At 28.3% G+C, this 57671-nt stretch carries 54 protein-coding genes, 1 tRNA gene, 3 pseudogenes and 1 riboswitch (2 of these 59 running past the window's edge); of the genes and pseudogenes, 45 read left to right on the top strand and 13 right to left on the bottom strand.

The features are described 5' to 3' along the window. The 5 genes from clpB to GOM42_RS08245 all read left to right on the top strand — a co-directional run. Positions 1–693: the final stretch of an ATP-dependent chaperone ClpB gene (clpB, locus tag GOM42_RS08265; RefSeq protein ID WP_011010440.1), read on the top strand. 1908 nt of this gene lie to the left of the window's left edge; 693 of the gene's 2601 nt are visible here — the last part of the coding sequence; the start codon falls outside the window, past its left edge; its stop codon occupies positions 691–693. Between the two features lie 237 nt (positions 694–930). Beyond that, entirely contained in the window at positions 931–1611 is a 681-nt protein-coding gene (locus GOM42_RS08260; RefSeq protein ID WP_003454641.1) for a DUF969 domain-containing protein, read from the top strand. A 12-nt stretch (positions 1612–1623) separates the two neighbouring features. Beyond that, positions 1624–2553 carry a DUF979 domain-containing protein gene (locus GOM42_RS08255; protein WP_003454619.1) on the top strand — a complete coding sequence of 310 codons (930 nt, stop codon included), beginning with the start codon at positions 1624–1626 and terminating at the stop codon, positions 2551–2553. Between the two features lie 35 nt (positions 2554–2588). Further along, positions 2589–3230, top strand: coding sequence for a pyroglutamyl-peptidase I (pcp, locus tag GOM42_RS08250; RefSeq protein ID WP_004459427.1), 642 nt, complete (start codon positions 2589–2591; stop codon positions 3228–3230). Beyond that, complete coding sequence (locus tag GOM42_RS08245; protein ID WP_003475768.1) at positions 3230–3670, top strand: gamma-glutamylcyclotransferase family protein; 441 nt, start codon at positions 3230–3232, stop codon at positions 3668–3670. The genes pcp and GOM42_RS08245 overlap by 1 nt, the downstream gene beginning before the upstream one ends. Before the next feature lie 46 nt (positions 3671–3716). On the opposite strand, the gene GOM42_RS08240 is transcribed toward GOM42_RS08245, so the two are convergent. From GOM42_RS08240 to GOM42_RS15720, 4 genes and pseudogenes are all read right to left on the bottom strand, one after another. After that, positions 3717–3899, bottom strand: coding sequence for an alpha/beta-type small acid-soluble spore protein (locus GOM42_RS08240; protein ID WP_003454632.1), 183 nt, complete (start codon positions 3897–3899; stop codon positions 3717–3719). 240 nt (positions 3900–4139) lie between these two features. After that, the gene (locus GOM42_RS08235; protein ID WP_252597643.1) at positions 4140–5117 is read right to left on the bottom strand and encodes a P1 family peptidase; all 978 of its coding nucleotides are present in this window, start codon (positions 5115–5117) and stop codon (positions 4140–4142) included. A 204-nt stretch (positions 5118–5321) separates the two neighbouring features. Continuing rightward, positions 5322–5627 (bottom strand): annotated as a pseudogene (locus tag GOM42_RS15725) (ECF transporter S component); the annotation flags it as partial. 48 nt (positions 5628–5675) lie between these two features. Next, positions 5676–6074: pseudogene (locus GOM42_RS15720) on the bottom strand (ECF transporter S component); the annotation flags it as partial. Between the two features lie 321 nt (positions 6075–6395). Here GOM42_RS15720 and GOM42_RS08225 point away from each other — a divergent pair. Together GOM42_RS08225 and GOM42_RS08220 are read left to right on the top strand one after the other, a co-directional pair. Beyond that, positions 6396–7052: an HDIG domain-containing metalloprotein gene (locus tag GOM42_RS08225; RefSeq protein ID WP_061415700.1), complete on the top strand. Its 657-nt coding sequence runs from the start codon at positions 6396–6398 to the stop codon at positions 7050–7052. 139 nt (positions 7053–7191) lie between these two features. Continuing rightward, a riboswitch (glycine riboswitch) is annotated at positions 7192–7290 on the top strand. A 68-nt stretch (positions 7291–7358) separates the two neighbouring features. Beyond that, positions 7359–8747: a sodium:alanine symporter family protein gene (locus GOM42_RS08220; protein WP_061415698.1), complete on the top strand. Its 1389-nt coding sequence runs from the start codon at positions 7359–7361 to the stop codon at positions 8745–8747. A gap of 43 nt (positions 8748–8790) precedes the next feature. Here the strand turns inward: GOM42_RS08220 and GOM42_RS08215 are convergent, their stop codons facing one another. Next, on the bottom strand, positions 8791–9519 hold the full coding sequence (locus GOM42_RS08215; RefSeq protein ID WP_003469077.1) for a lysophospholipid acyltransferase family protein: 729 nt from the start codon (positions 9517–9519) through the stop codon (positions 8791–8793). Positions 9520–9760: 241 nt separating this feature from the next. Between GOM42_RS08215 and GOM42_RS08210 the strand changes: the two genes are divergently transcribed. The 7 genes from GOM42_RS08210 to GOM42_RS08180 all read left to right on the top strand — a co-directional run bounded on the left by GOM42_RS08210 (position 9761) and on the right by GOM42_RS08180 (position 17583). Next, positions 9761–10600, top strand: a complete 840-nt coding sequence (locus GOM42_RS08210; protein ID WP_011010437.1) for a homocysteine S-methyltransferase family protein — start codon at positions 9761–9763, stop codon at positions 10598–10600. Between the two features lie 38 nt (positions 10601–10638). Beyond that, the gene (locus GOM42_RS08205) at positions 10639–11220 is read left to right on the top strand and encodes a GNAT family N-acetyltransferase (RefSeq protein ID WP_003457276.1); all 582 of its coding nucleotides are present in this window, start codon (positions 10639–10641) and stop codon (positions 11218–11220) included. Positions 11221–11328: 108 nt separating this feature from the next. Then, positions 11329–13908: a glycoside hydrolase family 38 C-terminal domain-containing protein gene (locus GOM42_RS08200; RefSeq protein WP_025648554.1), complete on the top strand. Its 2580-nt coding sequence runs from the start codon at positions 11329–11331 to the stop codon at positions 13906–13908. A gap of 379 nt (positions 13909–14287) precedes the next feature. Next, on the top strand, positions 14288–14725 hold the full coding sequence (locus tag GOM42_RS08195) for an ACT domain-containing protein (protein WP_003454663.1): 438 nt from the start codon (positions 14288–14290) through the stop codon (positions 14723–14725). 172 nt (positions 14726–14897) lie between these two features. Continuing rightward, positions 14898–16043 carry a cysteine desulfurase family protein gene (locus tag GOM42_RS08190; RefSeq protein ID WP_110077156.1) on the top strand — a complete coding sequence of 382 codons (1146 nt, stop codon included), beginning with the start codon at positions 14898–14900 and terminating at the stop codon, positions 16041–16043. Continuing rightward, on the top strand, positions 16040–17197 hold the full coding sequence (thiI, locus tag GOM42_RS08185) for a tRNA uracil 4-sulfurtransferase ThiI (RefSeq protein WP_003457167.1): 1158 nt from the start codon (positions 16040–16042) through the stop codon (positions 17195–17197). Before GOM42_RS08190 ends, thiI begins: the two co-directional genes overlap by 4 nt. 128 nt (positions 17198–17325) lie before the next feature. Next, on the top strand, positions 17326–17583 hold the full coding sequence (locus GOM42_RS08180) for a DUF1653 domain-containing protein (protein ID WP_003457288.1): 258 nt from the start codon (positions 17326–17328) through the stop codon (positions 17581–17583). A 319-nt stretch (positions 17584–17902) separates the two neighbouring features. Here the strand turns inward: GOM42_RS08180 and GOM42_RS08175 are convergent, their stop codons facing one another. Beyond that, positions 17903–18883 (bottom strand): RnfABCDGE type electron transport complex subunit D, encoded by a 981-nt coding sequence (locus GOM42_RS08175; protein ID WP_025648555.1) that lies wholly within the window; start codon positions 18881–18883, stop codon positions 17903–17905. 13 nt (positions 18884–18896) lie between these two features. Next, the gene (gene rsxC, locus GOM42_RS08170) at positions 18897–20207 is read right to left on the bottom strand and encodes an electron transport complex subunit RsxC (RefSeq protein ID WP_096071500.1); all 1311 of its coding nucleotides are present in this window, start codon (positions 20205–20207) and stop codon (positions 18897–18899) included. A gap of 262 nt (positions 20208–20469) precedes the next feature. Between rsxC and GOM42_RS08165 the strand changes: the two genes are divergently transcribed. Further along, positions 20470–22041: a ClC family H(+)/Cl(-) exchange transporter gene (locus tag GOM42_RS08165; RefSeq protein ID WP_110077154.1), complete on the top strand. Its 1572-nt coding sequence runs from the start codon at positions 20470–20472 to the stop codon at positions 22039–22041. 126 nt (positions 22042–22167) lie between these two features. On the opposite strand, the gene GOM42_RS08160 is transcribed toward GOM42_RS08165, so the two are convergent. Then, positions 22168–22746, bottom strand: a complete 579-nt coding sequence (locus GOM42_RS08160; protein ID WP_003457263.1) for a flavin reductase family protein — start codon at positions 22744–22746, stop codon at positions 22168–22170. Between the two features lie 157 nt (positions 22747–22903). Between GOM42_RS08160 and GOM42_RS08155 the strand changes: the two genes are divergently transcribed. After that, a complete protein-coding gene (locus tag GOM42_RS08155; protein WP_003457250.1) occupies positions 22904–23629 on the top strand; it encodes an N-acetylmuramoyl-L-alanine amidase in 726 nt (241 codons plus the stop codon). 51 nt (positions 23630–23680) lie between these two features. Here GOM42_RS08155 and GOM42_RS08150 read toward each other — a convergent pair whose 3' ends face one another. Then, a complete protein-coding gene (locus tag GOM42_RS08150) occupies positions 23681–24832 on the bottom strand; it encodes an amidase domain-containing protein (protein ID WP_252597642.1) in 1152 nt (383 codons plus the stop codon). A gap of 169 nt (positions 24833–25001) precedes the next feature. On the opposite strand from GOM42_RS08150, the gene GOM42_RS08145 reads away from it, so the two are divergent. The 5 genes from GOM42_RS08145 to GOM42_RS08125 all read left to right on the top strand — a co-directional run bounded on the left by GOM42_RS08145 (position 25002) and on the right by GOM42_RS08125 (position 31535). Next, positions 25002–25271 carry a hypothetical protein gene (locus GOM42_RS08145; protein ID WP_003454555.1) on the top strand — a complete coding sequence of 90 codons (270 nt, stop codon included), beginning with the start codon at positions 25002–25004 and terminating at the stop codon, positions 25269–25271. 374 nt (positions 25272–25645) lie between these two features. Further along, on the top strand, positions 25646–28567 hold the full coding sequence (locus tag GOM42_RS08140; protein ID WP_011590829.1) for an insulinase family protein: 2922 nt from the start codon (positions 25646–25648) through the stop codon (positions 28565–28567). 246 nt (positions 28568–28813) lie between these two features. After that, positions 28814–29722 (top strand): exonuclease domain-containing protein, encoded by a 909-nt coding sequence (locus GOM42_RS08135; protein WP_003457170.1) that lies wholly within the window; start codon positions 28814–28816, stop codon positions 29720–29722. Between the two features lie 183 nt (positions 29723–29905). Further along, on the top strand, positions 29906–30250 hold the full coding sequence (locus GOM42_RS08130) for a hypothetical protein (protein ID WP_003457196.1): 345 nt from the start codon (positions 29906–29908) through the stop codon (positions 30248–30250). A gap of 10 nt (positions 30251–30260) precedes the next feature. Beyond that, on the top strand, positions 30261–31535 hold the full coding sequence (locus tag GOM42_RS08125) for a PEGA domain-containing protein (protein ID WP_003457229.1): 1275 nt from the start codon (positions 30261–30263) through the stop codon (positions 31533–31535). A 54-nt stretch (positions 31536–31589) separates the two neighbouring features. On the opposite strand, the gene deoD is transcribed toward GOM42_RS08125, so the two are convergent. Further along, positions 31590–32297, bottom strand: a complete 708-nt coding sequence (gene deoD, locus GOM42_RS08120) for a purine-nucleoside phosphorylase (RefSeq protein WP_003470332.1) — start codon at positions 32295–32297, stop codon at positions 31590–31592. A gap of 193 nt (positions 32298–32490) precedes the next feature. Here deoD and GOM42_RS08115 point away from each other — a divergent pair, with 193 nt between their 5' ends. Further along, a complete protein-coding gene (locus tag GOM42_RS08115; protein WP_003454590.1) occupies positions 32491–32754 on the top strand; it encodes a hypothetical protein in 264 nt (87 codons plus the stop codon). A 38-nt stretch (positions 32755–32792) separates the two neighbouring features. Here the strand turns inward: GOM42_RS08115 and GOM42_RS08110 are convergent, their stop codons facing one another. Next, positions 32793–34379, bottom strand: coding sequence for a DEAD/DEAH box helicase (locus GOM42_RS08110; RefSeq protein ID WP_003481525.1), 1587 nt, complete (start codon positions 34377–34379; stop codon positions 32793–32795). Positions 34380–34583: 204 nt separating this feature from the next. Here GOM42_RS08110 and GOM42_RS08105 point away from each other — a divergent pair, with 204 nt between their 5' ends. From GOM42_RS08105 to GOM42_RS08055, 11 genes are all read left to right on the top strand, one after another. Continuing rightward, positions 34584–35372: a sugar phosphate isomerase/epimerase gene (locus GOM42_RS08105; RefSeq protein ID WP_003477998.1), complete on the top strand. Its 789-nt coding sequence runs from the start codon at positions 34584–34586 to the stop codon at positions 35370–35372. A 126-nt stretch (positions 35373–35498) separates the two neighbouring features. Beyond that, entirely contained in the window at positions 35499–36785 is a 1287-nt protein-coding gene (gene tig, locus GOM42_RS08100) for a trigger factor (RefSeq protein WP_003460760.1), read from the top strand. Positions 36786–36975: 190 nt separating this feature from the next. Then, complete coding sequence (gene clpP / locus GOM42_RS08095; protein WP_003448628.1) at positions 36976–37560, top strand: ATP-dependent Clp endopeptidase proteolytic subunit ClpP; 585 nt, start codon at positions 36976–36978, stop codon at positions 37558–37560. Between the two features lie 39 nt (positions 37561–37599). Further along, on the top strand, positions 37600–38907 hold the full coding sequence (gene clpX / locus GOM42_RS08090) for an ATP-dependent Clp protease ATP-binding subunit ClpX (RefSeq protein ID WP_003448621.1): 1308 nt from the start codon (positions 37600–37602) through the stop codon (positions 38905–38907). A 110-nt stretch (positions 38908–39017) separates the two neighbouring features. Further along, the gene (gene lonB / locus GOM42_RS08085) at positions 39018–40730 is read left to right on the top strand and encodes an ATP-dependent protease LonB (RefSeq protein ID WP_003460767.1); all 1713 of its coding nucleotides are present in this window, start codon (positions 39018–39020) and stop codon (positions 40728–40730) included. Positions 40731–40851: 121 nt separating this feature from the next. Next, positions 40852–43182: an endopeptidase La gene (gene lon / locus GOM42_RS08080; RefSeq protein WP_003460768.1), complete on the top strand. Its 2331-nt coding sequence runs from the start codon at positions 40852–40854 to the stop codon at positions 43180–43182. Beyond that, complete coding sequence (gene yihA, locus GOM42_RS08075; protein ID WP_003448636.1) at positions 43182–43775, top strand: ribosome biogenesis GTP-binding protein YihA/YsxC; 594 nt, start codon at positions 43182–43184, stop codon at positions 43773–43775. Before lon ends, yihA begins: the two co-directional genes overlap by 1 nt. Positions 43776–43991: 216 nt before the next feature. Then, complete coding sequence (locus GOM42_RS08070; protein WP_011590826.1) at positions 43992–44474, top strand: hypothetical protein; 483 nt, start codon at positions 43992–43994, stop codon at positions 44472–44474. A gap of 35 nt (positions 44475–44509) precedes the next feature. Continuing rightward, complete coding sequence (locus GOM42_RS08065; protein WP_003460758.1) at positions 44510–44725, top strand: hypothetical protein; 216 nt, start codon at positions 44510–44512, stop codon at positions 44723–44725. A 21-nt stretch (positions 44726–44746) separates the two neighbouring features. Next, on the top strand, positions 44747–45004 hold the full coding sequence (locus GOM42_RS08060; RefSeq protein ID WP_003477994.1) for a hypothetical protein: 258 nt from the start codon (positions 44747–44749) through the stop codon (positions 45002–45004). Positions 45005–45089: 85 nt separating this feature from the next. Then, on the top strand, positions 45090–45659 hold the full coding sequence (locus tag GOM42_RS08055) for a hypothetical protein (RefSeq protein WP_011010422.1): 570 nt from the start codon (positions 45090–45092) through the stop codon (positions 45657–45659). A 139-nt stretch (positions 45660–45798) separates the two neighbouring features. On the opposite strand, the gene GOM42_RS08050 is transcribed toward GOM42_RS08055, so the two are convergent. Continuing rightward, positions 45799–46722, bottom strand: coding sequence for a hypothetical protein (locus GOM42_RS08050; RefSeq protein ID WP_011590823.1), 924 nt, complete (start codon positions 46720–46722; stop codon positions 45799–45801). Positions 46723–46823: 101 nt separating this feature from the next. On the opposite strand from GOM42_RS08050, the gene GOM42_RS08045 reads away from it, so the two are divergent. Together GOM42_RS08045 and GOM42_RS08040 are read left to right on the top strand one after the other, a co-directional pair. Next, complete coding sequence (locus tag GOM42_RS08045) at positions 46824–47420, top strand: zinc dependent phospholipase C family protein (RefSeq protein ID WP_003460916.1); 597 nt, start codon at positions 46824–46826, stop codon at positions 47418–47420. A gap of 347 nt (positions 47421–47767) precedes the next feature. Further along, positions 47768–48637: a methionyl aminopeptidase gene (locus tag GOM42_RS08040; protein ID WP_003466212.1), complete on the top strand. Its 870-nt coding sequence runs from the start codon at positions 47768–47770 to the stop codon at positions 48635–48637. A gap of 37 nt (positions 48638–48674) precedes the next feature. Here GOM42_RS08040 and GOM42_RS08035 read toward each other — a convergent pair whose 3' ends face one another. After that, a complete protein-coding gene (locus GOM42_RS08035; RefSeq protein ID WP_003460046.1) occupies positions 48675–49616 on the bottom strand; it encodes a hypothetical protein in 942 nt (313 codons plus the stop codon). A gap of 194 nt (positions 49617–49810) precedes the next feature. Here GOM42_RS08035 and GOM42_RS08030 point away from each other — a divergent pair. The 10 genes and pseudogenes from GOM42_RS08030 to cax all read left to right on the top strand — a co-directional run. Beyond that, positions 49811–49897 (top strand) — tRNA-Leu (locus GOM42_RS08030). Between the two features lie 203 nt (positions 49898–50100). Next, the gene (locus tag GOM42_RS08025) at positions 50101–50427 is read left to right on the top strand and encodes a hypothetical protein (RefSeq protein WP_003460036.1); all 327 of its coding nucleotides are present in this window, start codon (positions 50101–50103) and stop codon (positions 50425–50427) included. A gap of 269 nt (positions 50428–50696) precedes the next feature. Further along, on the top strand, positions 50697–51488 hold the full coding sequence (locus GOM42_RS08020; protein ID WP_003460040.1) for a M15 family metallopeptidase: 792 nt from the start codon (positions 50697–50699) through the stop codon (positions 51486–51488). A 102-nt stretch (positions 51489–51590) separates the two neighbouring features. Then, positions 51591–52219 (top strand): annotated as a pseudogene (locus tag GOM42_RS08015) (IS607 family transposase). Continuing rightward, on the top strand, positions 52191–53354 hold the full coding sequence (locus tag GOM42_RS08010) for an RNA-guided endonuclease TnpB family protein (protein ID WP_003460029.1): 1164 nt from the start codon (positions 52191–52193) through the stop codon (positions 53352–53354). The pseudogene GOM42_RS08015 and the gene GOM42_RS08010 overlap by 29 nt, the downstream one beginning before the upstream one ends. A gap of 159 nt (positions 53355–53513) precedes the next feature. After that, complete coding sequence (locus GOM42_RS08005) at positions 53514–54425, top strand: DUF368 domain-containing protein (protein ID WP_110077153.1); 912 nt, start codon at positions 53514–53516, stop codon at positions 54423–54425. Between the two features lie 199 nt (positions 54426–54624). Continuing rightward, positions 54625–55038 (top strand): hypothetical protein, encoded by a 414-nt coding sequence (locus GOM42_RS08000; protein WP_003470422.1) that lies wholly within the window; start codon positions 54625–54627, stop codon positions 55036–55038. A gap of 138 nt (positions 55039–55176) precedes the next feature. Then, the gene (locus GOM42_RS07995) at positions 55177–55512 is read left to right on the top strand and encodes a hypothetical protein (protein ID WP_057231561.1); all 336 of its coding nucleotides are present in this window, start codon (positions 55177–55179) and stop codon (positions 55510–55512) included. Positions 55513–55580: 68 nt separating this feature from the next. Next, complete coding sequence (locus GOM42_RS07990) at positions 55581–56864, top strand: ectonucleotide pyrophosphatase/phosphodiesterase (protein ID WP_057231559.1); 1284 nt, start codon at positions 55581–55583, stop codon at positions 56862–56864. A gap of 439 nt (positions 56865–57303) precedes the next feature. Further along, positions 57304–57671 carry the 5' portion of a calcium/proton exchanger gene (cax, locus tag GOM42_RS07985; protein ID WP_057231557.1) on the top strand. It continues 679 nt past the right edge of the window, so the window shows 368 of its 1047 coding nt (coding positions 1–368); the start codon lies at positions 57304–57306; its stop codon lies off the right edge, out of view.

Below are 57671 nucleotides of genomic sequence, written 5' to 3'. Positions count from 1 at the left end.
GTAAGAATAGATATGTCTGAATATATGGAAAAACATGCAGTATCTAGATTAATAGGACCTCCTCCAGGATATGTAGGATATGAAGAAGGGGGACAATTAACAGAGGCTGTTAGAAGAAACCCATATTCAGTAATATTATTTGATGAAATAGAAAAAGCACATGATGATGTATTTAACTTATTCCTTCAAATATTAGATGATGGTAGATTAACAGATAATAAAGGTAAAACTGTTGATTTCAAAAACACTATAATAATTATGACTTCTAATATAGGTAGTGGATACTTATTAGAAAATAAATCTGGTGAAGGTATAGAAGATGATATTAGAGAAAATGTTATGAATGAAATGAAGTTAAGATTCAAACCAGAATTCTTAAACAGAGTAGATGATATCATAATGTTTAGACCTTTAAGCAGTGAAGGAATTAAGAAAATAATAGATATCTTCTTAAGAGATGTTGAAAATAGATTAAGAGAAAGAAATATAACTCTTGAAGTTACTGATAGAGCTAAGGAAATATTAGCTGAAGAAGGATATGATCCAGTATATGGAGCTAGACCATTAAAGAGATATATAAGTAATGTCTTAGAAACTGAAATAGCTAAGAAGATAATTGCAGGAGAAATTTATGATGGATCTGTTGCTTTAATAGATGGAGTAGATGGAAAAATTATAGTTTCTAGAAAATAAAATATAATAAATTTATAAGGACCATAGGTTTAATTAAATCTATGGTCCTTATTTTTATGAAATTTTAAATATATTTTTAATAAAATGATAACAAAAAACAAATTAATAATGAAAACATTTTAAATTTATAAAATTTTAATAAAAAACTGTAGAAAATTGAAAATTTTATGGTTATAATAATTTTAAAATACGAAAATAGTAAAGATGAAATTTATAACTTGAAAAGGAGAGATAAAAGTGGAACTGATAGGAATAGTAATAGTAATAATAGGATTTGCACTTAAATTTGATACTATAGCAGTTGTATTAGTAGCAGGACTATCAACTGGATTAGTAGCACATATGAGTTTGTATGAAATATTAGAAAAATTAGGATCAACCTTTGTAAGCCAAAGACACATGACATTATTTATATTAACTTTACCTGTAATAGGTATGTGTGAAAGATTTGGTTTAAAAGAGAGAGCTATAACCTTAATAAAGAATATGAAAAATATGTCAACTGGAAAGCTTTTAAGTTGCTATTTATTTATTAGAGAAGTTGGGGCTGCAGTTTCACTAAGATTAAGTGGACAAGCACAATTTATAAGACCACTTATAAACCCAATGGCTCAAGGAGCAGCTGTCAGTAAATATGGAGAATTAGATGATAAAAATGAAGATTTAATAAAGGGAACAGCAGCTGCAATGGACAACTATGGAAACTTCTTTGGACAAAATGTATTCTTAGCAAGTTCAGGAGTTCTTTTAATAGCAGGAACCTTAGAAGAACTAGGATATGGAGTTAATGCTTTAGATATAGCAAAAGCTTCAGTTCCAATAGCTATAATAGCTTTAATATTAGGAGTATTACAAAATAGATTATTAGATAAAAGGTTAAGTAGAAACCTATCAAAGAACAAAGAAGAGATAAAATAGGGGTGATAATTAATGAATATGCAGATGATTTCTAATGTATTGCTTGAAATCTTTTATATAATAGTAGGACTTTTAATGTTAAATACTGCAATTGATACATTAAAAGACCAGGAACATAAAACTAGAATAGGAACGGCAATCTTTTGGACTATATTGTCAATCATATTTATAGCAGGAGGAGCTATTCCACCTGTAGTAGTAGGGGCATTGCTTTTAGTTATAGGAGTATTAACTGCAAGCAAACAAGTAAATATAGGAAACCTAAAAATGCCTAATGTAGATTTTGCAGAAATGCAAGCTAAAAAGTTAAAGAATAAGATTTTTTTACCTTCAATTGTAATAGCAGTTGGATCTTTAGTTATTGCACAATTTACAAGTTTATCAGGAACTGTTGCCATAGGTATAGCTTCTGTGGCAGCTGTAATAACAACTTTCTTAGTATTAAAAGCTAAACCAAAGCATTTAGTAGAGGATAGTAACAGAATGGTTCAATCAGTTGGATCTACAAGTATATTACCTCAACTTTTAGCAGCCTTAGGAACAGTGTTTACTGCAGCGGGAGTAGGAGATGTTATATCATCAGGTATATCTAATTTTATTCCTGAAGGAAACATATTAGCAGGTGTAATAGCTTACTGTGTAGGAATGGCAGTATTCACTATGATAATGGGAAATGCCTTTGCAGCCTTCTCAGTTATAACTGTGGGAATAGGATTACCATTTGTATTTGCTCAAGGAGCTAATGTAGCCATAGCAGGAGCTTTAGCTCTAACTGCAGGGTATTGTGGAACATTATTAACCCCAATGGCAGCAAACTTTAACGTTATGCCAGCGGCCTTATTAGAGACAAAAGATAAGAATGTGGTTATGAAATGTCAAAGTTTATTTGCTATAATTTTATTAGTTATACATATAGCTTTAATGTATTTCTTAGCATTTTAATTAACTAGGTATTAGAAAGTAAGGAGTGTATGAGAATGAAAGTATTAATTACAGGATTTGATCCCTTTGGAGGAGAAAGTATAAACCCAGCTTTAGAAGCTGTTAAAATGATACCAGAAAATATAGAAGGAGCTCAGGTTATTAAATTAGAAATACCTACAGTTTTTAGAAAGTCTCTTGAAAAAATAGAAGAAAAAATAGAGGAAATTAATCCAGATGTAGTTATTTCTATAGGACAAGCTGGAGGAAGATTTGGTATAACTCCAGAAAGAGTAGCTATAAATATGGATGATGCGAGAATAGAGGATAATGAAGGAAATCAACCAATAGATATTTCTATATATGAAGATGGAGAAAGTGCATACTTTAGTAATTTACCTATAAAAGCAATGGTTAAGGAAATGGTTGATAATGGAATACCTGCATCAGTTTCTAACACAGCTGGAACTTTTGTTTGTAACCATGTTATGTATGGAGTTTTATACTTAGTAAATAAAAAGTATAAAAATATAAGAGCTGGATTTATACATGTACCTTATATTCCAGCACAAGTTGTAAATAAACCTAATACACCTTCTATGTCTATTAATGATATAGCAAAAGGATTAGAACTTAGTATAAAGGCTATAGTTTTAAATGATAATGATATTAAAACTGTAGGAGGAGCTGTTTGTTAATGTTAGAACCTAAGGTTAAAAGAAAAATCTTTGTTTATGGAAGTTTGAGAACAGGATTTTTCAATTATGAAAAATACTTAAAAGGGAAAGTTATAAAAAGTGAATTAGGAAGGGTAAAGGGAACTTTATATCATATGCCTAAAAAAGGATATCCTGCTTTAATTGAAGGGGATGGATTTGTATATGGAGAAGTTATGACTATTCTTGATTACGAAAATGTTATAAATGCTATGGATCTTATGGAAGGATACTTAGGAGTTAATAACAAAAATAATGAATATAATAGAATTGAGATGGATGTTGAAATCTTAGGAAAGAAATCTTCTGAAAAATGTTATGTTTATTATTATGGAATGAATGATAAAGATGACTTTGAAAATAACAGTATATTAATACAGGATGGAAATTGGAGAAACTTTATGCTTAAAAAAGTTTCTTAAAGTAAAAAATAAGAGGTAAGAAAATTCTTACCTCTTATTTTTGTTATTATTTCATTGATTGTTCGTATTTTTCTACCATTCTTTTAACCATTTCTCCACCAACGCTTCCGCATTGTCTTGAGCTAAGGTCTCCGTTATAATCTGAGAATGGTACTCCCATTTCATTTGCTACCTCATTTTTGAATTTTGATAAACCGTTTTTTGCTTCTGGAACTAAATGTTGTGACATTTTGAATTCCTCCTTTAAGTTTAATAAGATTTTTTTGAAAGGTTAAGTTTTTCTTTTCCTTTCAATATTATGATGTGCAGAATTGGATTTAATAATCTATAAACTTATATCCAATATAGGATTAAAAATCACATTATGGTATAAAATTACAAGTAGAATTGATTTATCTTATGAAAGTAAAATTAAACATATCTTTGAAAAAAGCTCAAACAGAATTATTATCTGTTTGAGCTTTTTAATTTATACATTAAATTTTAAATCTTTATGTGATAAGAATCCATATGAAGAATCAGCTTCTTTAACAGCCTTTATAATAGCTTTCTCCATAACTTGAGCAGCTAAAAGACCAACTACATTTATATCTGCCTTAACTTTATTTGATGAAAGAGTAAATATTGTATCACCATCAAACATAGTGTGAGAAGGGCGAATGGTTCTTCCAAAACCATTTTGAGCCATAGATGCAATTTTATTAGCTTGAGCTTTATTAAAATCACCATTAGTCACTATGCACCCAATAGTAGTATTTCCTTTAAAAACATTTTTAGGATTAGAATAATTAGCTAATAAGCTTTCTTCTATGTTTATAAAGGAATTCCTATCTTGGCTTAATCCACCAGCTATTATTTTATTGTTATTATTAGGATCAACAATATCACCTAGGCTATTAACTCCTACAATAGCTCCTACCTTTAAATCTCCAACTTGCACTGCATAGCTTCCAAAACCACCTTTCATAGCAAGTTTTTGATTTAAGGCTTTACCTACTGTGGCACCTGTTCCACAACCTATATTACCGTTTTTTGAGTCAAGATAGGTTTCAGAATTTTTACAGGCTTCTAAACCCATTTCCTTATTAGGTCTTATTTTAGGATTACCACAGGTTAAGTCAAATAAAACAGCACCACATACTATAGGAACTTTAGCCACTCCTACGTCAAATCCAACATTTTTATTTTCTAGATATTCCATAACCCCTGAGCAGGAATCAAGTCCAAAGGCAGATCCACCAGATAATACTACAGCATGAACTTTATCAACCATTTCCATAGGATTTAATAAATCAGTTTCTCTAGTTCCAGGAGCACCACCGCGAATATCAACTCCTCCAGAAGCACCTTCTTCACATAGTAATACTGTACATCCTGTAGCACCTTCAAAGTCTTGAGCGTGGCCTAGTTTAAAACCATCTATATCTGTAATCTTTATTTCAAACATTATAATATACACCTCCATTAAATTGTTTTATATGATTTAGATTTTATATTTTAAGAATAATACTCTATTTTATATAATTAATAATTTACAGAATTTAAAATTAATATAAAGTTTAAAAAATTTAAACCTTTACTAATAACTTAATAAAGTTTTAGCGTATAACTTTAAGTAAGCTATACGCTAAAATATATTTATAATCTTAAATTATCTTAAAATTTTTCTAACTCCTAATATAACAGGAATTGATATTAAGGATGATATAAATGCCTCAGGAATTCCATTTGTAACTCCTATTCCTGCTAAAGTTAATTTTGCAGCATGTTCAGATATTCCTAGGGCAGAAGCATATCTCTCTAAATAAAAAACATATGTTAAGCCAAGTACACCTATGGTATTTGTTAAGGTTCCAATTACGGAAGCTGTACCTATAGATAGGGCTTCTTCTTTATTTTTATGTTTAAATTTAAACATGATAATCATACTTGCTAAAAAGAATAAAACACCGATTATAGCTGATATAGTTAAAGAATCTGTTAAAGCTTCAGAACTTACAAATAGAAGAACTCCAAGAATAAGAGAACTTATAATTGATGTAGCTTTTAAATTCTTTTTAGATCCTTTAATCATAGATGCATATACATAGTAACTTACCACACCTATAAGAATTCTAGGAACTAAAGCTATAATAGGATTCCAGAACATAAAGCTAGTTGGCATTGGTGCCGTAAAAGCTTGATACATAGAAAATAATCCAAAAACTAGTCCTATTAATCCTCCTACAATAGGACCTTCAATAATAGCTCCTATTATAACAGGAATATGCATAATAGTAGCCTTAACAGGTGGAATATTTATAAATCCTAATCCTGTTAATCCTAGAAATATTGATATACCAGATAGCATACCAATAACTACTAGTTTTCTTGTTTTTTGTCTAGTTTGATAGACTGCATTCATTGACTCTCCTCCGTTCTTATTCCCAGTGGGATATAATTCGGTTGTTAAATTTTTAACCGTATAAAATAGTTCAGCTTCTAATATAGAATACCGACAGTGATATTTTAACATTAACTTTTTAAGTAATTCAATATAAAAAGGAAATTTTGTGCAAATTTATAAATGCCATAAAAGGTAGAATGGCTTACTTACAGGGATTAAAAGCATAAAGTAGTAATTTTCTGACAATTAATAAAAGAATGAATTTAAATTATTGGTGGTAAAATATAATTAAGTTAAATTAAAAATAAATTTTAATTATTGGAAGTTAGGAGTTTATATATGAAGGATAAAGAATTATTTGAAATTTTAGAAAAGCATATTTTAGAAGATAAGAATCCATCAGAATTTTTAAATTCTTTAAAGGAAAAGAAACTTTTAGAAGGCTCCTTTTTGGAAATATTAAGGGATTTAGAAGAGGTTAAGCAGGAGAAAAAACATCACCCAGAAGGAAATGTATGGATTCATACAATGCAAGTTTTAGATGAAGCAGCTAGTTTAAGAAATTTTGCTAATAATAAAAGAGAATTCATGTGGGCAGCTTTACTTCACGACATTGGAAAGAGAGATACTACTAAAATGAGAAAGGGGAGATGGACTGCTTACGATCATGATAGGGAAGGTGCAAAACTTTCAAAAGAAATATTAGAAGAGGTTACAGATGAAGGGGAGTTTATAAGTGAAGTAAGTAATTTAATTAGATATCATATGTCTTATCTTTATATAGATAAAAATTTACCTTTTGTAAAACCAGAAGATATGGTTAAAAGTTCAGATCTTCATGATATAGCTTTATTGACTTATTGTGATAGAATTGGAAGAGGGAAAAAGACTTTAGAAGATAAGAGTAAAATCTTAGATTCAATAAATGATTTTATAGTTAAAATTAATGAGAAAACTAATAAGAATTATGAGAAATTATATGTTTTGGGAAAATAAGTAATTGATTTTTATAATAATTACTTATATAATGTCTATTATAAATTAAAATTCAATATGTTCGGATGAAGGTAATGGGAGAGTGATATTTTAAATATCCACCGAAGAGGGAAATCTTTCAGGTATTAGGACCGTTACTGGACGAGCCTCTGGAGAGACTCTTTTAAAAAAGAGCACCGAAGGAGCAAGGTCAAATTTTTTGACTGAAACTCTCAGGTAAAAGGACAGAGGATAAGGTTAGTTACTTAAATTTTTTAAGTATCCTTATTCTCCTCCGCAAATTTAAATTTAAGGAGGATTTTTTTTATGGAAAACTTATTAAATCAAATCGACAATTTAGTATGGGGAGTGCCACTTCTTGTGCTGCTTGTAGGAACAGGAATATACCTGACTATAAGACTAAAACTATTACAAATCTTAAAATTACCATTAGCTTTAAAGTATGTATTTAAAAAAGATGAGGAATCTTCTTGTGAGGATGCAGAAGGGGATGTTTCAAGTTTTGGAGCCTTATGTACAGCCCTTTCAGCTACTATAGGTACTGGAAACATAGTTGGTGTTGCCACTGCTATAAAGGCAGGTGGACCAGGAGCATTATTTTGGATGTGGGTAGCTGCTTTCTTTGGAATGGCAACTAAATATGCAGAAGGTGTACTTGCTATAAAGTATAGGGTTGTAGATGAAAATGGTCAAATGGCTGGTGGACCAATGTACTATATAAAAAATGGACTTGGTTTAAATTGGCTAGCTAATATTTTTGCTTTCTTTGGAATTGGTGTGGCTTTATTAGGAATAGGAACTTTTGGACAAGTTAAGTCCATAACTGATGCAGCAAGTATTACATTTAATGTTCCTACAATTATTACAGCAGGAGTAGTAACTTTATTAGTGGCTTTAGTAATTTTAGGTGGAATAAAAAGAATATCTAGCGTATCAGAAAAGGTAGTTCCTTTAATGGCAGGACTTTATATATTAGGAGTTTTAATTGTTATAGCTTTTAATTTAGATAAGGTTCCACATGCAGTATCAATAATTATTGAAAGTGCCTTTAATCCTAAGGCTGCTTTAGGCGGAGCTGTAGGAGTTAGCATAATAACTGTAATGAAAAGTGGAATAGCTAGAGGGGTTTTCTCTAATGAAGCTGGTCTTGGAAGTGCTCCAATAGCAGCGGCGGCAGCTAAGACTAAGTCTCCAGTTAAGCAAGGACTTATTTCAATGACAGGTACATTCTTTGATACAATTCTTATTTGTACAATGACAGGTATAGTAATAATTCTTACTGGTGCTTATAGTGGAAGTTTAGAAGGAGCAGCACTTACAACACAGGCTTTTGAAATAGGTCTTCCTATAAGTAATATAGGAACATATATAGTTAATATAGGACTTATGTTCTTTGCATTTACTACAATATTAGGATGGAACTATTATGGAGAAAGATGTATTGAGTACTTATTTGGAATAAAAGCTATAAAACCATATAGAATTTTATATATAATTTTAGTTGCTATAGGATCATTCTTACCATTAACATTAATATTTATAATTGCAGATATTGTTAATGGATTAATGGCAATTCCAAACCTTGTAGGTATTATTGGATTAAGAAAAGTAGTAATAGAAGAAACAGAGGAATTCTTTAGGGAAAAAGCTTTAAGTGAAGAGAGTGCAGAATTAGAAGGAACTGTTTTAAATTAATATAAATAAAAAATCCATGAGTAAAATTTACTCATGGATTTTTTTATCTTCCTTCATTAGGAAGTTTACTTCTAACTATATTTTCAACTTTTTCAGGAAGCTCTGTAATTTCTTCCTTTGTAAGTTTATCAGTGTAAACTGGTGGATGAATATAAAGATTTACTTTACCAGGTTTTATGAAATAATGATTTCCTTCCATTATTTTATATGTTCCATCAATTGTAAGAGGAACTATAGGAACCTTTGGTTTAGTAGCTAATTTAAAACTACCAGCTTTAAATTCTCCCATTTTACTACATTGACTTCTTGTTCCTTCAGGAAAAACAACCATTGAATATCCTTCTTTTAATTGTTTAATTCCTTGTATAATACCTGCCATAGCTTTTTTAGGATGTTCCCTGTCAATAAATATAGCCTTTGAAAGTATTATCCAATCTTTTAATATAGGCATTTTTTCAAGTTCTTTTTTTGCTATGAATCCCTTTGGTCTATCAATAGAGTACATGATTACAGGAATATCCATATTACTTTGATGGTTACAAACAAAAAGAACAGGTCCATCAGGAATATTCTCTAAACCTTCAACATTAACTTCTATTCCAGCATCCTTAAGAAAAGTATGAGCTATTCTTCTACTGCATTGATATATGTATTCATCTCTTTCCTCAAGCTTGCCTTCCTCTTCCATTTTATTTATTTTTTTTATATCAGATAAGGATTTTATTAATGTCCAGGCATATCCTTTTCCATACCAATATATAGATCTAAACATATATTTCGCCCCTTTAATATTACTAGTACTAAGTAATATTATAACAGTTTTTAAAAAATATCAAATATGGAATTTATTTTGTGGAGAGCAATAATAAAAAAGTATAGATATTTACTATTTCTTTCTTATAGAATATAATTTATCAAAATACAGTTATTTTATTTGAGATAATTTAAATAAAAAATAAAGCAGAATAACTTATTTTAGAATATAAATTACTTTGATTGGAGAATACATTAAGATGAAAAATTTAAATTTGAAAAATGGAGTAATAATAGCAGATGGAGCTATGGGAACTAGAATAATGGAATTAGGAGTAAATTTAAAAGAGACTCCATCAGAACTTTTAAATATTAAAAAGCCTGAATTAATAGAAAAAATTCATAGAGAGTATATAGAATCTGGAGCTAACTTAATACTTTCAAACACATTTATGTGTAATATTATAAATGCAAAAAGGAATAATTATAATTTAGAGGAAATTATAGAGGCAGGAATTAGTATTGCTAAAAAAGCATGTGGATATCATGGCTTAGTTGCTTTAGATATAGGCCCCCTTTCATATTATATAGAAGAAAATGATTCTTCTTTTAAAGAAATTGTTTATGAAAATACTGAAAGAATAATTAATGCTTCAAAAGATAAATTTGATTTAGTTATTTTTGAAACCTTAGGAAGTTTAAAAGAAGGTGAATTTGCAGTTAAAAAAGCAAAAACTTTAACAGATAAAAAGGTTATATGTTCTTTTACTTTAGCTTATAAAAAGGATATTCCTAATTTCATAAAAAATATGGTTTCAACTTTAGAGCCTTTAGGAGTAGATGCCTTAGGAATAAATTGTACAGGGTACGAAGAAATACTAATGGCCTTAGATATACTTAAGGAAAATACAAATCTTCCTATAATGATAAAGGCTAATTTAGGAATACCAAAAAAAGTAGGGGAAGAGCTTGTATATGATAAGACTTTAGAAGAATTTAAAAATTTATCTAAAAGAGCCCTTGAAAAGGGAGTTAATATAATAGGAGGATGTTGTGGAACAACTCCAGAATATATAAGAGCTATTTGTAATTTGAAATAGAGTATAAAAGAATAATGGTATAATAAGGGGATATAATTATGGGTGAAAATAAGAGGGAAAAAGTTTTTTTAGAGTTTCCTATTATTGAGACTGAAAGATTTATACTTAAAGAAATAGAAGAAAAGCATAGGAATCATTTCATTAGTTTATTTTCAGATGAGGATATAATGAAATATTCAGGAACAGAAGTTTATGATCCTGAAAAACAAGTTGAATTTTATTTTAAAAAGGTTAAGTTAATGTACAAGGAGAAAAAGGGAATAAGGTGGGCTATAATAAATAAAGAAAGCAAAGCATTTATTGGAGATATAGGTCTTTATAATATAGATTTTTATTCTAATAATACTGAGATTGGTTACACTATAGAAAAGAATTTTTGGAGAAAGGGAGTTGCTTCAGAGTGTATTAAAGCTATAGAAAACTTTGCATTTGAAACTTTAGATATGAATAGAATTATAGCCATGATTGATAGTAATAATATTTCATCAATTAAACTATCAGAGAAGTTAGGATTTCATAGGGATGGAATTTTAAGAGAGCATTATTATAACAAGAGTAAAGATGAATATATTAATATATGTGTTTATTCACTAATAAAAAGTGATATTAAAGTTAAATAATCTATAAAAAGTCCACTAAACATATAAGATTGAAAATTGAATGAATGCTTTGTAAACGTATATAATCTAGGTATAGGTTAATGAACTTTAGATAAGGAGAGGTTAGGCATGAAAAAAGTACATGTAGTTTCCCATAGTCACTGGGATAGAGAATGGTATATACCATTTCAAAAACATAGAGTTAAATTAGTAGATTTTATGGATTCATTAATAGATACTTTAGAGAATAATGAGCATTTTAAATATTTTCACTTAGATGGACAAACTATAGCTTTAGATGATTATTTAGAAATAAAGCCATATATGTTTCATAGATTAAAGAAACTTATAGAAGAGGGAAGACTTCATGTAGGACCATGGTATGTTCTTCAAGATGAATATTTAATAAGTGCAGAAGCAAATGTAAGAAATATGCTTTTAGGAATGAGATTTGCAAAAAGATTTGGAAACCCAGTAAAAATAGGTTATTTCCCAGATTCCTTTGGTAACATATCTCAAGCGCCTCAAATATTAAGAGGATTTGGAATAGATAATGCAGTATTCGGTAGAGGAATAACTCCAATAGCTTTTGATAATCAAAAGGTTGAAGAAGCAGGAGAAAATGAATATCACTCAGAGGTATTATGGAAATCACCAGATGGATCAGAAGTTTTAGGAATACTTATGGCTAACTGGTATAGTAATGGTAATGAAATTCCAGCAGATAAAAAAGAAGCTATTGAATTCTTAAATGATAGAGTTAATAAAGCAGATATGTATGCTACAACAAATCAAATACTATTAATGAATGGATGTGATCATCAACCAGTTCAAACAAATGTTGGTGACATAATAGATAATGTAAAAGAAGATGTTGATTTTGAATTAGTTCATAGTAATTTAGTTCAATATATAGAAGATGTTAAGAAAGAAGTTAAAGACTTAAAAGAAGTTACAGGAGAATTAAATGGTCAATATACAGATGGCTGGTGGACTCTATGTAACACAGCTTCATCAAGACTTTACTTAAAGCAAATGAATAATAAGTCTCAAGTTCTTTTAGAAAGATATGTTGAGCCTTTAGGAGTTATGGCTTCATTAGAAGGAAAGAAATACGAAAGTGATTTCATACTTCAAGCATGGAAATACTTAATTCAAAACCATCCTCATGATTCAATCTGTGGATGTAGTATTGATGAAGTTCATCAAGATATGGTAACAAGATTTAAATCTAGTATGCAAATATCAGAGGAAATGATAGCTAGAAGTACTGAGCATATGTTAAATCTAGTAAATGGAACTACTACTGATAGAGAAAGTATTGTTGTATTTAATACATTAGGATGGGATAGAAGTGAAGTAGTAGAGGCTACAGTTGATGTAAATAAAGAATCAGGTATAGAAAACTTCAAGGTTGTTACAGAAAATGGAGAGGAAGTTCCATCAGTGGTTGAAGCCTTAGGAGAAACATTTAAATATACTCTTCCAAATAATAGATTTAGACAACCTGAGTATGTAAATAGATTTAAGGTTAAATTCTTAGCTAATAATATAAAAGCTTTAGGATTAAAATCATTTAAAATAGTTCCTTGTGAAAAGAGAGAAGAAAAAGAAGTTTCCAAAGATTTAACTTTTGAAAATAAATTCTTCTCATTAAAGTTCAATGAAAATGGTACATTTGATTTAATTCATAAAGGAACAAATAAAGAGTATAAGAATTTAAATGCCTTTGAAGATTGTGGAGATATAGGAGATGAATACATCTTTAGAGCTCCTGAGAAAGATTTAGTAGTAAATACTTTAGGAAATAAAGCTTCTATTAATGTATTAAAAGATAATGAAGTAGAAAAAGTAATAGAAGTTAAAAATACTTTAGAAGTACCAGTAAAAGCTATTAAGAAAGAAAGTAGAAGAGTAGAAGAAATGACTGAAATTAAGTTAGTTTCTACTATAATCTTAAGTGAAGTTTCTAAGAGAGTTGATGTTAAAGTTGAAATAGAAAATACTGCAAAGGATCATAGAGTAAGAGCATTATTCCCAACTGGAATAGAAGCAAGCACTCATTTTGCAGAGGGACATTTTGATGTTATAGAAAGAGAAACAACTCCATGGGAAGGATGGCAAAATCCATCTAACTGTCAAAAACAAACAAATTTTGTTGATGTAAATGACGGAAAAGTTGGACTTATGATTTCTAACATGGGATTACCTGAATATGAGGTATTAAGAGATGGTGAAAATACTATAGCTTTAACAATATTAAGATCTGTTGGAGAGTTAGGAGATTGGGGAGTATTTAAAACACCAGAGGCTCAATGTTTAGGAAAGAATGTTGCTGAATACTCAATAATAGCTCATGAAGGAGATTATACTGGAGAAAGAGCTTACGAAGAAGCATATAACTTAAATACTCCAATGTTAGCACTTCAAGGAGATTTCAAAGCAGAGGATTCTTTAGTTTCAATTAAGGGAGAAAATTTAGTTTTATCAGCCTTTAAGAAAGCTGAAGAGGGTGATTCTATAATAGTAAGAATATTTAACATTTCTGATAAGGAAGAAAACTTCCAAATAAAAGTTAATAGAGATGTTAAAGAAATAAATGAAGTTAACTTAAATGAAGAACTTATAGAAAAACTAGAAGTAAAAGAAAATGCTATTAATGGAATTATTTCAAAGAAACAAATAAAAACTTTTGAAATAGTGCTTTAATAAGGAAGTAATAAGAGGATATATCTTTTGATATGTCCTCTTTATTAATTTCATGTGTCTTTTATTAGAGAACAGTTGTATTTTAAAATGTAGGGTGATATACTTTAGGTGTGTATATGATTAAAGATTAAAACCTTGATTTTATCATATATAGAATATTTAAAAATTATATCTAATTATATAAAGTAAATAGAATAAAAATATTTTAATTAATATTTTTATTTTAGTGTTAAAGTATTTTTAAATTTAATTTATAAATGATGTTTTTTATTGAAAATATTAATTATAGGTGGTATTTTAATAAGTAGCGAATAAAAGAGGGCTATTATTTTACTTGGATTTTGGATATTTTATAGATGTAAAGAGGTGAATAGTTCCAATGGAAGGAAATTTATTAGTTATAGATAAAAGAGTATTACCAGAAGTTTTTGAAAAGGTAATAAACGCTAAAAGACTTTTAAAAGAAGGAAAAGTTAAGGAGATAACAGAAGCTGCAAAGCAAGCTGGTATTAGTAGAAGTGTTTATTATAAGTATAAAGACTATATATTTGAATTTGCAGAAACCCTTCAAGGTAGAAAAGTTATATTTAATATGGTTGTTACTCATGAAAAGGGAGTTTTATCATCTGTTTTAAATATATTATCAGATGTTGGGGGAAATATACTTACAATAGATCAAGGGCTACCTATACATGGATTAGCTCATGTAAGTTTCACAATAGACATATCAACAATGAAGTGTGATATAAAGGAAATGTTAAATGAAATAGAATTAGTTCATGGTGTTGAAAAGGTAGAATTTGTTGCCATGGAATAGAAAAATTCCTAACTTAGAATAATCTAAGTTGGGAATTTTTTTGAAATTTATGTATTTGGTAGAAAATGTTTTTGATAAGGATAATTATTATGGTTTAATAATTAATATGATATAAGAAATGTGTATATATAATTATGTATATAGAAATTATATAAGTATAAGGAGGGTGAAGATGGAAGTTTATTTTGATAATAGTGCTACTACTAAGCCTTTAAAGGAAGTTAGAGATGAAGTTTATTATGCTATGGATGAATTCTGGGGTAATCCATCATCTTTACATAAATTAGGGGTAAAGATGCAAAGAAAGATTGAAGAGCTTCAAGAGAGGATTGCAAAAAAAATAAATGCTTCTAAGGAAGAAATAATTTTTACTTCAGGAGGAAGTGAAAGCAATAATATGATTATTAAAGGATTAGTTGGAGAAAATAATCATATTATAACTACAACCTTTGAACATTCTAGTGTTTTAAATACTTATAGGGAATTAGAAAAGCAAGGTGTAAGTGTAACATATTTAAAGGTTAATAATAAAGGATTTATAGATTTAAAAGAATTAGAAGAGGCAATAAATAAAAATACGGTTTTAGTATCTATAATGCAGGTTAACAATGAAGTGGGAAGCATACAAAAGATTAAGGAAATAGGAAGATTAATTAAAGAAAAAAGTAAAAGAGCAAAATTTCATGTAGATGGAGTACAGGGTTTTGGAAAATTTGAAATTGATGTTAAGGCATGTAATATAGATTTTTATTCTGTTTCAGCTCATAAGTTTCATGGACCAAAGGGAGTTGGATTCATGTATATGAGAAAGGGGTTAAATTTAAAATCCTTAATAACTGGTGGAGAACAACAAAGAGGACTAAGGGCAGGAACGGAAAATACTCCTTCGTATATGGGCATGGTAAAGGCTATGGATATTGCCTATGATTCTTTAGAAGATTCTTATAATCATGTAAAAAATCTTAAGGAGTATTTTATAGAAAAACTTTCTAAAATAGAAAATGTAGTAATAAATAGCCCTAGTAGTGAAGAATATAGTCCTTACATATTAAATGTTTCTTTTTTAGGAACTAGATCAGAGGTTTTACTTCACATCTTAGAGGAGGATAACATATTTGTTTCAACAGGGTCAGCTTGTTCTTCAAAAACTGCTGTAGCCAAGGGAAGTTATGTATTAAATGCTATGGGATTAGAACCAAAGTGCATTCAAGGGGCTATAAGATTTAGCTTTTCTAAATATAACACTTTAGAAGAAGTTGATTACACCATAGCTTCACTAGAAAAAGCTTTAAAATTTTTAAGGAGAATAAAAATATGAATAATTTAATTTTAGTAAAATATGCCTCAGAAATATTTTTAAAGGGGCTTAATAAAAATAAGTTTGAGAGAAAATTAAAAGAAAATATAAGAAAAAAGTTAAAAGATATAGATCATGAATTTATAACAGATCAAAATAGATGGTTTATAAAATCAGAAGACTTAGATGGAGTTATTGAAAGGGTAAAAAAGGTTTTTGGAGTTAAAGAACTTTGCTTAGTTACTCAGGTTGAAGGGGACTTTGATTCAATAAAAGAAGAGGGATTAAAGAAAATTAAAGAAAGCAAAGCTAAGAGTTTCAAAGTAGAAACAAACAGAGCTAATAAAAAATTCCCGATGAATTCTATGGAAGTTTCAAGAGAGGTGGGGGGATATATCCTTTCAGAACTTGGGGATGAAATAGAAGTTAATATACATAATCCAGAGTGTAAGCTTTATGTAGAAATAAGAGGAAATGCTTATGTGTTTACTGATAAAGATAAAATAAAAGCTGTAGGAGGCTTACCATATGGAATGAACGGAAGTACTATGGTTATGTTATCAGGAGGAATTGACTCACCAGTAGCAGCTTATTTAATGGCTAGAAGAGGAGTTGAAACTCATTGTGTATATTATCATTCTCATCCATACACTTCAGAAAGAGCTAAGGATAAGGTTAAGGAATTAGCAAAAATAGTAGGAAGATACACAGAAAAAATAACTCTTTATGTGGTTCCTTTTACAGAAATACAAATGGATATAATAGAGAAGTGTAGAGAAGATGAATTAACAATAATAATGAGAAGATTCATGATGAGAGTGGCTTGTGAACTTTCTGAAAGAAAAAAAATACAGTCAATAACTACTGGAGAAAGTATAGGGCAAGTGGCATCTCAGACTATGGAAGGACTTATGGTAAGTAATGATGTTTCAGATAGACCAGTATTTAGACCTCTAATAGCTATGGATAAAGAGGATATAATGGATATAGCAAGAGATATAGATACTTATGAGACATCAATACTTCCATATGAAGATTGTTGTACAATATTTGTACCAAAACATCCAAAGACTAAGCCTAGAGTTAAGGATATGATAATAGCAGAAAGAAAGCTTGATATAGAAGCTTTAGTAAATAAGGCTATTGATGAAATGGAAACTTTCATATTTGAATAATTAGTTTTATATAAGCTTATTTATTGTATTTTAAAGAAACTAAATATAAAATAAAAGGGAATGTTTCAAAATAAGTTTTATTACTAAATTTTGATACAAACCCTTTTGTTTTTTTAGGAGGAGTTATTATGGATAGAAATATTGAAAAAAGTATAGGAAAAATATTTAGACATTTTAAAGGTGATCTTTACTTAGTAGAGGGAGTAGTTACTCATTCAGAAAGTGGAGAGAAGATGGTATTATATAGAGCTTTATATGGAGAGTGTGGCCAATTTGTAAGACCTTATGATATGTTTTTAGAAGAAGTTCCAAAGGAAAAAGAAAATCCTACAGGACAGAAATATAGATTTCAAGAATTTGAAGTTAAAAGCTTAAATAGAAAATAATAGTATTTATTAATAGGATCTTTAAATTCTATTTTAAATTAATAAAATTTTAAAATTAAAATAACGTAATAGCTCAGAAAGTATTTTAAAATCCTTCTGAGCTATCTTAATGAATAAGAGGTTACAGCAGATTAGCCATAACGAAAAATGAGTTTAGAGAAATTTAAAACCCTAAAATAATAACGCGTACATTTTAGAATATGGTTTTAAAGTAACTCTCTAAAGTAGAGAAATATTATATAGGAACAGCTGTATAGATTAAATAACCCTACAGTTAGTATTATTGTCAAATATATTAAGTTATATACAAATTTAAAAATTATTTTTCATTACCAAAGGCTTTAGGTTTAATATAATAATCAATAACAGGTACAAGTAAATTCATAAGAAGAATTGAATATGACACCCCTTCAGGATAACCACCAAATATTCTTATTAAAGTAGTTATAAGTCCACAGCCAAAGGCAAATATAATTTGTCCTTTCTTTGTTAGTGGAGAAGTTACATAATCAGTTGCCATGAAAAAGGCTCCTAAAAATAATCCACCTGTAAAGATTTCATAAATTCCATTTCCACTTAAAAAGCCATTTCTACCTATAACAGTAGTTAATATTAAAACTGTACCAATATAAACAAGGGGAATATGCCATGTTATTACTTTTCTATAAAGCAAGTATAAAGCACCAATTAGTATAGCTAGAGAAGAAACCTCTCCTATGCATCCTGCAATGTTTCCAAGAAAAGCATTGCTTAAAGGAGGAAGATTTCCTTGTCCATTTTTTAGTAAAGCTAATGGGGTAGCTGTAGTAACTCCATCTAATGTAAATATACTAATGCTTTCAGGCCAAGCTGCTAGTAGAAAAGCCCTAGCTGCTAAGGCTGGATTCATAAAATTACATCCTATACCACCAAAAATTTGCTTTACTAATACTATGGCAACAATTGAGCCAATACATGCCACCCAGAGAGGGGTATTAATAGGGAGATTTAAAGCAAGTAAAACTCCTGTAACAATAGCACTTAAATCCTTTATGGTGATTTCTTTTTTTGCTATTTTTTGAAAGGCGTATTCAGAAATTACAGCTGAGATTGCACAGGTTGCAATTATAAAAATTGCTCTTAATCCAAATACTAATACACCAACTAAAGAGGTTGGAATGAGAGCTATTAAAACATCTCTCATTATGCTCTGTGTTGATAATTTATCTTTTATGTGAGGAGATGAATCAACTAAAAGATTCTCGTCATTTATGTGGTTTAATATTAAGGATTCCATAGATTCTTGTTTTGTATCAACCATTTTTTTCACCCCTTTAATTTTTAGATTTATTTCTAAGAGATTTCTTAGCATTTCTAATATTATTTACTATAGAAATTTTTGCAGGACAGGAAAATGTACAGCAACCACATTCTAAACAATCCATTCCACCAAGGAATTCAAATTCATCTAATTTATCTTTTAAAGCAAGTTCATTTAATTTTTGAGGAATTAAATTCATTGGACATGAATTTAAACATTTTCCACATCTTATGCAATGACTATTAGGAAAATCATCAACTTTAGATAAGCATAAAATTCCAGAGGTACCTTTTGTAATAGGGAGATCTAAAGAATTTATAGAAGTTCCCATCATTGGCCCACCTAATATGATTTTATTTGGTTTATTTACAAATCCACCACAAAATTCAATTATATCCTTTACTGGTGTTCCAATTTTAACCCTTAAATTTTTAGGAAATCTTATGGAATCTCCAGTTACTGTTATAATTCTTTCTGTTAAAGGTAACCCATTTATTAAACTAGCATATAATTGATATATAGTAGATACATTAAAAACAATACATCCTATATCTAAAGGAAGCTTTCCAGAGGGAACTTGAAGTTTAGTTAAAGTATAAATTAAGTGTTTTTCAGAGCCTTGAGGATATTTACTTTTTAATGGCATTACCTTAATTTTATTATCTTCTCCTAAAATTCTTTTAAATTTATCTATGGCGTTTAATTTATTGTCTTCTATACCTATGTAGATTAATGCCTTAGGGAAAAGTTCTAAAAGGATTCTTAAGCCACCAATTATTTCTTCCGTATATTCTAGCATAACCCTATGATCACAGGTTAAATAGGGTTCACATTCAGCTGCATTTATAATTATATATTTAATTTCTTTATCCTCTTTAACATTAAGCTTTACATGGCAAGGAAAGGTAGCACCACCAAGGCCAACTATGCCATAGTCCTTTACTAACTTAACCACATCCTTTAGAGAAAGTTCACTAGAATACTTAAGATTTTCCCTTGGAGATTTTTCATATTTAGAATCATTTTCTATGATTATTGCCTGTGTAGTAGATCCATTTATAGATTGAATCTCTCTAATATCTTTTATAGTTCCAGATACACTAGAGTGAACAGGAGCAGAAATAAAGGCTGAAGAATCAGCTATTTTTTCATTTACTAAAACTTTTTGACCAACCTCTACTATAGGCTCACAGGGTGCTCCTATATGTTGAGAAAGTGGGAAAATCAACTCTTTTTTAGGTTTAAAAATCTCTATGCTTTTATCCTTAGTAAGTTCTTTATTATAAGGTAAATGAAGTCCTTTTTTAAAGGTAAAAAGACTCATGGATACACACCCTTTCATATAATCTTCATATTTTAATACTATGTATAAAATTTTTAAGAAATTACATATTTTTAATTAATAAGATTTTATATTAAGAAAATAAAATTATGTAAAACTATTGCTATAAGAAGAGTGTAAGGTTTACAATGAGATTTTTTGAAAAAATAATTTGAAATTGAAGTTTAATTAAATTTGAATCTGTAAAAACATAAGGGTATAATAAATATGTTAATAAAATGTTAAGTGTAAGGAGGGGAAATCTTTGAGTAATGAGAGTACGAAAAAAGTACTGTCACATAGAAAGGATTTAAGATTTAAATTAGTTCTAGAAGGTGCTGCCATAGGACTTTTATGTTCTTTAGTTTTAGTGCTAAATAGAATTATTGTTAATTACTTATTTCTACTTTTTAAAAAGCTTTATGCATGGGCAGCATTAAGTATAACTAATATGATTATAGTTTTAGTTATATTAGCTATTTTAGGAGCACTTGTTGGATTTATGGTTAGAAGAGAACCTATGATTTCAGGAAGTGGTATTCCTCAAGTTGAAGGAGAATTAATTGGTAAACTTAAAATGAATTGGCTAAAGATTTTAATTTATAAGTTCTTAGGAGGAGTAATTTCCTTAGGAGCTGGATTGTCTTTAGGTAGAGAAGGTCCATCAGTACAAATGGGAGCCGCTGTAGGAGAAGGATTTAGTAATGGTTTAAAAAGAATAAATATAGAGAAAAAATATTTAATAACCTCAGGTGCTTCAGCTGGTTTAGCAGCAGCATTTAATGCACCTTTATCAGGGGTAATATTTGCCCTAGAAGAGGTACATAAGAGTTTCTCACCTTTAGTTTTAGTTTCTGCAATGGCAGCATCCTTAGTATCTGATTTTGTTTCAAAACAATTTTTAGGAATGAATCCTAGTTTAGGAATAGAAAATGTTCCTGTATTACCTTTAAAGTATTACTGGGTATTAATAATATTAGGAGTAATTTTAGGTATAGGTGGTGCAATATTCTCAAAGGGAATTTTAAAAGTACAAAGTTTATATGGAAAGTTTAAAAATGTTCCTGTAGAAGTTAAGGTAATGATTCCTTTCTTATTAACAGGTATATTAGGTATTTTCGCACCAATAATACTAGGTGGTGGACATGAACTTATAATGGATTTAGCAACTAAGAGCTTTCCAATAAAGCTTCTTTTAGCTGTGCTTTTAGTTAAATTTTTATTAACTATTATAAGTTTTGGTGCAGGTACACCAGGTGGTATATTCTTCCCACTATTACTTTTAGGTGCAGTAGTAGGAAATATAGTTGGAATAGTAAGTTGTAATGCATTTGGAGTTCCAAATCAATATATAATAGATTTTATAATATTAGCTATGGCAGGTAACTTTGCTTCAATAGTAAAGGCACCTATTACAGGTATAATACTTATTACAGAGATGACTGGTTCTTTTGAACATATGCTAGCTTTATCTGTAGTTGTAATAATTTCCTATGTAACATCTGACTTACTAAAAAGTGAACCAATATATGAATCTTTATTAGAAAGATGGATAGAAAAGGTTGGTTCAGAAGTAGAAGAACCTTCTAATAATAAAACTCTACTAGAGGTTGGAGTAGAACTTGGTAGTGAAGCAGAAGGAAAAGAAATAAAGGATGTTAATTGGCCAGAAACAGCTCTTTTAGTTGCAATAAAAAGAGGAAATAACGAAATAATTCCTAAGGGATCTATTGAAATACAAAGTGGAGATTATTTAGTGGTTATGGTAGATGAGAGCAGAGCAAGCTCTGTCTTAGAAGAAATTCAATTCTTAACCTCTGCTAAAGAAGAAATTTAATTATACATATGAAAATATAATAATAAACTTTATAAAGATTTTATTATATAAGAATTAAAAAAAGACACGAGGAGAATTTGTAAAAATAAATTTTCTTAGTGTCTTTTTTATATTTAGTTAGGAATATTATCTTGATTTTTTCTTTTTCTTAATTGAATAACCAAAAGAACCTAGTGGTTTAGAATTAAGACCAAAATATTCTCCATGACTATATGCTAATAAATTAGCCTTATTAAAATGAATCTTTCCTTTTTCATCTATAAGACTTTCATCAACTTTTACATTAAGAACCTCAAATAAAAACATGTCGTGTGTACCTAAAGGTGTTATGGATTTAAGCTTACATTCTAAAGCTACAGGTGCTTTTTCAATAGAAGGAGTACTTACAGCTATTCCTTTATCAAGGGCATATCCAAAGTGTTTAATTTTATCAACTTTTCTTCCAGATTTAACACCGCAAAAATCAACAAATTTAACCATATCTCTACATGGTAAGTTTATAACACATTCCTTGCTTTCTTTTATATATTCATGGGATAATCTTTCCGGTCTTATTCCCATGGCGATCATTGGAGGTTTAGTGCAAACTGTGCTAACCCAACCAACAGTAAAAGCATTTACTTTATCTTCTTTATTTTTAGAAGTAACAAGAACTACTGGAGTAGGATTTAACATTACACTTCCCTTAAAATTAACTTTTTTCATATGTATCTCCTTTAATTTATATTAAATTCTTTATTAGACATAATTTAAGACTTTAAAATTATAACATGAAAAATTTATATGTAAAACTAGTGAATAATATTTTTTAGTATTTAGAGAAATACTATTTATTATTTAAATACTAGAAAGGATTTTTATTATGAAAAAGAGATTTATATTTTTATTAGGAATTTTTCTTTTAGTAAATTTAGTTAGTACTACTTTACTGGGAGAGAAAGTTTTAGGAAAAGAAAAAGAAGAGGTTACTATATGTATTGATGCAGGGCATCAAGAAAAAGGAGATAAGAAGCTTGAACCTATAGCACCTTGGTCTAATGAAAAAAAGCCTAGAGTATCTTCAGGGACAGCGGGAGTTGGTACAAAAAATAAGGAGTATGAAATAAACTTAGAAGTAGCTATGATCTTAAAAGAGCTTTTAAATAGAGAGGGCTATAAAGTAGTTATGACAAGGGAGAAAAACCAGGTTACCTTAAGCAATAGAGAAAGGGCAGAAATAGGAAATACATCAAAGGCAGATATTTCAATAAAACTTCACTGTGATGGGTCAAATAATTCAGGAAAAAGAGGAGCCTCAATTTTAATTCCTTCCTCTGAAACAAAGGAGTTAAAAGGTATATATGAAGAAAGTAAGAAATATGGAGAAATTTTAAGTGAAACTTTAAAAGAGGGTGGAGTAAAAGTTAACGGCGTTTTTGAAAGAAAAGATATGACTGGATTTAACTGGTCACAAAGACCTGTAATAATTTTAGAGATGGGATTTATGAGCAATTGGGAAGATGACGCTTTATTAGGAGATAAGTTATATCAACAGAAAATAGCTGATTTAATAGTTAAGTCCTTAGAAAAATATAGAGTAGAACTATAGTTAAAAATGATATGTATTAAAACTTTAATACATATCATTTTTATATTTAAATCAATAATAAACATCTACTAGATGAAAGCGTATATTGTCATTGCTCCAACCTAAATCAAAAGGAACAAGAAGTCTATCTGTGTTGTGACAAGTTACTAGGGGATAACCTTTACTATCTAATCCTGTAACTGTTGAAATGTGAGTTATTCGTCCATTTTTTTCATAAGCTACAAAATCACCAGGTCTTAAGTTATAGGCCGCTTTATATATTTCGGAATATTTACCCTTAGCAATATAGGAAGCACGTCCACTATTAACCATGTAATTTTTAAATGCTTGAGCATTTACCCAAGCCTTAGAACCTTCACCATCAGAATAGTTCCATGTTGAATTTTTCTTAAATCCACCACCTTCAAAAAGAATTTGAGAGGCGAAGTTTGCACAGTCTCCTCCTTGAGGGTTAAAGTTTGTGTATTTTTTATTATAGTTAAAACCAAGTTCATCATCTGCAGCTGCTCCACAATAGGTATGTGCATAATCTATAGCTTTCTGTGTTCTTTCATCAGGTGAATAAGATGGACTAGAACTATTTAAAATATAGGATTTAATTTCATCAGATTTTATATTATTTAAATCTAGAGAATCAGCAAAAGGATCAGTGTACCATTCCTTAGTGATAATATACCTATCTCCCTCATCTTTTAAATTTAAATAGTGATAAGTACCTAATCTAAAGGTATTAGTTTTAAGAGGATCATTAAGATAATAATATGTAAATTCACTTGAAACAACACATATTATTCCGTATAAGTCCTTTTCTCTTTCTCTAGCCTTTCTTATTTCAGTTTTTGATTTTATTTCATTAAATACAACTCCTTGTTTTTGAGACCAGTTGTTTAAATACTTAACTTTTTTACTTTCACTTTCATAGGCCCAAAGACTAGGCTTTTTTTCTAAATCATAAAATTTCTTTAATTCCTCTAAATCATTGTTTAATATGGCTATATTTCTATTTTTAAATAAGTCTTGAAGTACTTCTTCAAATTTTCCCTTTAATTCATCATCTTCTTTTTTGTCAGGTTCTTTTAATAAATTTATGGCTTCTGAAAATGCTGAAGTTTTCTTTTTGTTTAAGGATACATATATGGATAAGGTTAATAATACTATTAGGGATAAAGAAGTCACTAATAATATTTTTGGTTTTCTTTTCATTAAGCTCCTCCTATTTTTAATACATAATTCAATAATGTATATGATGAATAACTAAAAAAAATAATAAATAAAAGTAAATATTAACTTAATAAGAGATATATGCTTTTAAATTTTTAAAAATGTTGATAAAATTAATATGTAATAAGAGAGTAAAGGAGAATTACATAAGATGAAATTAGTAAAAGGAAAAATTCCATTTATAAGAAGTATTTTTGGATGTTTTATTTTCCCACTTGTAATCGGATACTTTTATACATACCTTAATCCGGAATGGTTTACAACAAATCAATGGGTTGGTGTGGCAGCTGGAGCTTTGCTTATAGCTAGAGGAATATTTGAAAAAGTTATGGCTAATAATCAAAGAAATGCAAAGGTTAGTTTTTTAGGTGGTGGAGCAATAATTTTATATGTTATTGCTAGATATTTTGGAATACTATAAAAATTATATACATAATTTTTAGTTTAATATTTTAAAAAGAAATATTAGTAAATTTAATAAAATTAATTAACCATAAGGAATAATCTTAAGCTAAAAGAGAAATGATATAGATTTAGTTATATCATTTCTTTTTTATTTAGAAATTAACATTCTCTTAAACAAAATATAGGAAGAAATTTAAATAAATTAAAAGCTATTTGGAAATAAATAAACTAGGATAATCTTTATTTTTAGAATATATTATTTAAAAAACTAAATTTATCTAAAGGGATAAATTTTAATCTATAACAGCAAACTTTTTAATATAGGGTAATTATGGTACAATTATTAAAATAAACATATTAACAAAATACCTTTCCATAGGAGTGTGAAAAATGAATTTTAAAGAGAATAATATTTATAGTGGATTTAAACTTTTAAACATAGAAAATTTAAATGAAATAGGTGGAGTAGGTTTAAGGTTTGAGCATGAAAAAACTAAGGCTAAACTTATAAAAATCCTAAGTGAAGATGACAATAAGTGCTTTGCAATAGGATTTAGAACACCACCTGAAAATAGTACAGGAGTTCCTCATATTTTAGAGCATTCAGTTTTATGTGGTTCTAGAAAATTTAATACTAAGGAACCCTTTGTAGAGCTTTTAAAAGGGTCTTTAAATACATTCTTAAATGCTATGACATATCCAGATAAAACAATATATCCAGTAGCATCAAGAAATGAAAAAGACTTTATGAATCTTATGGATGTTTACTTAGATGCTGTATTATATCCAAATATATATAAGCATAAGGAAATATTCATGCAAGAGGGATGGCATTATTATATAGAAAATAAGGAAGATGAATTAAAGTATAATGGTGTTGTTTATAATGAGATGAAAGGGGCATACTCATCTCCAGATTCTATACTTTATAGAAAGATTCCTCAAACAATATACCCAGATACTTGTTATGCCTTATCTTCAGGAGGAGATCCTGATGAAATACCAAATTTAACTTATGAAGAGTTTGTGGAATTTCATAAGAAATATTATCATCCATCGAACTCATATATTTTCTTATATGGTAATGGAGATACTGAAAAAGAATTAGAATTTATAAATGAAGAGTATTTAAAGAATTTTGAATATAAAGAGATAGATTCAGAAATAAAAGAACAAAAATCCTTTGAAAGTATGAAAGAAGAAAGTTTTACTTATGGAATAGCTGAAAGTGAAGATTTAAATCATAAAAGTTATTATAGTTTAAACTTTGTAATTGGAGATGCCACAGACGGAGAAAAAGGCTTAGCTTTTGATGTTTTAGCATATCTTCTAACAAGAAGCACAGCAGCACCATTAAAGAAAGCATTAATAGATGCAGGTATAGGGAAAGCTGTATCAGGAGACTTTGATAACTCAACTAAACAATCAGCCTTTACTGTTTTAGTTAAGAATGCAGAGCTAAACAAAGAAGAAGAATTTAAAAAAGTAGTAATGGATACTTTAAAGGATTTAGTTGAAAATGGAATAGATAAAGAACTTATAGAAGCTTCCATAAATAGAGTTGAATTTGAATTAAGAGAAGGAGATTATGGTTCTTATCCTAATGGATTAATTTATTATTTAAAAGTTATGGATAGTTGGCTTTATGATGGGGATCCATATGTTCATTTAGAATATGAAAAAAATCTTGAAAAAATAAAATCTGCTTTAACAAGCAATTACTTTGAAGATTTAATAGAAAAATATATGATAAATAATACTCACTCTTCACTTGTTTCTCTTCATCCTGAAAAAGGAATAAATGAGAAAAAGTCAGCTGAATTAAAGAAAAAGTTAGAAGAGATTAAAAATAGTTTTGATGAAAAGACTTTAAATGAAATAATTGATAATTGTAAAAAGTTAAAAGAAAGACAAAGTACACCTGATAAAAAAGAAGATTTAGAAAGTATTCCTATGTTATCTTTAGAGGATATAGATAAAGAAGCAACTAAAATTCCTACAGAAGAGAAAGAGATAGATGGAATTACAACATTACACCATGATTTCCATACTAATAAAATAGACTATGTTAATTTCTTCTTTAATACAAATAGTGTTCCTGAAGATTTAATACCTTATGTTGGATTACTATGCGATATATTAGGTAAGTGTGGAACAGAAAATTATGATTATTCTAAGTTATCAAATGCCATAAATATAAGTACAGGTGGAATAAGTTTTGGAGCTATAACTTTTGCTAATCTAAAGAAAAATAATGAGTTTAGACCATATTTAGAAATTTCATATAAAGCATTAAGCAGCAAGACTAATAAAGCTATAGAATTAGTTGATGAGATTGTAAATCACACTGACTTAGATGATATGGACAGAATTATGCAAATAATTAGAGAAAAGAGAGCTAGATTAGAAGGTGCTATATTCGATAGTGGTCATAGAATAGCTATGAAAAAAGTTTTATCATACTCTACAAATAGAGGAGCTTATGATGAAAAAATAAGTGGATTAGATTATTATGATTTTCTAGTAAATATAGAGAAGGAAGATAAAAAATCAAAGATATCAGATAGCTTAAAAAAGGTGAGAGACTTAATCTTTAATAAGGGAAATATGCTTATAAGTTATTCAGGAAAAGAAGAGGAATATGAAAACTTTAAGGAAAAAGTAAAATATTTAATAAGCAAAACAAATAATAATGATTTTGAAAAAGAAGAATATAATTTTGAGTTAGGAAAGAAAAATGAAGGGCTTTTAACTCAAGGAAATGTACAATATGTAGCTAAGGGTGGAAATTATAAAACTCATGGATATAAGTATTCTGGTGCACTATCTTTATTAGAAAGTATTCTAGGATTTGACTACTTATGGAATGCCGTAAGGGTTAAAGGTGGAGCTTATGGAGTGTTCTCTAACTTTAGAAGAGATGGCGGAGCATATATAGTTTCATATAGAGATCCTAATATAAAAAGCACTTTAGAAGCTTATGATAATATACCTAAGTATTTAAATGATTTTGAAGCTGACGAAAGAGAAATGACTAAATACATCATAGGTACAATAAGAAAATATGATCAACCTATAAGCAATGGAATAAAAGGTGATATAGCAGTTTCATACTACTTAAGTAACTTTACTTATGAAGATCTTCAAAAGGAAAGAGAAGAAATCATAAATGCAGATGTAGAAAAAATTAAGAGTTTTGCACCTATGATTAAAGATTTAATGAAGGAAGACTACATCTGTGTACTAGGCAATGAAGAAAAGATAAAAGAAAATAAAGACCTATTTAATAATATTAAAAGTGTAATTAAATAGATTTTAAATTTGATTTTAAAATTCTTTTATTAAAAAGTAAGTTTATTTTTAGAGATTTAATTGTAAATATGAATTTTAATCTATAAATACAACTTAAAAAATAATTTTAGACCTTATTGTATTTGAAATATTTTATTTCTACAGTAAGGTCTTTTTATTTTGAATTACATTTAAATAAATTAAAATAATAAAATAAAATGTGATATAATATTGTTTATTGTTACATAGAAAGGGAGAAAGACATAAATGGATTTTGTTGCAATAGACTTTGAAACTGCTAATGAGAAAAGAAATAGTGCGTGTTCTATTGGATTGACTGTTGTTAAGGATAATAAAATTGTTGAAGAAAAATATTTTTTAATAAAGCCTTGTGAAATGAGATTTCAGCCCATGAATATATGGATACATGGAATTAGACCAGAGGATGTTGAAAATGAGAGAACTTTTAATGAAATATGGGAAGAAATAAAGGATTACATAGATGGAAATTTAGTAATAGCTCATAATGCAGCTTTTGATATTAGCGTTCTTAGAAAAACTTTAGATTTTTATGATATACCTTATCCAGACTTTGAATATGCCTGTACAGTAGTTATGGCAAAGAATTATTATAAATCATTACCAAATCATAAATTAGGAACTGTAAGTGAAGCTTTAGGATTTGAATTTTCTCATCACCATGCAGGGGAAGATGCAAGGGCTTGTGCTAACATATTACTTAATATATGCAAAGATTTAGATATAGAATCAGTTGAAGAGCTTTCAGATAAGCTTGCCATAAGAATAGGTGCTGTTTATGAAAATGGATATAAGTCTTCTGGAAGAAAGGGAGAATGCAAATATTCAAGTAATTTAAGACTTAAAGAAAAGAAGAAAGAGGGAGAAATATCTTTAAAATGTAAAAATGTAGTTTTTACAGGGCCTTTAAGTTCTATGTCTAGAGGAGAAGCCATAGGAAATGTAATAAGGTGTGGTGGTTTTGTCTCAAGTTCTGTAAGTAAAAAGACAAATTACTTAATTACAGGAATTAGAGATTTAAATAAATTAAAAGAAAATGAAAAGAGTATTAAATTAAAAAAAGCAGAAAATTTAATAAAAGAAAATTTCGATATTAAGATAATAAATGAAGAGGAATTTTTATCTATAATAGAATAAATAAACTTTAATTTTAGATCTAAATATTAATAAATAGCTCATTTAGGGGCTATTTTTACTATTGTTAACAATAAGTTATTTACAATAATATTTATTATGCTAAAATAAGTTAGTAAAATTAATTAATTTATGTAATACTAGAATTAGTTAGCAAATTTTAATTAGGAAATTAGAGGTGATTAAATGGATAAATTATTTACTATAAGTGGAGTAGATTTTTTGGCAGGGGATTTTCAAGATGATATAAGTGAATTTCAAGATATAATACCTATATTACAAGATTTTCAAGAAGAATTAAAATTAGAGAAAATAGAGTGTACAGATGAGAATGATTGCTGTTTTAAAACTAAAGAAAATTATATATGTGAATTAGTTGGGGCTTTAACTGAAGATGATGAATTTTATTCATTAAAAGAGTTAAGAAGTGATTATAATAGATTTAAAGATGAAATGCTATATCCTTTTGGAATACAAGTTTATAAATGTACAGAATGTAATAAATGGATTATAAATTTACTAGAGGAGTAAGTTTTAACATATGGATAAATTGAGAGAGAGTATTACAGGGGTAGGTCATAACATTTATAGCTTTTATAAAAGAGTAAAGGATAAAATTATAAAAGAAAAGGATCCTAAGGTAATAATAATTTGTGTTATTGCTTTAGCCTTAATTATAGTATTTCTATATGGTAATGTTAGTAGTAAAAAGAGAGATGTAATTGAACAATTATCTAATTCCTTAAGCAAAGGAAATGAAAGAGCTTTAATGAACTTAATAGAAGATGGAAATAAAAATTCTGGAATAACAAAAGAGGAGTTAATACCATATATTGATTTTTTTAAAGCGGATAAAAGTAGAATTAATAAGTTAGTTTCTTCTTTAGAAAATGGGGATGAGATATACTCTACAAAATTGGAGTCTAAAAAAAGTTTTTGGGGAGAAAAATGGTATGTTGTAATACAAAAAAAGAAACTTATTGTGGCATCTAATTTCCCGGAAGCTAGTGTGTATTTAAATGGTAATTTTATAGGTACAACTAATACTAGTAGAACTTTAGAAATACCTAACTTAATACCAGGAGTCTATGATCTTAAGATTGAAAAGAAAGCATATAATTCTAATTTAGTAGAAGAAAAAAATATTGTTTTCATGGATAATAATAAGATAGACATACCTTTAAATGGAACCTTAGTCACAGTTAAGAGTAGTTTTGATGATAGTAATGTATATATAAATGGAGAGGACTCGGGTATAAAGGTAAAAGATTTTAAGGATGTTGGTCCTTTCCCAAAGGATGGTTCAACTTACTTAACTATAAAATGCAACACTCCTTGGGGAGAGATAGATAGCCAAAAGTTTTATATAGAAGATCATCCAGAAATAAATATAGAATTAGATTTAAAAGATACAATCATAAAAGAAGATGTTGAAAAAGTTGTAAAGGAATTTTATAGTAGCGTATTTCAGGCTTTAAATTCAGAGGATAAAAATGATATAAGAAATGCTAAGGATGAAGTTAAGGATAATATATATAATACATTAAGTCAAAAATATTTTCTTTTAAAGAATGACTATGATATAAGCGATCTTAAAATTAAGATGGAAAATAGTTCAATAGAACGAAATCATGGTGTTTATGAAGCTAGTATTGTAGTTAATGTTTCTTATAAGATAAAAAAGAAAATATTAGGAATAGATGTTAAAAGTGAATCAATGGAAAAAAACTTTTTCACAAATATGAAGTATGAAAATGGAAAATGGATAGTTTATAATGTACAAGACTTTTCATTACCAGGATTAGAAGAAGAGTAATTAATAAATAAAAAGGAGCTTTATCAAAAGTTATTTTGATAAAGCTCTTTTATTTTATAAAGTTATAGCAGCATCAAGAGCAACTTCCATCATCTTTGTGAAGGTAGTTTGACGCTCCTCACTAGTAGTTTCCTCAGCAGTAATTAAATGATCACTTATAGTAAGTATTGTTAACGCATTAACACCATACTTAGCTGCTAAGGTATATAAAGCTGCAGTTTCCATTTCAACAGCTAAAGTACCAAATTTAGCCCATTGTTTCCATGCTTCAGGATTATCATTATAGAAGCTATCAGCTGTGAATACGCTACCAACCTTAGGAGAATATCCTTTTTCAACGGCAGTATCGTAAGCGGCCTTTAAAAGTTTAAATGATGCTGTTGGAGCAAAATCTAAACCGTTAAATCTAACTTTATTTATTGCAGAATCAGTATGAGATGACATTGCTAAAACTAAATCTCTAACTTTTATATCTTCTTGCATACCGCCAGCAGTACCTACTCTTATTAAATTTTTAACTCCATAATCTCTTATAAGTTCATTAACGTAAATAGAAATTGAAGGAACCCCCATACCAGTACCTTGAACTGATATTTTTTTTCCTTTATATGTTCCTGTATATCCTAACATTCCTCTAACTTCATTGTAACAAACTGGATTTTCTAAAAAAGTTTCAGCTATAAATTTAGCTCTTAAAGGATCTCCTGGTAATAAAATTGTTTCGGCTATTTGACCTTCTTTTGCACCTATATGAATACTCATAATGTACCTCCTCATAATGTAAATGTTTTATAAATAAATTTTATCATAAATAATGAAAAAATGCTAAAAATTATAAAAAATTAAAATTTTAATTTAAGTAGTTAAAGCTTATTTAGTATGTTATATTAATAGGTAATAATACAAAATAATAATTTATTAAATTTGTATTTATAAAAATAATGAGGTGATAATTTTGTTAAATATAGATAGAAATGAAATTAAGGATACTCCAGAGTATGAAAGCTTTGGTGAAAATGAATTTCCACTGAAATACTTAAGTGAAGAAGAGTTAGAAGAGTTAGGCTTTAAAAAAAGTTGCTGTGGAAGTAGAGGAGGATGTCCTAAAAAAGCAAATGGAACCTGTGGAGGATGTTCTTCAAAGGGAGGATGCCAAGGAGGGTGTTCTAAAAATGGATGTGGATGTTCAAATGGATCTGGTTGTTGTAAGAATAAATAAAAAAAATACATACTCATATGAGTATGTATTTTTTTATATTATTTTCTTTTTTTAGCAACTTCTATATTAACAGTTCTTTTGTTAAGTTTTTTACCCATTGATTTTTTCATTATATTATTTACTGCATCAGCATCAACGTTAGCAAAGCAGAAGTTTTCTTTTATGTCTATATCTCCAACTTGCTTAGGGCTTATTCTAGCAGTCTCTTTTAAGAAGTTAACAAGAGATTTAGGAGTTATACCATCTCTTCTTCCAACAGACATAAATAATCTAGTTTCGTCCATTACAGGAGCTTCTATAGAATTTGAAGTGTAATCAAAAGAAGATTCTTTATCAAATACTATTTTTAAAAGAGCAGCTGCAACATCTACTAAGCTATAATCTTCATCTAATTGAGTAGCTATTGGAATAAACTTTTGGAAATCTTCTGAAGCTTCTTCTATAGTAGATTTTACATTATTTATTATGTTATTATGTTTATTTTGGAATATTTCATCAACTGTAGGTACAGCTTTTCTTATTATTTTACTCTTAGTATGCTTTTGTATTTGTTTAAGCATCATATATTCTTTTGGAGTAACTAAAGAATAAGCAACTCCCTCTCTGTTAGCTCTACCTGTTCTTCCGATTCTATGTACATAACTTTCATTGTCTTGTGGTAGATCGTAGTTTATAACGTGAGTTACGCTTTCAACGTCTATTCCTCTAGCTGCAACATCAGTAGCAACTAAGAAGTCTAAGCTTCCTTCTTTGAATTTTCTTAAAGTTTGAAGTCTATGGTTTTGGCTCATATCTCCGTGCATACCTTCAACCATATATCCTCTAGCTTGCATTTTTTCTACAACTTCGTCAACACCTTTTTTTGTTTTGCAGAAAATTATTGCAGCATTTGGTTCATCAAAATCTAAAACTCTACAAAGTGTTTCAAATCTATCTCTATGTTTTATTTCAAAATAAAATTGTTCTATTTTTGAAACTGTTAAAGAACTTTTCTTTATTGCGATGTGCTTAGTATCTTCTTTCATGTAATTTCTAGCTAATTTCTTTATTTGCGGAGGCATAGTAGCAGAGAATAAAAGTGTTTGTCTATCAGTTTTTAATGATTTAACAATTTCTTCTAAATCATCAATGAATCCCATGTTTAACATTTCGTCAGCTTCATCTAACACTAGGAATCCTATATCGTTAAGAGGTAAACTCTTTCTTCTTATTAAATCTAATACTCTACCAGGTGTTCCAACAACTATATCAACACCATTTTTTAAAGCTCTAATTTGTCTATCTATTGGTTGACCACCGTATATTGGTAAAACAGAAAGTTTTTCATGTTTTCCAAGTCTTACAAGTTCTTCATTAACTTGTATAGCAAGCTCTCTAGTTGGTGCTAAAATAAGTGCTTTTGGAGATTTCTTCTTTCCTGAAAAATCAGCATTATTTATTATAGCGCATCCAAAAGCAGCTGTTTTACCAGTACCAGTTTGAGCTTGACCGATTATATCGTGTCCTTCTAGGGCTACAGGAATACTTTCAGCTTGTATTTGAGATGGCTCTTCAAATCCCATATCTTTTATAGCTTTAAGTAAGCTTTCCTTAAGACCTAAGTCATCAAATTTTATATTGTTCATTCTTTATCCTCTTTCTTCTTGTATATTTTTAGTTTTTAAAATTTATTTTATTTTTAAAATTCTCACAATCAAACAAAGCTTATCATAACATAGTATCTCCATATAAGCAAATGATATTATTTAAAATAAAAATTAAAAAAGTTTATTTAAATGTTTACTATAAGTTATAATAATAGGGATTAAAAAGGAAGGAGAGAAATTAATTTGGAAGTTGGAATTTCTTCAGCATGTTTTTATCCAGATTTTGAATTGGAAAAATCATTTAAAATAATGAAAGAATTGGATTTTAATACAGGAGAATTATTTTTAAATACTTATTATGAGTATAGTGATGATTTTGTAAAGAAATTAATTGAGGAAAAAGAGAAAAATAACTTTAATATAAAATCAGTACATTTTTTTTCATCTATGTATGAACCTTATTTATTTGATCAATATGAGAGAAGAAGAAAAGATTCTTTAGAAGTTTTTAAGAATATATGTAAAGCTACTAATAAATTAGGAGCTTTTTCATATACCTTTCATGGTATGAGAAAACAAGAGTTTAATACTATTAATAAGAAGGGAATTTTAGATATATATAATGAATTAGCTTATATAGCAAGAGAAAATAATATATATTTATCTCAAGAAAATGTTTCTTGGTGTATGTCTTCAGATATAGAATTTTTAAAGTATTTAAAAAATAACATAAAATATGATATTAAATTTACCTGTGATATAAAACAAGCATATAAAAGTAATGAAAATCCTCTCCATTATATTGATATCATGGGGAGGGATTTAATTAATTTTCATATAAACGATAGAGATGAAAAAAGTATTTGTTTACTTCCAGGTAAGGGGAGAGTAAATTATAAACCTATCATTGAAAAACTAAAAACTTTAGATTATAAAGGACCATTAATAATAGAAGTTTATAGGGATAATTTTAAAACTTACGAAGAATTAAAAGATGTTAAAGATTTTATAGAAAAAAAACTACTAGTATGATAAAATGTATAAATGTAAGAATAAAATAAAAGAAATATTTGATAAAAAAAGAAATTATATGTTATAATTGCCTAGGTTAATTCATAAAACATGAATTTAAAAGGCTATTTACAGGAGGAATATACAATGGAAGCTAAAATGAACAAAATAGACACAAATGTTGTAGAATTAGAAATTAAAGTTGATGCTAAGGACTTTAACGAGGCGTTAAAAAAGTCTTATAATAAAAACTCAAAGAAGTTTAACATACCAGGATTCAGAAAAGGAAAAGTTCCAATGAACATGGTTAAAAAATTCTACGGAGTTGAAGTTTTATTTGATGATGCAATAAACGCTTGTATAGATAAAACTTACGGAGTTGCTTTAGAAGAAAACAACGTAAGACCAGTTGATTATCCACAAATCGAAGTAGTAGAAGTTGGAGAAGGAAAAGACTTAGTTTACAAAGCTAAAGTTACTACTTACCCAGAAGTTACTTTAGGAGATTACAAAGGATTAGAAGTTGAGGAAGTATCTTACGAAGTAAAAGAAGAAGACATAGAAAAACAATTAGCTGATATGCAAGCAAGAAATGCTAGAGTTGAAACTAAAGAAGAAGGAACAGTTGAAAATGGAAACATAGCTGTTATAGACTTCAAAGGATTCATAGATGACGTAGCATTCGAAGGTGGAGAAGGAAAAGATTATCCATTAGAAATAGGTTCAGGAAGCTTCATAGATAACTTTGAAGAGCAATTAGTTGGATTAAAAGTTGGAGAAAGCAAAGATGTTAACGTAACATTCCCAGAAGCTTATGGAAAAGAAGACTTAAACGGAAAACCAGCTAAATTCGAAGTAACTGTAAAAGAAATAAAAGTTAAAGAATTACCAGCTTTAGATGATGAGTTTGCTAAAGAAGTTTCAGAATTTGATACTTTAGAAGAATTAAAAGCTGACTTAAAAGAAAAAGCTGTAAAAGCTAACGAATTAAGAGCTAAAAGAGAAATGGAAGAAAAAGTTATAAACGCTGTAGTTGATAACGCAAAAGTAGAAATTCCAGAAGCTATGATAAACAGAGAAGTTGAAAACATGGTAAGAGACTTAGAAATGAGATTAGGACAACAAGGACTAAGCTTAGAGCAATACTATGAGTTCACTGGAAGCACTGAAGATAAGATGAAATCTTACATGAAAGAAAATGCTGAAAGAAAAGTAAAAACTGATTTAGTTATGAGTGCTGTAACTGAAGCAGAAGCTATAGAAGCTACTGAAGAAGAATTAAAAGCAAAAGCAGAAGAAGTTGCTAAAATGTACTCAAACGGAGCAGAAACTGAGAAAATGGTTGATCTATTATTAAATGCTCAAAGAGCTGCTTTAGAGTTAGATGTTAAGAGAGAAAAAACTTTAAAAATGTTATTTGAATCTTTAAAATAATAAATAAATAAACTTTCAGATAATTGCCAGGAAGTATTTCTTGGCAATTATTTTAAAATTAAAAGTTTGTTTAGAAAAAGACTAATTAACAAATATCTATTTTTTTTATATAATAATTATGATAATGTATGTTTTTATGATATATATGGCAATATTATAATTAGAGTTTTTTTTAAAAGGAGGGAATTTAATGAGCAATTTAGTACCTATGGTAGTTGAACAAACAAGCAAAGGCGAAAGAAGTTACGATATATTCTCAAGATTATTAAAAGATAGAATAATAATGTTAAGTGGAGAGGTTAATGATGTAACGGCTAACCTTGTTGTTGCACAATTATTATTCTTAGAAAGTGAAGATCCAGATAAAGATATACATCTTTACATAAATTCCCCAGGAGGTTCTATAACTTCTGGAATGGCAATTTATGATACTATGCAATATATAAAGCCTGACGTATCTACAATCTGTATAGGTATGGCTGCTTCTATGGGAGCATTCTTATTATCTTCAGGAGCAAAAGGAAAGAGATTCGCATTACCAAATGCTGAAATAATGATACACCAACCTTTAGGTGGATTCCAAGGGCAAGCAACTGATATAGATATTCATGCTAAGAGAATATTAAAGATAAAAGATAAATTAAACCAAATCTTAAGTGAAAATACAAATCAACCTCTTGAAAAGATAAAAGTAGATGTTGAAAGAGATTATTTCATGGAAGCATCAGAAGCAGTAGAATACGGATTAATAGATAAAGTTATAGAAAGAAAATAATCTACAACTTAAATCTTATTGAAAGTTGAGGTGGATAAGATGGGAAAATTTGAAGACAAAAAGCAATTAAGGTGTTCTTTTTGTGGTAAAAATCAGGAACAGGTTAAGAGATTAATCGCAGGTCCTGGTGTATATATATGTGATGAATGTATAGAGCTTTGTTCAGAAATAATAGAAGATGAATTTGAAGGAAATACAGAATCATCACCATTAGAAGCTAGCAATCTTCCAAAGCCACAAGAAATTAAAGACTATTTAGATCAATATGTTGTTGGTCAAGATAGAGCTAAGAAATCTTTAGCAGTAGCTGTTTATAATCATTACAAGAGAATAAATGCTAATAAGGCAGAGGATGATGTTGAACTACAAAAAAGTAACATACTTTTATTAGGACCTACAGGTTCAGGTAAGACATTACTTGCACAAACTCTTGCTAAAATGTTAAATGTTCCATTTGCTATAGCAGATGCTACAACATTAACAGAGGCAGGATATGTTGGTGAAGATGTTGAAAATATACTTTTAAAGCTAATTCAAAATGCAGATTATGATGTTGAAAGAGCTGAAAAAGGGATAATATATATAGATGAGATAGATAAGATTGCTAGAAAATCAGAAAATCCATCTATTACAAGAGATGTTTCTGGAGAGGGTGTTCAACAAGCCTTATTAAAAATATTAGAGGGAACAACAGCTTCAGTACCACCACAAGGTGGAAGAAAGCATCCACATCAAGAGTTTATACAAATTAATACTTCAAATATTTTATTTATTTGTGGTGGAGCTTTTGATGGAATAGATAAAATAATAGAAAAAAGAGGAACTAAGAGTTCTATAGGTTTTGGCGCTGAGGTTAAAGGAAAAAGCGAAAAGAACGTTGGAGAACTTTTAAAGGATATAATGCCTGGGGATTTATTAAAATTTGGTTTAATACCAGAATTTGTTGGTAGATTACCAGTATTAGTAACTTTAGAAGCTTTAGATAACGAAGCTTTAGTAAGTATTTTAACTAAGCCAAAGAATGCTCTAGTAAAACAATACAAAAAGTTATTTGAGCTTGATAATGTAAAACTAGATTTTACAGAGGAAGCTTTAAAAGCTATTGCAGATGAAGCTATAAATAGAAAAACTGGTGCTAGAGGATTAAGAGCTATAGTAGAAGAAACTATGATGGATATAATGTTTGATATACCATCAGAAGAGAATATTGTAAAAGCTACTATAACTGAAGAGACAATCAAAGATAGAAAAGATCCAGAGCTTGAAAAGCTTCCAGAAGGAGAAGTTAGACCAACTTTAAAAACTGAGAAGAAAAATAAAGCTAGAAAAGATATAGAAACTGCTTAATAGAAAAAGATGCATACTATTTATGCATCTTTTTTATTTTTTATGGAGTTTTTGGAATATCATCACAAAAATAGGTAAATACTAACCGTATAGAACGGGAGGTATTAGAGATGAATACTTATACATTTATAATGTTTCTACAATTACTTATGTCAATTTTATTCTATATATATATGAGCAAGTCCTTTGCGAGTAAGAAGAAAGATAATAGTGTTTTAGAAAAAGAAAATGAAAAAGAAATGGAAAAATTAAATAAATTAAGAATGATAAAACTGACAGAACCTTTAACTGAAAAAAGTAGACCGAGTAATTTAGAAGAAATAATAGGACAGGAAAAGGGAATAAAAGCTCTTAAAGCAGCACTTTGTGGGCCAAATCCACAGCATGTAATAATATATGGTCCACCAGGGGTAGGAAAAACTGCAGCAGCTAGAATAATTTTAGAAGAGGCTAAGAAAATGGCAGCATCTCCTTTTAATAAGGATTCTAAATTTGTTGAAATAGATGCCACAACTTTAAGATTTGATGAGAGGGGGATAGCAGATCCATTAATAGGTTCTGTTCATGATCCAATATATCAAGGAGCTGGTTCCTTAGGGATTGCAGGAGTTCCTCAACCTAAGCCAGGAGCTGTAACAAAGGCTCATGGAGGAATACTTTTTATAGATGAAATAGGAGAACTCCATCCTATTGAATTAAATAAACTTCTTAAAGTTTTAGAGGATAGAAAAGTTTTTTTAGATTCAGCCTATTATAGTTCAGAAGATCCCAATACTCCTAGATATATAAAAGAAATATTTGATAATGGATTACCAGCAGATTTTAGATTAATTGGTGCAACTACAAGAAGCCCAGAGGAAATAGTGCCAGCTATAAGGTCAAGGTGCGTAGAAATATTTTTTAGAGGACTAACTGTTGAAGAGATTAGAAAAATTGCTTTAAATGCTACAAATAAGGTTGGCTATAGAATAAGTGATGAGGGATTAGACATAGTATCTAGATATTGTACTAATGGAAGAGAAGTTATAAACTTAGTGCAATTATGTTCTGGTCTTGCAATAAATGAAAATAGAGATTACATAAAAGAGAGTGATATTTATTGGGTTATTGAAAATGGTCAATACAATCCTAGAATGGAAAGAATGATAAATGATAAACCTGAAATTGGGTATGTAAATGGCTTAGCTGTATATGGAGCTAACAATGGAGCTTTAATGGAAATAGAAGCTACAGCAAAGTTATCAAGTAATAGTATAGGTAGTATAAAAATTACTGGAATAGTTGATGATGAAGAACTAGGCGGTGGAGAGAAGAAAATAAAGAGAAAAAGCACAGCCTATTGCTCTGTACAGAATGTATTGACAGTATTAGATAATATATTTAATTTAAATTCAAAGGCCTATGATATACATGTTAACTTTCCAGGAGGAATACCAGTAGATGGTCCATCAGCTGGAATAAGTATAGCTACAGCCATATATAGTGCAATAAAAGGAGTGCCTGTAAATAATAGAGTAGCCATGACTGGTGAGATATCAATAAAGGGAAAGGTAAAACCAATAGGGGGAGTAAATGCAAAGATATTAGCAGCAAAGAGAGCGGGAGTAGAATTGGTAATTGTTCCAAAGGAAAATTTAAGTAGTATAACTAGAGATATTGATGGAATAAAGATAGTTGGTGTTAAGAAAATTGAAGAGGTATTAGATCTTGCACTTTATGAAGAAGAATGTATAGAAAAAGAGAGCTTAATAATTAAAGATAATAGGGCATTTTTTGGTGCTGGTGCCTTAAATGCAGAATCTATAAAGAAAGCTAACACTTAAAGTGTTAGTTTTCTTTTATGGAATTAAATAAGCTTGAAAAAAACTTGTAATATGTGTATACTTGTTAAAGACTATATATTTATATAATATGTAGTTATTAATTTTTTTGGAGGGGATATTTATGAAAGAAGATAAATTAATTCTTCCTTTAATTCCTCTAAGAGGTCTAACTGTATTTCCTAATATGGTTATATACTTTGACGTTGGTAGGGAAAAGTCAATAGAAGCTGTTGAAAAGGCTATGGCAGGAGATCAAAAGATATTTTTAGCAGCTCAAAAAGATATAGAGATTGACAATCCGAGTGAAGATGACATCTTTAATATAGGTACAATCTGTGAAATAAAGCAAATTGTAAAAATGCCAAAAAACACTATAAGAGTTTTAGTAGAAGGTATTGAAAGAGCAAAGATGGATGAATTCTTTGATAAAGAGGAATTACTTGAAGCATCAATAGAGAAAATAGATATTGATAATGAAATTGACCATGAACTTGAAGCTTTATCAAGAAAGTTAAAGGATGATTTTTTTGAGTTTTTAGATATTACAGCAAGTAGTGGAATAAATGGTGTTGATTTATTTGATAATCTAGAAGAAGAAAAAGATTTAAATAAGGTTACAGATTTAATTTCTTCATATGCTCTTATAAAACAAGAGGACAAGCAGGATATTCTTCAAACTTTAGATTTAAAGAAAAGAATAGAAAAATTAATATTTTATGTGAAAGAAGAAATTGAAGTAGCTAAAATAGAAAAAAGAATTGGAACTAAAGTTAAGAAGAAATTAGATAAAGGCCAAAGAGAATATTATTTAAGAGAGCAAATGAAGGTAATCCAAGAGGAACTTGGAGAAGATGATGATAATAAGAAAGCTATAATTGAGTTTGAGAAAGTTATAAATGAGAAAAAATTACCTAATCAGGTTAAGGAAAAAGCTCAATATGAAATTTCAAAGCTTAAGGCATCATCTCCATATTCTCAAGATGGAGGAGTTACAAGAACTTACTTAGAAAATTTATTAGACATGCCTTGGGGAGAATTTACTGAGGATACTTTAAATATAAAAGATGCGAGAAAAGTATTAGATAAAGATCATTATGGATTAAAGGACGTAAAGGATAGAATTCTTGAATATTTAGCTGTAAAGCAAATAAGTAATTCATTAAGAGGACCTATTCTTTGCCTAGTTGGACCTCCAGGGGTAGGTAAAACTTCTATAGCTAAAAGTGTTGCAACTTCACTAAATAGAAAGTTTGTAAGAATGTCTTTAGGTGGAGTTAGAGATGAAGCTGATATAAGAGGACATAGAAGAACTTACGTTGGAGCAATTCCAGGAAGAATAGTTACTGGATTAAAGGAAGCTAAAAGTATGAATCCAGTATTTTTACTAGATGAAATTGATAAGTTAGGAATGGATTTCAAAGGAAATCCAGCTGATGCCTTACTAGAGGTTTTTGATAATGAGCAAAATAAAACTTTTAGAGACCATTATCTAGAGGTGGATGTTGATTTATCAGAGGTTATGTTTATAACAACAGCAAACTCTTTAGATGGAATTCCAAGACCTCTTTTAGATAGAATGGAATTAATAGAGGTATCAGGATATACTTATGAAGAAAAATTCAGAATAGCTAAGAAATATTTAGTACCAAAGGTATTAAAAGAACATGGTGTTGATAATAAAATAATAACTATATCTGATTCTGCTTTAAAACTTATTATAGATAGTTATACAAGAGAGTCTGGAGTAAGAAATCTTCAAAGACAAATAGCTAATGTTATAAGAAAAGGAATAAAGGATATAATAGAAAAAGATAAGAAAAATTTAAATATATCTACTAAGTTAGTTGAAAAATACTTAGGGCCAAAAATCTTTAGCTATGAAGAAATTGATAAGGAAGATAAGGTTGGAGTAGTTACAGGAATGGCTTGGACTGCTTATGGTGGAGATACTTTACCAGTAGAAGTAATGGTTATGGATGGTAAGGGCAGATTAGAGCTTACTGGACAACTTGGAGATGTAATGAAGGAATCTGCAAAAGCTGCATACTCTTATGTGAGAGCTCATATGAAGGAATTAGGAATAAAGGATGAGTTTTATTCTAAGAAAGATATTCATATACATGCTCCAGAGGGTGCAGTACCAAAGGATGGTCCTTCTGCAGGGGTTACTATGACTACTGCCTTAGTATCAGCATTAACTGGTAAAAAAGTTAAACACAATGTTGCTATGACTGGAGAAATAACTTTAACTGGAAAAGTTTTAGCTATTGGTGGTTTAAAAGAAAAATGCTTAGCAGCAAGAAGAGTAGGAATTGATACGGTTATAGTTCCTAAGGAAAATGAAAAAGACGTAATTAAACTTCCTAAAATAGTTAAGGATAGTTTAAATATAATACTTGCAGATAAAATTGATGATGTATTAGAAAATGCATTGGTTGGAGTTGAAAAATAATGAAAATAAAAAGTTCGGAATTTATAATATCAGCGGTTAAGAGAGAACAGTATCCTGATGATAACCTACCAGAAATAGCTTTTGTTGGTAGATCAAATGTTGGTAAATCTTCTATAATTAATTCATTAACTAATAGAAGAGGCTTAGCAAAGGTAAGTCAAACTCCAGGAAAAACTAGATTAATAAATTTCTTCTTATTAAATAAAGATTTTTATTTAGTAGATTTACCTGGTTATGGATATGCAAAAGTATCTAAAAAAGAGAAGGCATCTTGGGGTGCTACAATAGAAAGATATTTATTAAATAGAGGACCTTTAAAGAAGGTTGTTTTATTAGTAGATTGTAGACATAAGCCTACTGCTGATGATGTTCAAATGTATGAATGGATAAAGCATTATGGATATGAAGTTGTAGTTATTGCAACAAAGAGTGATAAGATATCTAATAATCAAATAGGAAAAAGCGAAAAGCTTATAAAAGAAACTCTAGGATTACCTAAAGATCACAAACTTAAGTTCTTCTCTTCATTAAATAAAAAAGGAAAAGATGAACTTGTAGATTACCTTTTTGATGATTTAGTTGAAGAAGTTTAATTTCATAAATTAAATATAAAATTAACTTTTTAGATGTTTCTAGAATATAGTATTAAAGAAGCTGTGAAGATTTTATCTTCGCAGCTTCTTTTTTTGAAGTATATGCCCTTTTATCAATATTTATTACAAAAAGTAGAAAATATTCCATAAATATGTGTCAAAAATTTGTGAAGAGAATACTATATAGTATAAAGAAAATATATGGAGGTAACATTTATGGACTTAAATGAAATCTTAGAAGGAATGTCAAATGACAATTGTGGTAACTCAGGATGCTGTAATACTTCAGGATGTGGAAATTCTTTTGATAATTGTGGACAATCTGTAGGAGGAGTTAATAATTTTAACGGATTTGGAAATAACTCTTGTGGTGGATTTGGAAACAATTGTGGTGGCTTTGGAAATAACTGCGGAGGATTCGGAAATAACTGTGGTTTTGGCTTCGGTGGCGGAATATGGACATTAATTTGGTTATTCTTATTATGTGGTGGCGGATTCGGCGGAAATGGCGGATTCGGTGGAAATAGTAACAGATGCTGTTGCTGCTGTGAAGATGAATGCTGCTGTGGAGGCGGAAATGGTGGATTTGGATGTAACGCTATAATATGGATAATTATTTTAGCAACTTTATGTGGTGGCTTCGGAAATAATGGCGGAAACAATAACTGCAATGGATTATTAGGTAATTGTGGATGTTAACAAAGGCTTAGAAAATAGAAAAGGAGTAAAGAGAAATGAGTAGAAAGAAAAAATGTTGCTGTAATAGTCATGAAAACTATAGTAGACATGGCGGATGTACAGGAATGGATGCTTGTACAGTACTACCAACTCTTTTAGTTTTACAATGTTCAGGTTTATTATGTAACGATAGAGCATATATCTTAATTTTATTATCATTACTATGCGGTGGATTTAATGCTTGTGGATGCAACAATAATAGATGTTGCTAATAGAAAAAGGAGTGAATTTTTATGAGTAGAAAGAAATGCTGCAAATGTAGATGCAGATGTAAATGCGAATGCAAATGCAAAGGCAAAAAACATGATTGCTGCAGTCAACAAAGTAGAAATACTGGTTGTTCAGGATTTAATGCTTGCACAACATTACCAACATTGCTAATACTTTGTCAATCAGGTTTATTATGCAATGATAGAGCATATATCTTATTCTTATTATTCTGGCTATGTGGTGGTGTAAACGCAAATAGCTGCGGCTATGAATGTTGTTAGAATAATTTTTGGAGGGTTTTTTAACCCTCCTAAAAAAATAAAAAATTATAGTACATATACATAAATTTATTAAGGAGGATAGGAGATGTCAAAGCGTAGACGCAAAAATAAAGTTAGTGAAAATTCAAATCAAGGAAATTTTATGGGGGGATTAAATCCTCAGATGTTAGATATGTTAGGACTTGGAGATGTTGATGTAAACAAAGTATCAGAAGTTCTATCTTCTATGGGCAGTGATGGATTCGATATGAATTCTATAAATTCTATTTTAAATAACAAGGATGGAGGAAAGAATAATTCTTCTAAGAATAAAAGTAGTAAGAAAGGAAATATGAATAATAATAATCCTTTATCAGCTATTATGGGAGATGGAAACCCTATGGGGGATTTAAGCTCACTTATGGGATTACTAGGTGGCGGAGCACAAGGAATGAATCCAATGGGTAATATGGGGAACTTAGGAGCTATTGCTAATATGATGGGTGGAAATATGGGAGGTGGAAATTTAGGAGCACCAAATAATGTAAGTGGTGATACAAGTATGGATCCAATAGTTACTATGATACTTTCCCTTAGAAATTTTGTTGATCCTCAAAGAGCTAGATTTTTAGATAAGGTTTTAAAGATGTATAAGGAAGGAAAAATAACTTATTAGATTTATATACTTAATTTAAAAAAGAGATTTATCAAAACTTGTATATGAAATTTATAAATATATTATGAGAAATTCTTAACTTTGATCAAATTTTATTTATAATTTTTATTTATAAGTTATTTTGATAAATCTCTTTTTATTATTTATTAATATTTAAATTTATGGAACTTATTAAAAATGTATCATTAATTTTTTCTAATTGAATTATGAATTTAACTTGTGATTTATTATTAGGGTTTTCTTTTGGGATTTTATTAAAGTTTAAGGTCCAAGAGCAATTAGTGGCTTCTCCAGTATTATTCCAAGCTATATCCATAAAGAAAGCCTCTTGAAAGTCATAATAATAAGACTCTTTTTCTAATCTCCATATTTGAGATAGATCTTCTTTAGAAATATAAGTTGCAAATATATTTGGAAGTTCAGATATTTCATAATTTAAAGATATTATGTCTATAAAAGAAATTATAGAATATAGTCCAGTAGGTTCAACTGTATCATAGGATATATTTTTAAATTTTTTATTTAAAAGCATATATTTTTGAATATTTTCTTTACTATCACCTAAGGAAAAAGAAAGTATTTTAGGGGTTTTCCCATTATTTGAATCTACAATTCCTAATATATTGTTTGTAGAGTAAAATATATCTTCAAAGCCATTTCCAGTCCACTTAAATAAATGCTGTATAGAGCTATCTTCTTCAGAAGATTGAACAATTATCTCTTTAATATTATTTCTGTCTAAATCTAATAAGTTTAAAGTTATAGGACGATTAGGCGAAAAGTTACCTAGAGAATTAATTGTTTTATTTGGAGTTAATTCATAACTTTTTTCATTAATAGTTGCATTTATTATATAATTATTTTCACTTCCTAATTCTATATATAAACAATCTTCTTTCCCATCACCATTTAAATCTGACTTTATAGTTTCTTTAATAGTATTTTCATTAATAACAGATTTAGTAGAATTATCTTTAAAGGTAAATATTAAAGTAAAGGAAATTAAAATAATAGTAATAAAACTAAGATGTTTTATTAAATTATTTTTGTTTTTTAAAGTCATAAAATCACCTCAAATAGATTATATGCATATAATCTATTTTTTATTATTATTGTAATTTTTTTTTGCACTTTGAACAAAATATACTAAGGGTGGTGATTAATATGCTTTATAAAACTCATCTTGAAATAGGAGAAAATACATTTAATACTATTGAAGGAAGAGGAAGAAATTTAATTGATAAAAAAAGTTTTTTAAAAGGAAATGTTCTTCCAGATATTTCACCTAAATATAGGTTGAAAAAACATGGCAGAAAACAGTTTGAAGAGATTATTGATGAAAAGGTAAAAGAGCTAAGTAGGTTAAGTAGTGATGAAATAATAAATCATTTAGGAAAAGAAAAATTTAGTATAGAGTTAGGAGTAATATGTCATTTTCTATGTGACTTTTTTTCTTTGCCTCATGATGAGGAATGGGGTTTTAAGGAGAGTGTAACCTTAAAGCATGTGTTATATGAGAAAAAGTTACATAAGGTTTTTAGTAAAGATATAATAATAAAAGATAGTTATAAAATACTAGGAAACTCAGATTATGATGTGTTCTTTAAAAATGCTTTAAAGAAATATAGAGATGTATATGGACATAGAAATGATCTATTTTTTGCAATGTATTTAAATAATTCAGTTGTTAGATATGTTTTAGAATCCATAGAAGAAAATGATAAAATAAATCTTTCAAAAGAAAAACACATTGCTTTTTAATAATTGAAGCAAATATTACATATTATTATAAAAAGGATAAATGGGAGGAACTTAATATGATAATATTTGCAAAGAGGATTAATATAAAGGGAGTTATATATAATTTAATGAATTATAATGAGTATAATAAGAGAAAATATAGCTCTTTTTATAGATAAAAGTAAGTAAAACTTATATTGTTTTTAGAATTATAGATATGGGATAGTATAGAGTACATAAATCCTATATCTTTTTTTATAATCTTATTAATAAGGTGTAAACTTGAAAAAAGTATAACTTAGTATATACTTAAAAGTATAGATATATACTTTAAGGTGTATTTAAAGTTTTTATAAGGAGACAGGAAAATGAGAATAAATAGAAATGATTTATGCTGGTGTAACAGTGGTAAGAAATATAAAAAATGTCATATGGAATTTGATGAGAGAATAGAAAATTTAGCTAGAGAAGGATTTGAAGTTCCTACTAGAGATATAATAAAAAATGAAGAACAAATAGAAGGTATAAGAAAAAGTGCAGAAATAAACAATGCTGTTTTAGATTTAGTTGCAGAGAAAATAAAAGCAGGTATGAGTACTGAAGATATAAATAAAATAGTACACGATTATACTGTAAGTAGAGGAGCTATTCCAGCACCACTTAACTATGGTGGATTCCCTAAAAGTGTTTGTACTTCTATAAATGATGAGGTTTGTCATGGAATTCCTGATGAAAATATAATTCTTAAAGAAGGAGATATAATAAACGTTGATGTATCTACTATATATAATGGATATTATTCAGATGCCTCAAGAATGTTTATTATTGGAGAAGCTAGTGAAAATGCAAAAAGATTAGTTAAAGTAGCTAAAGAATGCTTAGAAAAAGGTATTGAAGCAGTTAAACCTTGGGGATTCTTAGGAGATATAGGAGCAGCAATTCAAGAGCATGCAGAAAAGAATGGATATTCAGTGGTAAGAGATTTTGGAGGTCATGGAGTAGGATTAAAATTCCATGAGGATCCATTTGTATATCACTATGGAGATGCTGGAGAGGGTATGGTATTAGTACCAGGTATGATCTTTACAATAGAGCCTATGATAAATGAAGGGAAATATGATGTCTTTGTAGATGCAGAAAATGATTGGACTGCCTTAACTATGGATGGATCACTTTCAGCTCAATGGGAGCACACAATACTAGTTACAGAGGATGGAATTGAAATAATAGCTAAATAATAAAATTTTAAAGCCTTCTAATTAAATTTAGAAGGCTTTAAAAATACATGCTTATTGGTGCTATTAGTACAGCTGGTGATTTAACTTTAGGTTCTGGACATTTAGGAATTGGTATATTAAGATTTTTCAATAGATCTAAATAAGGCTCAATTGACTTTAATAAATCAATATAATAATTTTCCTGTGTAAGCTTTCTTAATAAATTTATACAATCATTATTATTTGTACAAACTTTAATAACTTTTCCTAAAACATTGCAATTACAATTACATTTATCAAATACATAACAATCTCCATTTAAAAAGTATTTTGAATTGGTATTAAGTATTGCAGTATAGCCAGAACAATTCATAATTATATCTTCAGTTGAATTTAAAGAAAGTTTATCTTTAATTGTTTTTAGTAAATTTAATATTATAGAAAAGTTTAAATTGCCTAAGTTTTTATCTTTTAAAAGGGAGTCTAATATGTCTAAGGGAAAGCATTCTATTAAGCTTATTATTGAATCTAAGTAAGAAGAGAGTGAAGTTTCTGTTATGCATCCCTTTGTTCTTATAAAATCTCCTTCAGAAATATGAGAATCAACTAAATGAGAATTTTCAAGATCCTTAATAACTTTTGAGGTAGTCATTCTCTTAAGCATAGTATTGTGTATTTCAAAAGAAGTATAAATTCTTTTTATTTCTTCTTCAGTTCTTCCAAATAGTCTATTTTCTATGCTTCTATCATTTCCATAACAATTTGTTTCATTAAAGTCATTTGATCTATTACTAGTTTTAAAACCCTTATTATACATTCGACTTTTTCCATCACTACAAAAGGTTTTATTATTTTCATCTAAGTGAATTCTTCCAGATAAGGTGTTGTCACAAATTCTTTTAGAAGTACGTATATCTATATATCCATTTAGATATACAGAAGATAGACTTTTTATTAAATATTCATCTATGTATATAAAAAGATTTAAAAGATCATTCATTATTATTCTCCTAAACTAACTTGATCATATTATAATTTATATTATGAATATTACTTTGCTATGAATATTAAATATAAAAATAAAATAAACTTAAAAATTTTAAAAGTATTTTTAGAATGAAAATCTACAAGAATTTATATGGAAAAATATGTATTGACAGAAATGAACAGTTAATATATAATAAAAATGTTCAAGCCGAAGTGGCGGAATTGGCAGACGCAGCGGACTCAAAATCCGCCGGGCTAATACTCGTACGGGTTCGAGTCCCGTCTTCGGCACCAAACACCTGAATATTATCAGGTGTTTTTTTTATTAATAAGATAAATATAATCTTTAGTATTAAAGGATTGGTATGAAAAGCTTATAATACAAAATAGAAGTTTTAAAAAGTAAAATTAAAAAATATTTAATAAAGTTAAGTGGAAACTGAGAATATATATGTAAAATTATAGTATTATATAATAAAAGGGTCTTAGGAGGATATATGCTTATTGCTATTTTATTATTATTACTAAGTATTTTTAACATATTCATAGGAAAAAAAGTAAAGGATAAAAATCTAGCTCATCTTTTATCAGGTTTTGATAAGGAAAAAGATGATTTGGAGTATGTAAGTAGTGTCTTAGGAAATACCTTTAAGTGGATTGGAAATTTAGGGGTTATAATTACAGCTATTTATTTGATTCTAATTAATAGTATTTCAGTAGGATTATACTTAATTTGTTACGTAGGAGTTATAATACTATTTACAGTTAATCTTACCTTTAAAACAGATAGACACAGAAGAAGCAAATTAAAAGCAGCAAAATAAATTAAAAGTACTAAAAGTTAAAATCTTTTAGTACTTTTTTAAATTACTTTAAACTTTGCTAAATTTTAATCAAAATATATGATTTTAATTTATAATATTGAATATGGAATAAAGTTTATAATATAATAAACTTTGTATTAATTCCCAATAGAAAACTTCAATTTATTATTTTACAGTTTAAATTTTTGAAATATTACGTTTATATAATGTTAATTTGGTAATAATTTAAAAGATTAGTCTGTTTAATAAATAATTGGAGGTATGTTTAGGTGAAACTTAAAAGTTACATATTAACAGGAGTTATTATTACATTAACAATAACTAGTTTTTTTATAGGAAGAAGCTATGAGTCTTACAAATTGAAAGCTTTAGAGGTGAGTAATGTAAGTTCTAATGAAGAGATAGATAATGAGAATAAAGAATCAAATAAAGAAGAGCTTAGTGAAGAGCAGCTTCGTATTAAAAAAATAATTTTAAATGATAAGGATGGATTGTTTAAGGTTGTAAATAAGGAAAACTCAATAGATAAAAGTTATAAGCCAGAAGAATTAATTATTCCAAAGGTTAATTTTGTAGGTTTAGAAAATGAACCTAGAAACAGAGTTAGCAATGTATTAAAGAAAGATTTAGAAAATCTTTTTAGTGATGCAAAAAAAGCTGGGTTAGACTTATACCTTTCTTGTGCTTATAGGTCTTATGAAGAGCAGGAATATTTATATGGCAGAGCTTTAGAAAAAGAGAAGAGTGATTCAAGCAATCTTGTGGCTTTACCAGGAACAAGTGAGCATCAATTAGGATTAGCTGTAGACCTTACTACTAGATCTATAGGGTTTCAATTAGAAGAGTCTTTTGAGGATACAAAAGAAGGACAGTGGCTTTTAGAAAACTCTCATAAATATGGTTTCATTCTAAGATATTTAAAAGGAAAGGAAGATATAACTGGGTATAGTTATGAACCTTGGCACTATAGATATGTTGGAGATTTAGAAGTAAGCAAATATTGTTATGATAATAATCTTACATTAGAGGAATTATATGATGAATTGGATATAACAAAATAATATATAAATATAAGATTTTAAAGGAGATATTATTTTGTTTATAAAAATATAATCAAATATGGTCTAATAGGATATAATATAATCACAAGATGAAGTGATTATATGAGAAAATATTATAAACCTAAAGAATTTGCAGAATTATTAAATGTATCAGTTATTGAGCTGAAAAGGTGGGATAATGACAGAAAATTAAAAGCATTTAGAACTCCTACAAATAGAAGATGCTATACTTATGAACAGTATCTTGAGATACAGGAATACATAAAGAAACAAATAGTAGAAAAATAGTTATTTATACACGAGTTTCAACTTCTAACCAGAAAAATGATTTAAAAAATCAAGTTGAATTTCTTAGACAATATGCTAATACTAAAGGAATAATAGTAGATGAAGTTATAGAGGATTATGGAAGTGGACTAAAGTATAATCGTAAAAATAGAATAGACTTATTGATAGTTGTATGACAAATGAGATAAGTACAATTATTATAACTGATAAAGATAGATTTATGAGTTTTGGATATGATTGGTTTGAAATTTTTTCAGATAAATTCAATGTAGAGATTATAGTTGTAAATAATGAAAGTCTTTCTTTCACCACAAGAAGAATTATTCCAAGATATAATATCAATACTTCATATTTTTAGTTGTCGCATATATGGATTAAGAAAATATAAGAAAAAAATTAGAGGGGATGAAGAAGTTGAAAAGAGCATACAAGATAGAAATTAATCCTACTGATGATCAAAAATCTAAAATACACCAAACTATTGGTGTATCAAGATTTATATATAATTTCTACATTGCTCATAATAAAGAGATTTACGAGAAAGAAGGAAAGTTTGTTAGTGGTATGGACTTTTCAAAGTGGTTAAATAACGAATATATCCCAAATAATCAAGATAAAAAATGGATTAAAGAAGTATCTTCTAAAGCTACTAAACAAGCTATTATGAATGGAGATAAAGCATTTAAAGATTTCTTTAAAAAAGCTAAGGGTTTTCCAAGATTTAAGAAAAAGAAAAATCAAGATGTAAAAGCTTATTTTCCTAAGAATAATAAGACAGATTGGACTTTAGAAAGACATAGAGTCAAAATACCAACTTTAGGATGGGTAAGATTAAAAGAGTTTGGATATATTCCTAAAAATTCAGTAGTTAAAAGTGGTACAGTAAGTCAAAAAGCTGATAGATATTATGTATCTATATTGGTTGAAGAAACATATATAAAAATATCTAATCCCAATAATGAAGGTTTAGGAATTGACCTAGGTATTAAGGAATTTGCAATATGTTCAAATGGTAATAAATTTAAAAATATAAATAAAACTTCAACGGTTAAGAAAATCGAAAAGAAGTTAAAAAGAGAGCAAAGAAAACTTTCAAGGAAATATGAAAGTTTAAAAATAAGAAATAAAAATATAAAAGAAGGGAGAGCTACTCGTCAAAATATTCAAAAACAAGTAGTCAAAGTACAAAGACTTCATCAGAGATTAGCTAATATACGAACTGATTATATAAATAAAACAGTATTTTCAATAGTTAAGCAAAAACCAAGCTATATAACAATTGAAGATTTAGCAGTATCCAATATGATGAAGAATAAGCATTTATCTAAAGCTATTTCAAGTCAGAAGTTTTTTGAATTTAAAACTAAACTAATGTCTAAATGCAAACAAAATAATATAGAACTTAGAATAGTTGATAGATTTTATCCATCATCAAAGACTTGTAGTAATTGTGGAAAGATTAAGAAGGATTTAAAACTATCAGATAGAATTTATAAATGCGATTGCGGATTTACTATTGATAGAGATTTAAACGCAAGTATTAATCTTAAAAATGCAAAAGAATATAAGATAGCTTAAAATCAAAAGCACTTATATATGTACGGAGGGCTAACTTCGGAATTTAAGCCTTTGGAGAGCCATACAAAATCGTAGTAGCTTAGGCAAGGCGAGGCTTTATGAAGAAGGAATGATCTCGATATGGATACATTTGACCATATTTTGAGTAGCAGATAGGCTATGTATGTGATTAACTTTATAAGAGGGTTTTTAATGGCTTTAGCAGATAGTGTTCCAGGGGTTTCTGGTGGTACTATAGCATTTATAATGGGATTTTATAATAAGTTTATAAGTTCATTAAATGCTTTAACATCTACAAAAAAAACTGATGTAAGCAAAAAAGATGCTATAATATTCTTATTAAAATTAGGAATAGGTTGGATAACTGGTATGGTTTTATCAATATTATTTATAGCATCAATATTTGATAAAGAAATATATAAAATCAGTTCTTTATTTACTGGATTTATAATATTTTCTATACCAATAATAATTAGTGAAGACAAAGAATCATTAAAGAAAAACTATGGATACATAATATATGCTATTTTAGGAATAGCTATTGTTGCTGCAATAACATATTTTAACCCAGCTACAGGGAGTGCAAAAGGAACAAGTTTAGTATTAAATGAGTTTTCATTACCACTTGCACTATATGTTTTCTTTGCTGGAATGATTGCTATATCAGCAATGGTTTTACCAGGGATATCAGGATCAACATTACTTTTAATATTTGGTCTTTATGCACCTGTTGTAAATGGAGTAAAAGAAGTTTTAACATTTAATTTTAGTTATTTACCTATGCTTATAGTTTTTGGACTAGGGGTAGTTGTAGGAATAATAACTACAATAAGATTAATAAAATTCTTACTTTCAAATTATAGGTCTCAAATGATTTATTTTATAATAGGATTAATGATTGGATCTATATATGCAGTTTTTATGGGACCAACTACATTAGAGATTCCAAAGGCTACTATGAATTTAAGTAGCTTTAATTTCCTATTCTTTATTATAGGAGGAGCTTTAATTTTAGGATTGCAACAGTTAAAAGGATACCTTGAGAAGAAAGAAAAAGTTTCTAATATATAAAAAATATATAGTAGCTGTCATTACGTAGAAGTAATGACAGCTTTTTCTTTAATATTGTAGATTTTTAGAATATAATAAGAGAAATAGAGGATTGTAGTCATTTCTTAATTAAAAATTAACCTTAAAGCCTTTGTTATACTAAATTTTTTATAGTATATTATTAATAAGCTAAAAATTTATTTATACGGAGGGATAAGCAATGTTTTTAAAAGAGTTAAATAAAGAACAAGGATTAGCATTTATAAATTTAGTAACTGAATTTGCTTTAGCTGATGAGAATATCAAAAAAGAAGAAGAAGATTTAATTCGTACATATATGAAGGAATTAGATTTAGAAGAAGAGGAATTAGGAAATCTTTCATATGAAGAATCAATAGAAACTATAAAAAATTCATCAGAAAAGGTTAAAAATATTGTTTATTTTGAACTTGTCAGAATAGGACTTGTTGATGAGGATTGTGATATAGAAGAAGTTGATTTCTTAGAAAAAATAAGCAAAGATTTAAATATATCAAGAGCTAAAAAAATACAAGTAGCTAATTGTTTCTATAACTTCTCAGAAAAAGATGGAGAAGCAAAATTAGAGGAAATGGCAAAAGATATAATAGGATAATAAAAAATAGAATCGGCTGTATCAAAATATAAGAATAAAAATTATTTTGGTATAAGCCTTTTTTTATTTAATTATATGGAAAAATATGTATAATGGGGTTATAATTGAATTGTTAAGTGATTAATAGGGGGAGAATATATGGGAAGTAAAGTTTTTGAGAGAAAAAATAGAGTTTATGATTTAAAATATAGTGATGATATAAGTAAAATTTGTAAACCTTATAAAATAGTTTCAAATATAGCTTGGATTGTAGTTGTAATTGCATTAGTAGAGCCTAGAGTTTTATTACCTACTTTTTTATTAAGCCTATTAATGTTTTTAAGTAAGAAAATGAAAGTATCATGGAGGGTAAGTACTTTTTTAGAAAAGGTGAGAAATGGAAGAGTCGATGAAGGAAAAAAGATTTTAAGTAAATTACAAGGGGATATAGAGGAGCCTATTTATAAAGAACTTAAAGAGTTATTAAAAATATAAAAATTATCATTGACATAGAGGATAAAAGAATTAAAATAATTTAATAGGAACAGGAGATGATAATTAAAATGAATAATAAATACATGGTGGTAATTTCTTTAGATGCAGTATCTTCAAAAGATATTGAAATAATTAAGGAATTACCTAATATATCTAAGCTAATGAAAGAAGGGTCACTTATAAAGAATGTAGAAACAATATATCCTTCTTTGACATATCCAGCTCATGTATCCATTATTACTGGGAAATATCCAGTTAATCATGGAATAACAAATAATATAGTATTAAATTTTAAGGATGAAAATCCAAATTGGAACTGGTACGGAAATAAAATAAAGGGAGAAACTCTTTTTGGACTAGCTAAGAAAAATGGTCTTACAACGGCTTCAGTGGTTTGGCCAGTTACAGGAAAAATGAAAATAGATTATAATATGCCAGAAATATTTGAGACAAAACCTTGGCATAATCAAATAATCATGTCTGCTTTAGCTGGAAGTAAAGTTTATCAATTTAGTATGAATAAAAAGTTTGGGTCTCTTAGAAAAGGTACAAAGGAGCCTTATTTAGATAACTTTGTTACAGCATGTGCTAAGGAGACAATAAAAAAATACAAGCCTAATTTAACTATGGTTCATCTAATAGATGTAGATTCTCATAGACATGATTATGGATATGAAAGTTTAGAAGCCTCAGAAGCTTTAAAAAGACACGATATTAGAGTAGGAGAGATAATACAGTGTTTAAAAGAGGCAGGGATATATGAAAACACAACATTGATTTTACTAGGAGACCATAGTGCAATAGATACTCATAAGGTAATAAGGCTTAATAGTGCCTTTAGGGAAGAAGGATTAATAGAATTAAAGGATGGAAAGCTTAAAAGCTTTAAAGCAATAGCTAGGGAATGTGGAGGCTCATGTTATATTTATTTAGATAATAAAAATAAAGAAGATGAGAAGAAATGTTTAGAGATCTTGAAAAAGCTTAAGGAAGAAGGAGCTTTAGAATACATATTAAATAAGGAAGAGGCCATAAAAGTTGGAGCTAATGATCAATGTGATTTTATGGTAGAAGCTACTAGAGGATATTATTTTTCAAATGAATATGAAGGAAAAGTTATTGAGGAAACTAAAGATATAAAAAATAAACATACTTACAAAGCAGTTCATGGATATTCACCTAGAAAAAAAGATTATGGAACATTCTTTTTAGCTTTTGGAAGAGGAATAAAATCAGGTGTTGTTTTAGAGGAAGGTAAGCTTATAAATCATGGACCAACCTTAGGAAGAATATTAGGTTTTAATTTTCAAAAGGCAGATGGAATAGTTGAAGAGAGGATATTGAATCTATAATAATTTTCTATGATTTTGAATAAAATAATTAATTGAATAAAATTGTTGAAATTGTCGCAAAATTATGATATTTTAAAATAGTAGAAAAAATATTGCCAAAAATTATTTCATAATGTAGATATGTAATTAATTAAAAGAACGCTTAAAATAGCGTTTTTTTGCTTTTAATAATAATTCTAGAAAAAAGCTCTATAATAAAAGTTGATTCTGAGCATACTAAATATATAATTTAAGTTTTATAAAAAGATAATAGTTATCTTTTTATAGATATAGCTAAGATGTATTTAGTTTTTAATATATTGATAAAATAAAAATTAGTTAAAATATAGATTAATGTTAATATTTTAAATAGGTAAATTAAGAATAATTTGTTAAAATAATTAACAAAAGTGATATAATTATCTTTAGTAAAATTTATTTTATATATGGAGGACTAAAGATGAAAATACTAAAATGGCTTTTAATATTTATTCCTATAAGTATTATAGGTGAATTTATGCATTTTTCTCCAACTCTTATGTTTATATTATCTGCTTTGGCAATAGTTCCTTTAGCAGGTCTTATGGGAGAGGCAACAGAGGAAATATCATTTTATACTGGGCCAAAATTAGGTGGTTTTTTAAATGCTACTTTTGGGAATGCTACAGAACTTATAATTTCATTTTTTGCATTAAAAGATGGTTTGTTTGATGTAGTTAAAGCTTCTATTGCAGGTTCAGTAATAGGGAATATATTATTAGTGCTAGGTGCTAGTATGCTAGCAGGAGGATTAAAATATAAAACACAAAGTTTCAATAAAAAAGTAAT

The sequence above is a fragment of the Clostridium sp. 16K-1-R1 genome (assembly GCF_023921145.1).
Lineage (GTDB): Bacteria > Bacillota > Clostridia > Clostridiales > Clostridiaceae > Sarcina > Sarcina perfringens.
This window is presented reverse-complemented; position numbering and strand designations above follow the sequence as displayed.

Excerpts from the sequence above, each read along its gene's own strand:
- GOM42_RS08255 (WP_003454619.1), top strand. The coding sequence starts at position 1,624 with ATGAATATGCAGATGATTTCTAATGTATTGCTTGAAATCTTTTATATA.
- pcp (WP_004459427.1), top strand. The coding sequence starts at position 2,589 with ATGAAAGTATTAATTACAGGATTTGATCCCTTTGGAGGAGAAAGTATA.
- GOM42_RS08245 (WP_003475768.1), top strand. The coding sequence starts at position 3,230 with ATGTTAGAACCTAAGGTTAAAAGAAAAATCTTTGTTTATGGAAGTTTG.
- GOM42_RS08240 (WP_003454632.1), bottom strand. The coding sequence starts at position 3,899 with ATGTCACAACATTTAGTTCCAGAAGCAAAAAACGGTTTATCAAAATTC.
- GOM42_RS08235 (WP_252597643.1), bottom strand. The coding sequence starts at position 5,117 with ATGTTTGAAATAAAGATTACAGATATAGATGGTTTTAAACTAGGCCAC.
- GOM42_RS08225 (WP_061415700.1), top strand. The coding sequence starts at position 6,396 with ATGAAGGATAAAGAATTATTTGAAATTTTAGAAAAGCATATTTTAGAA.
- GOM42_RS08220 (WP_061415698.1), top strand. The coding sequence starts at position 7,359 with ATGGAAAACTTATTAAATCAAATCGACAATTTAGTATGGGGAGTGCCA.
- GOM42_RS08215 (WP_003469077.1), bottom strand. The coding sequence starts at position 9,519 with ATGTTTAGATCTATATATTGGTATGGAAAAGGATATGCCTGGACATTA.
- GOM42_RS08210 (WP_011010437.1), top strand. The coding sequence starts at position 9,761 with ATGAAAAATTTAAATTTGAAAAATGGAGTAATAATAGCAGATGGAGCT.
- GOM42_RS08205 (WP_003457276.1), top strand. The coding sequence starts at position 10,639 with ATGGGTGAAAATAAGAGGGAAAAAGTTTTTTTAGAGTTTCCTATTATT.
- GOM42_RS08200 (WP_025648554.1), top strand. The coding sequence starts at position 11,329 with ATGAAAAAAGTACATGTAGTTTCCCATAGTCACTGGGATAGAGAATGG.
- GOM42_RS08195 (WP_003454663.1), top strand. The coding sequence starts at position 14,288 with ATGGAAGGAAATTTATTAGTTATAGATAAAAGAGTATTACCAGAAGTT.
- GOM42_RS08190 (WP_110077156.1), top strand. The coding sequence starts at position 14,898 with ATGGAAGTTTATTTTGATAATAGTGCTACTACTAAGCCTTTAAAGGAA.
- thiI (WP_003457167.1), top strand. The coding sequence starts at position 16,040 with ATGAATAATTTAATTTTAGTAAAATATGCCTCAGAAATATTTTTAAAG.
- GOM42_RS08180 (WP_003457288.1), top strand. The coding sequence starts at position 17,326 with ATGGATAGAAATATTGAAAAAAGTATAGGAAAAATATTTAGACATTTT.
- GOM42_RS08175 (WP_025648555.1), bottom strand. The coding sequence starts at position 18,883 with ATGGTTGATACAAAACAAGAATCTATGGAATCCTTAATATTAAACCAC.
- rsxC (WP_096071500.1), bottom strand. The coding sequence starts at position 20,207 with ATGAGTCTTTTTACCTTTAAAAAAGGACTTCATTTACCTTATAATAAA.
- GOM42_RS08160 (WP_003457263.1), bottom strand. The coding sequence starts at position 22,746 with ATGAAAAAAGTTAATTTTAAGGGAAGTGTAATGTTAAATCCTACTCCA.
- GOM42_RS08155 (WP_003457250.1), top strand. The coding sequence starts at position 22,904 with ATGAAAAAGAGATTTATATTTTTATTAGGAATTTTTCTTTTAGTAAAT.
- GOM42_RS08150 (WP_252597642.1), bottom strand. The coding sequence starts at position 24,832 with ATGAAAAGAAAACCAAAAATATTATTAGTGACTTCTTTATCCCTAATA.
- GOM42_RS08145 (WP_003454555.1), top strand. The coding sequence starts at position 25,002 with ATGAAATTAGTAAAAGGAAAAATTCCATTTATAAGAAGTATTTTTGGA.
- GOM42_RS08140 (WP_011590829.1), top strand. The coding sequence starts at position 25,646 with ATGAATTTTAAAGAGAATAATATTTATAGTGGATTTAAACTTTTAAAC.
- GOM42_RS08135 (WP_003457170.1), top strand. The coding sequence starts at position 28,814 with ATGGATTTTGTTGCAATAGACTTTGAAACTGCTAATGAGAAAAGAAAT.
- GOM42_RS08130 (WP_003457196.1), top strand. The coding sequence starts at position 29,906 with ATGGATAAATTATTTACTATAAGTGGAGTAGATTTTTTGGCAGGGGAT.
- GOM42_RS08125 (WP_003457229.1), top strand. The coding sequence starts at position 30,261 with ATGGATAAATTGAGAGAGAGTATTACAGGGGTAGGTCATAACATTTAT.
- deoD (WP_003470332.1), bottom strand. The coding sequence starts at position 32,297 with ATGAGTATTCATATAGGTGCAAAAGAAGGTCAAATAGCCGAAACAATT.
- GOM42_RS08110 (WP_003481525.1), bottom strand. The coding sequence starts at position 34,379 with ATGAACAATATAAAATTTGATGACTTAGGTCTTAAGGAAAGCTTACTT.
- tig (WP_003460760.1), top strand. The coding sequence starts at position 35,499 with ATGGAAGCTAAAATGAACAAAATAGACACAAATGTTGTAGAATTAGAA.
- clpP (WP_003448628.1), top strand. The coding sequence starts at position 36,976 with ATGAGCAATTTAGTACCTATGGTAGTTGAACAAACAAGCAAAGGCGAA.
- clpX (WP_003448621.1), top strand. The coding sequence starts at position 37,600 with ATGGGAAAATTTGAAGACAAAAAGCAATTAAGGTGTTCTTTTTGTGGT.
- lonB (WP_003460767.1), top strand. The coding sequence starts at position 39,018 with ATGAATACTTATACATTTATAATGTTTCTACAATTACTTATGTCAATT.
- lon (WP_003460768.1), top strand. The coding sequence starts at position 40,852 with ATGAAAGAAGATAAATTAATTCTTCCTTTAATTCCTCTAAGAGGTCTA.
- yihA (WP_003448636.1), top strand. The coding sequence starts at position 43,182 with ATGAAAATAAAAAGTTCGGAATTTATAATATCAGCGGTTAAGAGAGAA.
- GOM42_RS08070 (WP_011590826.1), top strand. The coding sequence starts at position 43,992 with ATGGACTTAAATGAAATCTTAGAAGGAATGTCAAATGACAATTGTGGT.
- GOM42_RS08065 (WP_003460758.1), top strand. The coding sequence starts at position 44,510 with ATGAGTAGAAAGAAAAAATGTTGCTGTAATAGTCATGAAAACTATAGT.
- GOM42_RS08060 (WP_003477994.1), top strand. The coding sequence starts at position 44,747 with ATGAGTAGAAAGAAATGCTGCAAATGTAGATGCAGATGTAAATGCGAA.
- GOM42_RS08055 (WP_011010422.1), top strand. The coding sequence starts at position 45,090 with ATGTCAAAGCGTAGACGCAAAAATAAAGTTAGTGAAAATTCAAATCAA.
- GOM42_RS08050 (WP_011590823.1), bottom strand. The coding sequence starts at position 46,722 with ATGACTTTAAAAAACAAAAATAATTTAATAAAACATCTTAGTTTTATT.
- GOM42_RS08045 (WP_003460916.1), top strand. The coding sequence starts at position 46,824 with ATGCTTTATAAAACTCATCTTGAAATAGGAGAAAATACATTTAATACT.
- GOM42_RS08040 (WP_003466212.1), top strand. The coding sequence starts at position 47,768 with ATGAGAATAAATAGAAATGATTTATGCTGGTGTAACAGTGGTAAGAAA.
- GOM42_RS08035 (WP_003460046.1), bottom strand. The coding sequence starts at position 49,616 with ATGAATGATCTTTTAAATCTTTTTATATACATAGATGAATATTTAATA.
- GOM42_RS08025 (WP_003460036.1), top strand. The coding sequence starts at position 50,101 with ATGCTTATTGCTATTTTATTATTATTACTAAGTATTTTTAACATATTC.
- GOM42_RS08005 (WP_110077153.1), top strand. The coding sequence starts at position 53,514 with ATGTATGTGATTAACTTTATAAGAGGGTTTTTAATGGCTTTAGCAGAT.
- GOM42_RS08000 (WP_003470422.1), top strand. The coding sequence starts at position 54,625 with ATGTTTTTAAAAGAGTTAAATAAAGAACAAGGATTAGCATTTATAAAT.
- GOM42_RS07995 (WP_057231561.1), top strand. The coding sequence starts at position 55,177 with ATGGGAAGTAAAGTTTTTGAGAGAAAAAATAGAGTTTATGATTTAAAA.
- GOM42_RS07990 (WP_057231559.1), top strand. The coding sequence starts at position 55,581 with ATGAATAATAAATACATGGTGGTAATTTCTTTAGATGCAGTATCTTCA.